The 54,292-nt window shown below is 45.6% G+C and carries 39 protein-coding genes (1 of these 39 running past the window's edge); 21 read left to right on the top strand and 18 right to left on the bottom strand.

What is annotated here, in order from left to right:
• Positions 1-353: 353 nt before the first annotated feature.
• The 3 genes from ACRD6K_RS17125 to ACRD6K_RS17115 are packed head-to-tail and all read right to left on the bottom strand — an operon-like array spanning position 354 to position 3,332.
• Entirely contained in the window at positions 354-2,243 is a 1,890-nt protein-coding gene (locus ACRD6K_RS17125; protein WP_430974276.1) for a sulfatase-like hydrolase/transferase, read from the bottom strand.
• A 32-nt stretch (positions 2,244-2,275) separates the two neighbouring features.
• On the bottom strand, positions 2,276-2,668 hold the full coding sequence (locus ACRD6K_RS17120) for a VOC family protein (RefSeq protein ID WP_299581127.1): 393 nt from the start codon (positions 2,666-2,668) through the stop codon (positions 2,276-2,278).
• 7 nt (positions 2,669-2,675) lie between these two features.
• Positions 2,676-3,332 carry an HD domain-containing protein gene (locus ACRD6K_RS17115; protein ID WP_430974275.1) on the bottom strand — a complete coding sequence of 219 codons (657 nt, stop codon included), beginning with the start codon at positions 3,330-3,332 and terminating at the stop codon, positions 2,676-2,678.
• A gap of 266 nt (positions 3,333-3,598) precedes the next feature.
• Here ACRD6K_RS17115 and ACRD6K_RS17110 point away from each other — a divergent pair, with 266 nt between their 5' ends.
• Entirely contained in the window at positions 3,599-5,248 is a 1,650-nt protein-coding gene (locus tag ACRD6K_RS17110; protein WP_299581121.1) for an AMP-binding protein, read from the top strand.
• A gap of 101 nt (positions 5,249-5,349) precedes the next feature.
• Here ACRD6K_RS17110 and ACRD6K_RS17105 read toward each other — a convergent pair whose 3' ends face one another.
• Positions 5,350-5,703: a hypothetical protein gene (locus ACRD6K_RS17105; RefSeq protein WP_430974274.1), complete on the bottom strand. Its 354-nt coding sequence runs from the start codon at positions 5,701-5,703 to the stop codon at positions 5,350-5,352.
• 185 nt (positions 5,704-5,888) lie between these two features.
• On the opposite strand from ACRD6K_RS17105, the gene ACRD6K_RS17100 reads away from it, so the two are divergent.
• The 6 genes from ACRD6K_RS17100 to ACRD6K_RS17075 all read left to right on the top strand — a co-directional run bounded on the left by ACRD6K_RS17100 (position 5,889) and on the right by ACRD6K_RS17075 (position 12,205).
• Positions 5,889-6,581, top strand: a complete 693-nt coding sequence (locus tag ACRD6K_RS17100) for a response regulator transcription factor (protein WP_299581115.1) — start codon at positions 5,889-5,891, stop codon at positions 6,579-6,581.
• A gap of 16 nt (positions 6,582-6,597) precedes the next feature.
• Complete coding sequence (locus tag ACRD6K_RS17095) at positions 6,598-8,076, top strand: sensor histidine kinase (RefSeq protein WP_430974273.1); 1,479 nt, start codon at positions 6,598-6,600, stop codon at positions 8,074-8,076.
• A gap of 156 nt (positions 8,077-8,232) precedes the next feature.
• Positions 8,233-9,177: a bifunctional methionine sulfoxide reductase B/A protein gene (locus tag ACRD6K_RS17090; protein ID WP_430974272.1), complete on the top strand. Its 945-nt coding sequence runs from the start codon at positions 8,233-8,235 to the stop codon at positions 9,175-9,177.
• 228 nt (positions 9,178-9,405) lie between these two features.
• Entirely contained in the window at positions 9,406-10,683 is a 1,278-nt protein-coding gene (locus tag ACRD6K_RS17085) for a spondin domain-containing protein (RefSeq protein ID WP_430974271.1), read from the top strand.
• Between the two features lie 283 nt (positions 10,684-10,966).
• Positions 10,967-11,674 carry a YiaD family glycine zipper/OmpA-like lipoprotein gene (locus tag ACRD6K_RS17080; protein WP_430974270.1) on the top strand — a complete coding sequence of 236 codons (708 nt, stop codon included), beginning with the start codon at positions 10,967-10,969 and terminating at the stop codon, positions 11,672-11,674.
• A gap of 156 nt (positions 11,675-11,830) precedes the next feature.
• Complete coding sequence (locus ACRD6K_RS17075) at positions 11,831-12,205, top strand: VOC family protein (RefSeq protein ID WP_430974269.1); 375 nt, start codon at positions 11,831-11,833, stop codon at positions 12,203-12,205.
• Between the two features lie 165 nt (positions 12,206-12,370).
• On the opposite strand, the gene ACRD6K_RS17070 is transcribed toward ACRD6K_RS17075, so the two are convergent.
• The 4 genes from ACRD6K_RS17070 to ACRD6K_RS17055 form a co-directional block, all read right to left on the bottom strand.
• Positions 12,371-13,738: a dipeptidase gene (locus ACRD6K_RS17070; protein ID WP_299581097.1), complete on the bottom strand. Its 1,368-nt coding sequence runs from the start codon at positions 13,736-13,738 to the stop codon at positions 12,371-12,373.
• A 73-nt stretch (positions 13,739-13,811) separates the two neighbouring features.
• Positions 13,812-16,007: a YccS family putative transporter gene (gene yccS, locus ACRD6K_RS17065; RefSeq protein ID WP_430974268.1), complete on the bottom strand. Its 2,196-nt coding sequence runs from the start codon at positions 16,005-16,007 to the stop codon at positions 13,812-13,814.
• Between the two features lie 118 nt (positions 16,008-16,125).
• The gene (locus ACRD6K_RS17060) at positions 16,126-17,670 is read right to left on the bottom strand and encodes an acyl-CoA dehydrogenase family protein (RefSeq protein ID WP_430974267.1); all 1,545 of its coding nucleotides are present in this window, start codon (positions 17,668-17,670) and stop codon (positions 16,126-16,128) included.
• 167 nt (positions 17,671-17,837) lie between these two features.
• Positions 17,838-18,740, bottom strand: a complete 903-nt coding sequence (locus ACRD6K_RS17055) for an AraC family transcriptional regulator (protein WP_430974266.1) — start codon at positions 18,738-18,740, stop codon at positions 17,838-17,840.
• A gap of 116 nt (positions 18,741-18,856) precedes the next feature.
• Here ACRD6K_RS17055 and ACRD6K_RS17050 point away from each other — a divergent pair, with 116 nt between their 5' ends.
• The 11 genes from ACRD6K_RS17050 to ACRD6K_RS17000 all read left to right on the top strand — a co-directional run bounded on the left by ACRD6K_RS17050 (position 18,857) and on the right by ACRD6K_RS17000 (position 36,413).
• Positions 18,857-19,483 carry an RNA polymerase sigma factor gene (locus tag ACRD6K_RS17050; protein ID WP_299581085.1) on the top strand — a complete coding sequence of 209 codons (627 nt, stop codon included), beginning with the start codon at positions 18,857-18,859 and terminating at the stop codon, positions 19,481-19,483.
• A gap of 76 nt (positions 19,484-19,559) precedes the next feature.
• Positions 19,560-20,594 (top strand): FecR family protein, encoded by a 1,035-nt coding sequence (locus ACRD6K_RS17045; RefSeq protein ID WP_430974265.1) that lies wholly within the window; start codon positions 19,560-19,562, stop codon positions 20,592-20,594.
• 83 nt (positions 20,595-20,677) lie between these two features.
• Positions 20,678-24,091, top strand: coding sequence for a TonB-dependent receptor (locus tag ACRD6K_RS17040; RefSeq protein ID WP_430974264.1), 3,414 nt, complete (start codon positions 20,678-20,680; stop codon positions 24,089-24,091).
• Positions 24,092-24,121: 30 nt separating this feature from the next.
• Positions 24,122-25,993 carry a RagB/SusD family nutrient uptake outer membrane protein gene (locus tag ACRD6K_RS17035; protein WP_430974263.1) on the top strand — a complete coding sequence of 624 codons (1,872 nt, stop codon included), beginning with the start codon at positions 24,122-24,124 and terminating at the stop codon, positions 25,991-25,993.
• Between the two features lie 156 nt (positions 25,994-26,149).
• Positions 26,150-27,340 (top strand): MFS transporter, encoded by a 1,191-nt coding sequence (locus tag ACRD6K_RS17030; protein WP_299581072.1) that lies wholly within the window; start codon positions 26,150-26,152, stop codon positions 27,338-27,340.
• 59 nt (positions 27,341-27,399) lie between these two features.
• Positions 27,400-28,737, top strand: a complete 1,338-nt coding sequence (locus ACRD6K_RS17025; RefSeq protein WP_430974262.1) for a Gfo/Idh/MocA family protein — start codon at positions 27,400-27,402, stop codon at positions 28,735-28,737.
• A gap of 269 nt (positions 28,738-29,006) precedes the next feature.
• Positions 29,007-30,284, top strand: a complete 1,278-nt coding sequence (locus tag ACRD6K_RS17020) for a DUF6807 domain-containing protein (RefSeq protein WP_430974261.1) — start codon at positions 29,007-29,009, stop codon at positions 30,282-30,284.
• 43 nt (positions 30,285-30,327) lie between these two features.
• Entirely contained in the window at positions 30,328-31,245 is a 918-nt protein-coding gene (locus ACRD6K_RS17015; RefSeq protein ID WP_430974260.1) for a ThuA domain-containing protein, read from the top strand.
• Between the two features lie 32 nt (positions 31,246-31,277).
• The gene (locus ACRD6K_RS17010) at positions 31,278-32,651 is read left to right on the top strand and encodes a Gfo/Idh/MocA family protein (protein WP_430974259.1); all 1,374 of its coding nucleotides are present in this window, start codon (positions 31,278-31,280) and stop codon (positions 32,649-32,651) included.
• 212 nt (positions 32,652-32,863) lie between these two features.
• Positions 32,864-34,918, top strand: a complete 2,055-nt coding sequence (locus ACRD6K_RS17005) for a DUF2264 domain-containing protein (protein WP_430974258.1) — start codon at positions 32,864-32,866, stop codon at positions 34,916-34,918.
• Positions 34,919-35,000: 82 nt separating this feature from the next.
• Positions 35,001-36,413, top strand: a complete 1,413-nt coding sequence (locus tag ACRD6K_RS17000; RefSeq protein ID WP_430974257.1) for a putative oxidoreductase C-terminal domain-containing protein — start codon at positions 35,001-35,003, stop codon at positions 36,411-36,413.
• Between the two features lie 69 nt (positions 36,414-36,482).
• Here the strand turns inward: ACRD6K_RS17000 and ACRD6K_RS16995 are convergent, their stop codons facing one another.
• Together ACRD6K_RS16995 and ACRD6K_RS16990 are read right to left on the bottom strand one after the other, a co-directional pair.
• Positions 36,483-36,962 carry a putative molybdenum carrier protein gene (locus ACRD6K_RS16995; RefSeq protein ID WP_430974256.1) on the bottom strand — a complete coding sequence of 160 codons (480 nt, stop codon included), beginning with the start codon at positions 36,960-36,962 and terminating at the stop codon, positions 36,483-36,485.
• A gap of 38 nt (positions 36,963-37,000) precedes the next feature.
• The gene (locus ACRD6K_RS16990; protein WP_430974255.1) at positions 37,001-38,005 is read right to left on the bottom strand and encodes an aldo/keto reductase; all 1,005 of its coding nucleotides are present in this window, start codon (positions 38,003-38,005) and stop codon (positions 37,001-37,003) included.
• A 219-nt stretch (positions 38,006-38,224) separates the two neighbouring features.
• Here ACRD6K_RS16990 and ACRD6K_RS16985 point away from each other — a divergent pair, with 219 nt between their 5' ends.
• Positions 38,225-38,947, top strand: a complete 723-nt coding sequence (locus ACRD6K_RS16985) for a 3-keto-disaccharide hydrolase (RefSeq protein WP_430974254.1) — start codon at positions 38,225-38,227, stop codon at positions 38,945-38,947.
• Positions 38,948-39,339: 392 nt separating this feature from the next.
• Here the strand turns inward: ACRD6K_RS16985 and ACRD6K_RS16980 are convergent, their stop codons facing one another.
• The 8 genes from ACRD6K_RS16980 to nadB form a co-directional block, all read right to left on the bottom strand.
• The gene (locus ACRD6K_RS16980; RefSeq protein ID WP_430974253.1) at positions 39,340-41,454 is read right to left on the bottom strand and encodes a peptidylprolyl isomerase; all 2,115 of its coding nucleotides are present in this window, start codon (positions 41,452-41,454) and stop codon (positions 39,340-39,342) included.
• 96 nt (positions 41,455-41,550) lie between these two features.
• Positions 41,551-42,822, bottom strand: coding sequence for a hemolysin family protein (locus tag ACRD6K_RS16975; protein ID WP_299583371.1), 1,272 nt, complete (start codon positions 42,820-42,822; stop codon positions 41,551-41,553).
• A 6-nt stretch (positions 42,823-42,828) separates the two neighbouring features.
• A complete protein-coding gene (gene lptC, locus ACRD6K_RS16970) occupies positions 42,829-43,425 on the bottom strand; it encodes an LPS export ABC transporter periplasmic protein LptC (protein WP_430974252.1) in 597 nt (198 codons plus the stop codon).
• On the bottom strand, positions 43,397-45,031 hold the full coding sequence (locus tag ACRD6K_RS16965) for a tetratricopeptide repeat protein (RefSeq protein ID WP_430974251.1): 1,635 nt from the start codon (positions 45,029-45,031) through the stop codon (positions 43,397-43,399). Before ACRD6K_RS16965 ends, lptC begins: the two co-directional genes overlap by 29 nt.
• A gap of 34 nt (positions 45,032-45,065) precedes the next feature.
• Positions 45,066-46,346, bottom strand: coding sequence for a BamG family beta-barrel-assembly machinery protein (gene bamG, locus ACRD6K_RS16960; protein WP_430974250.1), 1,281 nt, complete (start codon positions 46,344-46,346; stop codon positions 45,066-45,068).
• Positions 46,330-47,064, bottom strand: coding sequence for a type III pantothenate kinase (locus ACRD6K_RS16955; RefSeq protein ID WP_430974249.1), 735 nt, complete (start codon positions 47,062-47,064; stop codon positions 46,330-46,332). The genes bamG and ACRD6K_RS16955 overlap by 17 nt, the downstream gene beginning before the upstream one ends.
• Positions 47,061-47,906, bottom strand: coding sequence for a carboxylating nicotinate-nucleotide diphosphorylase (nadC, locus tag ACRD6K_RS16950; RefSeq protein WP_430974248.1), 846 nt, complete (start codon positions 47,904-47,906; stop codon positions 47,061-47,063). The genes ACRD6K_RS16955 and nadC overlap by 4 nt, the downstream gene beginning before the upstream one ends.
• Positions 47,903-49,474 (bottom strand): L-aspartate oxidase, encoded by a 1,572-nt coding sequence (gene nadB, locus ACRD6K_RS16945; RefSeq protein WP_430974247.1) that lies wholly within the window; start codon positions 49,472-49,474, stop codon positions 47,903-47,905. The genes nadC and nadB overlap by 4 nt, the downstream gene beginning before the upstream one ends.
• 496 nt (positions 49,475-49,970) lie before the next feature.
• Here nadB and ACRD6K_RS16940 point away from each other — a divergent pair, with 496 nt between their 5' ends.
• Positions 49,971-51,149 carry an efflux RND transporter periplasmic adaptor subunit gene (locus ACRD6K_RS16940; protein WP_430974246.1) on the top strand — a complete coding sequence of 393 codons (1,179 nt, stop codon included), beginning with the start codon at positions 49,971-49,973 and terminating at the stop codon, positions 51,147-51,149.
• Positions 51,133-54,292, top strand: the 5' portion of a protein-coding gene (locus ACRD6K_RS16935) for an efflux RND transporter permease subunit (protein ID WP_430974245.1). It continues 38 nt past the right edge of the window; 3,160 of the gene's 3,198 nt are visible here — the first part of the coding sequence; the start codon lies at positions 51,133-51,135; its stop codon lies off the right edge, out of view. The genes ACRD6K_RS16940 and ACRD6K_RS16935 overlap by 17 nt, the downstream gene beginning before the upstream one ends.

The following is a 54,292-nucleotide window of genomic DNA, read 5'->3' as shown; positions in this document are numbered from 1 at the left end:
AACTTTTCTTTTCCCATATCAGGTAAATTTTAAAACATTCATTTTTGTTTACATGACACAGTTTGTTGAACACTCTCATAATGAACACTACCACTTCCGCCTTGTGCCAGTCCGGATTGCGCCAGGACCACCCGGAAGTGGAGCAGGACCTGTCGGAAGTGGGACAGTACCGTCTGGAAATGTGACTTTACCAGTCGGAAATGGGACAGTACCGCTTGGAAATGGGAAAGTACCGCCCGGAAATGCAATCAACCCGTATGGAAAAGCGACCGAACCATTGGGAAATGGCACACAACCCGGTTTTTCCCATTTCCGGCTGGAGTCTTGGGAGTTCGGCACAGTGCCATGCCAATTTATTTGGCGCTATTCAAGGTCATATTGCTTCGGTCCACCTGGTTCTTATCAAGCAGCCATTCCACCACGCGCAGATCGTACCGGTCAGGGCTTTTATCGTCTTCAAATTTCCGAACCATTTGAAAGAGGGCTTCCTGAATGGTTGGCGTAAATTCATGCGTGTAGTCAATGACGTTGAGGGCATGCGTTCGGGCAAACGGGCTGGGATGCTTTAGTGCAGCCAGCAGTGTTGTCAGGGCTTTTTCTTTTTCACCCAAGTAGTAAAGGGCTTCGGCGGCAACAATGGAAACACTTACTGATGAGTCATCCAACACCTGTTCCAGCTTGGGTTGGGCTTCCCGGGCATCTGCCCCCAGAATTAACAGCCCGGTAGCTGCCCAGTACCGGACGCTTTCATTTTCATGATCGAGCAGCTGAACCAGTTGCGGCAGCTTGTCTTTTCGGCCTAAGGTGGCCAGTTCTGCGGCATCGATGATTGCCTTTAAGGGAATCTGATTGGTCCGGAGAAGATCGTAAACGGATTGCCCGTCGGCAAGTAGTTGGCGCTCGGCTTCCGGGATAAAGCCACTGTCGTAAATCCGGCTTACCCAGTCCTTATTAGCTTTTCGCAGGCGTTCCAGTGTTTTTGAGTAGTTCGGATCATTGACCAGATTGTGCACTTCCCAAGGGTCTTTTTCGGTGTCGTACAACTCTTCAACCGGCTTGGGTTCCCAAAAAGCAGATTGTGCCGGATTGCATTGGCCCTTTAAATAAGCTTGTTCCCAGGAGGGCATCGAAGGCGCTTTCCAAAGATAATTGATGTGTTGCCCATAAATGCGGTAGGGCATGTAGTTGCGGATGTAGCGAAACTGCTGATCGCGCACGGCACGACTCATGTCGTAGCGCTCGTCCATGCGCCCCCGAAACATATAGGCATACTCCGGGTCGGCTGTTTTTTGTTTTCCCAGAAAAGCTTTTCCCTGCATGTACTCCGGAATTGGAATGCCGGCAATGCTTAGCAGCGTTGGAGCCAAATCCACAAAACTGATGAGCCGGTCGATCTTTGCTCCGGGCTTTTTAGCCGGAAATAAGTGTTTGTATCGCTCCGGAATTCGAATGATAAAGGGGACATGCGTGCCCGATTCGTAGACAAAACGCTTGCTTCGGCCCAAAACTCCACCGTGGTCGCCAAAGTAAAAAACGATGGTGTTTTCAGCCAGCCCGGCTTCATCCAATGCCTGAAGTTGTTTTCCCACCCAGGCATCCATGTCTTCAACTTTGTCGTAATACTGGGCCCAATCATGACGCATCTCCGGTGTGTCCGGATGATAGGGCGGCAGCTTCACTTCATCGGGCTGGTGTCTCAGTTGCTCTGTAGGAATGGTTTTATGAATACTGCTCTCGTGGCTGATGTTGGTGTTGAAAACGGCAAAAAACGGCTGATCATTTTCGCGGTTCTTGTAGTGCGCCTCGCGGCTGCTTTCATCCCAGATGTCGTGGAGCTGGCCGGCAGCCATGTTGTAATCTTCCTTGTGGTTGTTGGTGCAGTAATACCCTTTTTCGCGGAGAAATTGCGGAAGGAAATGAATGAGCTCAGACTTTGGGTAGTAGCTGCGCATGTGCTGGTGCCCTCCCGAGTTGGCGTAAACTCCCGTGATGATTGTGTTGCGTGCCGGGGCACATACGGGCGCGTTGGCATAGGCATGGGTGTAGAGAAAGCCTTCCGATGCCAGTTGATCCAAATTAGGCGTGGTGGCAAATTCATCGCCATAGCAGCCGGCAAAGGGGCTGTTGTCCTCACTGGTCAGCCAGAGTATATTGGGAAGCTCGTCGGGCTGTTGATCGGCACAGGATGTTGCTGCCAGGCCTGTAAGCATGGTGAATCCAAGGAATAATGGTGTGGTTTTCATGGTTGGTTTGTTGGTTTAAGGTTGGTGTTGGTTCAGGCAATCAGCTCTATTCGGTTGCCTTCCGGATCAAGAACAACCGACTCGTAAAAGCCATCGCCTGTGGTGCGGGGCTCGCCGAGTATTGGGAAGCCATCCTGCCGGAGCTGCTCGGTGAGTTCGTCTACTTTTTGTTTGGAGCCAAGCTCAATGGCAAAATGGGTCAGTCCGCAGAATTGCTTTCGGGGATCATTTTTAGATTTTGGAATCCCCGGCATTTGCATCAACTCCATGGAGCAATCACCTCCGAAGGTGATGAAATAGGACTGGAAATCGCGCGAGTGATTAAAGTAGGCGTCGTTTGAACTGGCATCAAAGTAGTGGATATAAAAATTCCGCATTCCTTCCAAATTCATTGTCCAGATAGCAATGTGTGAAATTTTCATCATACAATATTTAGAGGGTTAATGGTTGTTCGTGGTTGTTCCACTCCCGGAAAAACTGTTCCAGGTAATGTTCCATAAACTGATGACGCTGCCGGGCCAGCTTTTGGCCGGTGGCGGTATTGATTCGATCTTTCAGCAACAGCAGCTTTTCGTAAAAATGATTGATGGTGGGGCCTGTGGATTGTTGATAGGCGTCAAACGAATCGTGGAGCACCGGTTGTTCCTCCGGATCGTAAATCAAACGGTTTTTATGGCCGCCGTAAGCAAAGGTGCGTGCAATACCGATGGCTCCCATGGCATCCAGCCGGTCAGCATCCTGAACCACCCGGGCTTCCAGTGAATCGGGGGTGGTGTCTACGCCAGCTCCTTTAAACGACACTTGATCGATTACCTGCTGAATGGTTTGCTGATCGTTGGGTGGAATGCCCAGCTGCTCCATCCATTTCCAGGCTTTTGCCTCGTTGGGTTGGCTTAATTTCCAGTCGTCCAGGTCATGCAGCAGAGCGGCCATTTCAACAATAAACACATTGGCCCCTTCCCGGCGGGCAATCCATTGGGCCAACTGCCATACCCGGTGAATGTGCCACCAGTCATGCCCCGAACCTTCGTGACTAAATTCTTGCTGAATGTAGCGGGCTGTTTTTTCTATCAGGTGTTCTTTTTTCATAGCTCGATCAAAGCTACGTATTTCTTTGGAGAAGTTGTTGGTTGAAGCGCTTGAATTCTGCGTGTAATGCACTGGTTTAAGGCAGTTATGAGAAAGTGATGCAAAGCATCGGCTTATTTTTTCATTTCTACAACATATATTTCCTGAGGCTTCGAAGCTGCTAAAACATGTTAAAAAGAGATAACATCTCATAGATTTGTTTATTTTTGCTGATCTTAACGATCTTTCTGTTGTTATAGAGGATGTTAAGTGCGAAAGAGTATATCATGAATAAGACTAGAAAATTGACCATGCCTGCCATGTTGCAGGCCAGCTTCGAGAAATTCGCCGAAAAAGACGCGCTTTGTTTTGTTGGCGAAGAGGCTAAAACATATCAGCAGCTTCAAACGGATGTTGAAGCTTTAGGAACTTATCTGAGAGGGCTTGGAGTGCAAAAAGGCTCTAAGGTGGCTATTTTAAGTGCGAACATGCCCAACTGGGGCGTGTCGTTTTTTGCGGTAGGAAGCATTGGTGCCATTGCTGTGCCGATTCTGCCGGACTTCAGTCCTTCTGAAATCCGAAACATTCTTCAGCATGCGGAAGCCGAAGTTATTTTTGTTTCGGAACAGCTTCTTTCCAAATTGGAGCCGGAAGAATACCCGCTTCTGAAGATTATTCAGATTGAAACACTGAAAGAGCTGAATGCCGAGGATTATCCGGCGATGGCCGTGGAAGCTCCGGCTGAATTTCAGTACGAAGAAGTAGAGGAGGAGGATTTACTCTCCATCATTTACACTTCGGGAACAACCGGTAAGTCGAAAGGGGTAATGTTGACGCATAAAAACATTATCTGGACCGGACAGCAAAGTAAATCCTTGCAATTCATAAATAGTACCGATCGGTTCTTGTCGGTGTTGCCGCTATCCCATACGTTTGAAAATACCTTGGGCCTGATTTTCCCGATTATGTATGGAGCTTCGGTGTATTACCTTTCGAAACCGCCTGTTGCTTCGGTATTGTTGCCTGCCTTGAAAAAGGTGAAGCCAACCATTATGCTGGTGGTTCCCCTCATTATTGAGAAAGTTTACCGGGGAAAAATTCTTCCACAGATTAACAGCAAGGCGGTAACCCGCTTTCTATATAAAATTCGCCCTTTCCAGATTTTGTTGAGTCGTATTGCCGGAAAAAAACTTTACGAAACCTTTGGTGGTGAATTGAAGTTCTTTGGTATTGGCGGCGCTAAACTGAATAATGAGGTTGAACGTTTTCTGATGGATGCTAAATTTCCATTGGCCATTGGCTATGGACTAACCGAAACGTCGCCACTTTTGGCAGGTGCGGTAGGTCAGAATGTTCGTTATCTATCCACTGGTATTCCAATGGAAGGTGTAAAGCTTCGCATTGGAAATGCGGATCCGGTAACCGGTGAAGGCGAAGTGCAGGCCAAAGGGGAGAATGTGATGAAAGGTTACTACAAGGAAGAGCAGCTGACCAAAGACGTATTTACCGAAGATGGCTGGTTTAAAACCGGCGATTTGGGACGCTTTGACAAATCCGGCTTCCTGTATATCCGCGGACGGATTAAGAACATGATTGTGGGAGCCAGTGGTGAAAATATTTATCCGGAAGAAATTGAATCGGTGATTAACCGGATGGAATATGTACTGGAATCGCTGGTGGTGGAGAAAAAAGGCCGCTTGGTGGCTATGGTTCACCTGAACATGGAGGAAATTGAGCAGCGGGTCAAGACCATGCGCTCCATGAAAGATGAAGCCGTGCATAAAATTAATGCCCGCGTTGATGAGATTTTGGGTGAAATTCAGCAAAAGGTGAATGATGAGGTGAATAAATTTTCGCGCATCCAGATGGTGGTTCTTCAGCCAGTGCCCTTTGAGAAAACACCCACCCAAAAAATTAAGCGTTTTCTTTACTACTAATTTCGTGTTGAATTAGAACTTCTAATAGAACAATACTACCATCCCCGGGCCTGTCGCCTGGGGATTTTTTTGTCTTGCCTGCCAGGGCAGACGTCTTGCTTTTACCAGCAAGGCATGTTTTGCAAAGCCGCGTCAGTAATGGTGGGTAATTTGTTGATCCAGAGGGCTCCCCGCGGGCCGCTGGCAAGCTTCTGTTCGCCAACATTGTGCTCCCAGCCATCGTCGGCAAGCTTTTGACGGCCAACATTTTGTTGCCAGCCATCGCCGAGAGGGTTTTGTTCGCAAACATTTTGCTGCCGGGCATCGCTGGCACCCTTTTGTTTCCAAACATTTTGCTGCCGGGCATCGCTGGCAAGCTTTTGTTTCCAAACATTTTGTTGCCAGGCATCGCTGGCAAGCTTTCGAACCGAAACAAAGGTATGCCGGGCATACCCCCCGCTGGCGCCGATTTGCAATCGGTGTCTTAACCGGATATTTTATTGTATTCCCCTGAGTAGCTGAAGATACAAATTATTCGGATTTTGTTGGATCTTAAGAACCGATTCACTCTTGTTTAGGTCCATGCAGTAATTTTATGGCTTTGTGATACTTCTGTGATAAACACATTCTACCTTTCACCTGTTCTTAGAAAAAAATGCCTATGGACAAAGCGTTAATCATTGAGGATGATCGGGATATCTCTGAACTTATTGCCATTCACCTTTCGGATATGAATATGGAGGTGGATAAAGCCTATGATGGGAAGGAGGGCCTGATGAAAGCCTTGAATAACCGTTACCGGTTTATTCTGCTGGATATCCGGCTGCCTTTGCTCGATGGCTTTGAAGTCTGTAAACGCTTGCGCATGGAAAAAGACAATACACCGGTGTTGATGATCACTTCCAAGTCCGAAGAAATTGATAAGGTATTGGGGCTGGAGATTGGCGCGGACGATTACATCTCGAAACCATTTGGTATTCGCGAACTGCTGGCCCGGGTGAAGGCTGTATTGCGCAGGGCAGAGCGTACCGCACAAAGTCGTGATGAAGAGCTGGAGTTGCGTTGCGATCAGCTGTATATTAATGTGGGGATGCGCATTGTTGAAGTCGGCGGAGAGCGTGTTGAGCTTTCGCCCAAAGAGTTTGATCTGTTGGTTCATCTGGCTTCGAATCCGGGGAAAACCTATTCGCGCATGCAGTTGCTCGACAAGGTGTGGGGCTATGAATTTGAGGGATTTGAGCATACGGTGAATTCACACATCAACCGCTTACGCTCCAAAATTGAAAAGGACATGAGCCAACCGGAGTACATTTTAACAACCTGGGGTGTTGGTTATAAATTCAGGGAGTCCTGAGCCAAAAAATGATGCTATGCAATTAGTTCGACCCAAAATAGTCAATCGTTTATACTTACAGGTTTCCGCCATTTTCCTGTTGGTGTTGTTCGTCTTTACCGCATTGGTACTCTACATCTCCGTGGAGTCGGCCCGTAAATACTCCATTGAAGTGAATCAGCGGCTGAACCGCGAGCTGGCGCAAAACACCCGCTCCATGATCGATCCTTTTTTGCAGGATGGCGTTATCAGCGAAGAGGGGGTGAAAGACATCATGCACTCCATGATGGTAATCAACCCGATCGTTGAGGTGTATTTGCTGAGTCCGCAAGGTAAAATATTACAGTACGTGGCTCCGGACAAGGTGGTTAAACTTGAGTCGGTCGATCTGGAACCTGTCAAAACCTTTCTGAATGATCCGGAACACAGCATTATTTATGGCGATGACCCACGGAATCCGGGAGAGTACAAAACCTTTTCGGCCACCCGCGTAATGAATGGCGATGAGCTGACCGGCTACATCTACATTGTTCTGGCCAGTCAGGAATATGTTTCGGCTTCCGAAGCGGTGTTGGGAAGCTATATTTTAGGGCTTTCCATTCGTTCGGTGATCATTATTCTGATTATTTCGGCTTTAGTCGGCTTGCTGGCCATTTGGTTGATTACTAAAAAGCTGAATCCGATAATTGAGGGGATTAATGAGTTTCGGGTTGGAAATTTGGGAAAGCGTATTGCCGTGAAAAGTGATGGCGAACTGGATCGGATTGGCTTGGTATTTAATGAGATGGCTGACACCATTGAGCGCAATATCCAAGAGTTGAAAGGCGTGGATAACCTCCGTCGGGAATTGATCAGCAACGTGTCGCATGATTTGCGAACGCCTGTAGCTTCTATTCAGGGCTATGCTGAAACCTTATTGCTGAAAAAGGATAAGATTGCTCCCGGAGAGCAGGAGAAATACCTGGAGGTAATTTTCAAAAGCTGTGGGCGGCTCAAAAAGCTGGTGGAAGATTTGTTCGAGCTGTCGAAGCTGCAGGCCCACCAGGTAAAACCACATACCGAGCCCTTTTCCATTGCTGAACTGGTTTACGACATTGCCAATAAATACCGGATCATCTCTCAAAAGAAAGGAATCAGCATCAATACGGTAATTGCCAAAGAACTGCCTTTGGTGGAGGCTGACGTTTCGATGATTGACCGGGTGCTGCAAAACCTGATTGACAATGCGGTGAAGTTCTGTAAGGAGGGAGATACCATCAACATTGAAATTGACACCCAAAATCCGGAGAAAGTGGAGGTTCGGGTGGCTGATTCCGGGCAGGGCATTAAACAAGAGGAACTGGAGCATGTGTTTCAACGCTACTACAAATCCAGAGAAGATGGGCAGAGTACCGGTTTGGGACTGGCCATCGTTCAAAAAATGGTTGAGCTGCACCATTCCAGCATTCGGGCCTATAGCCAGCTTGGCAAGGGAACCACTTTTGTGTTTGACCTTCCGGTAGCTCAAATTGCCTGAATGTATTCTAAAAAATGAACGTTTTGTGACCTTGCCGTGATAATTACTTAAGAGCTTTGTGGAGGCGACAGGATAAAAGATGATTGTAACGAATTGGGGGATAAACCCATTCTTTGGGATGAGTGGAAATTATCAGAACAATTAAAAAGGAGAAGGATGATGAAACGAATGATGTATTTCATGCTATTTAGCTGGATGACACTTGCTGGTTGTGCACAGACGCAAAGCCAGCAAGCAGGGGGAGACTCCCGCTATTTTCGCCCGCTGACTTCGGAAGAAAAGCGGGTTATTTTGCACAAAGGAACGGAACGTGCCTTTACGGGCAAGTACGATAAGTTTTACGAAGCAGGCACCTATGTCTGCAAGCGTTGTGGGGCCGAGCTGTACCATTCGTCCGATAAGTTTGATTCGGGTTGTGGCTGGCCCAGTTTTGATGATGAAGTTGAAGGAGCTGTGAATCGGGTGCCGGATGGCTTGCGTACCGAGATTACCTGTGCTTCCTGTGGTGCTCACCTGGGGCATGTTTTTCTGAATGAAGGATTCACGGCCAAGAATACCCGCCATTGTGTGAACTCCATTTCGCTGGAGTTCATTCCGGCCGGCACGCCTCGAAAGGCAGCAAGTGATACGGCCTATTTTGCCGGCGGTTGTTTCTGGGGCGTCGAATATTACCTGGAACAGGCACTGGGGGTAAAATCCGTGGAATCGGGGTATATGGGCGGCAGTAAAAAGAATCCTTCTTACCAGGAGGTGAGTTACCACAAAACCGGGCATGCCGAAGTGGTTCGTGTTATTTTCAATCCGAGCGAGACCGATTATGAAAGCCTGGCCCGGCTGTTTTTCGAAATACATGATCCAACACAGGTCAACCGTCAAGGGCCGGATGTGGGCGATCAGTACCGGTCTGAGATCTTTTACCGGACGGTGGAGCAAAAGGAAATTGCAGAGAAGTTGATCCGGATTTTGGAAAAGAAAGGGTACGATGTGGCCACGCGGTTAAGTCCGGCAGCCAGCTTTTGGCTGGCCGAGGATTACCATCAAAACTACTACGTCAACAAAGACGGAACGCCCTATTGCCATAAGCGGGTCCAACGATTTTAGAGTTCTACTGATCCCAAGCTCTTCTTTCCAGGATTTTTAAACCCACCATCGCTGTTTGGTTCACCAAAATGAATCGTTCAGCTTACAGAATGCCCAGGGCATGCATTGAACCAACCCCTTAATGCATGCTTTGGGCATGAAATCGTTACTGAAGTTTTATACTCTCGTGACCACCTTGTGATACTTAAGCAGGAACTTAGTAATCTGTTAATTTTAAAGTTTTTGGCTATGAAAGTATTACGAATGATTATGATTGCGGCACTGTTGACAGGCTTGTTTGTTCAGTGCCAGAAAGAAATGGAAGATGACCTGCCGGATGGCGATCTGAAAAAGGCCTCCTGGCTAAGCGGTACTTACACTGTCACCGTAGAGAATGTTGCGGTGGACTATCCTTTTTTTGAAGCCGGAGTTGTGCGTATTCCCGACGGAGAAAGTTCGGCAGGGCCGGCATTTCCCGGACACGCTTTTAGCTTCTCTTTTCATGCCGGTCCCAACCACAAGCTCTCCTTTGCAAGCATGTATGGCTTATCGAATGATGGTTTTTATGCTCCTGCCGAAGGCGGAATCAGCTTGTACGATTCAGGCGCTCCGGTAACCGGAGATATCACTTCGGAATTGCACCTGTGGGATGCCGGAACCCAGGTGAATCAAATGCCTGGCCCGGATAATCCGCACAGTGGAGCCGATGAAAATGGTGTGGTCAGGAAAATGAGCGATGTGGGCGATGGCTATGACTATGGTTCGGTGGCAACCAACCTGATGGCGAACTTGAGCTATGAGGGGAACAGCATGTTTCGTTTGACCATTCAAGTGCTGGAAGGAAGCACAACGGCTATTTCGCCCATTGCGTGGGTGGTTCATACGGATGGGAAAACGCCAATTTTTAAAGAAGGAGTGGCTGACGAAGGAAAAGGCCTGGAGCCTTTGGCTGAAATGGGGAATGCTGATCCGCTGGGACATTACCTGGCGTGGAACAGCGGTTATGTGTCGCCCGTTGCCCCGGTGCTTTGGGTGTTGCATGAAAAAAAGGACAAACCCATTTTCACCGAAAACACCCCAGACTATGGTGATGGATTGGAAACCCTTGCTGAAACCGGAAATCCGGAGCCTTTGTTCAATTCGTTGACGGCTGGCGGGTATGCTGCCGGATTTCAGGCTATGCGAACCGATGGTTCAAGCGGGCCGCTTTTCCCGGGGCAGAAATACATGTTCAGCATAGAAGGACATGTTGGGCAGTCGTTGAGCCTGGCAAGCATGCTTGGGGCATCCAACGATATCTTTTTCTCAACAGGGGATGAAGGCCTGAAACTCGATAATGGGGTGGCCGAAAAAGACCTGACCCATTATGTGAAGTTGTACGATGCCGGGACGGAGGTGAATGAATATCCCGGAACCCAAACTTCGGCCGATGTTGTAGAAGATGGAAAGGTGATGCTTCTGGATGATGGATTTAGCTATCCGGATGTCGATCAGCTTATTCGGGTAACGATTCAGAAAAATGAATGAGAATTGATAGACAACTACAAAGGGCGAAAGCCTGAAAACTCACTTTGAATGTACGATTCAGGGTGGGTTTTCGTTTTTATAGAAAAGCGTAAAGATGGCCTGGGGGAACCACAAAATTTCTGTATGATTTTTAATTTGTCGCTATCCCAAAAATAAAAGATTAAAATTGGTCAACCATTTATTCTATTTAACGTTTATTTATAGTTCAACAAAAATACTTATTGTAATTTTGAAGAGCCAAAAAAATAAAAACCAATTTCAAATAGAAAAAAGAAGGATTAACATGAAAACAAGAAATGTATTTGTGGCCTTGCTGCTTAGCGGGGCTATGTTAGTAAGCGGCTGTTCAAGCAGCCAGTGGGCAGCTCAGAATAACAAAACCAAAGGTGGCGTTCTGGGTGGAGCTGGTGGCGCATTAATTGGAGCCGGAATTGGAGCACTTGCCGGAAAAGGTAAGGGAGCTGCAATTGGTGCTGCTGTTGGGGGCGCCGTAGGTACTGGTGCCGGCATCCTGATTGGTAAAAAAATGGATAAGCAGCAGGCTGAGCTGGAGCAGATTGAAGGCGCACAGGTGGAAGCAGTAACAGATGCCAACAACCTGCAGGCAATTAAAGTAACGTTCGATAGTGGAATCCTTTTTGCTACCGGAAAAAGTAACTTGAGCACAGCTTCGAAAAATTCACTGGTTGATTTTGCCAATTCACTGAAGCAAACACCTGAAACCGATGTGACCATTTATGGACATACTGATAATACCGGATCACGAGCCATTAATGACAAAGTATCCAATGAACGGGCCGAGTCAGTTGCCAAATTTTTGATTGAGAATGGCATTGGCGGAGAGCGCTTAACCACGGAAGGAAAAGCTTACGACGAGCCGGTAGCTGATAACACAACAGCTGAAGGACGTGCTAAAAACCGTCGGGTGGAGATTTACATCACCGCTAACTCTACAATGATTCAGCAAGCCGAAGAAGGTACTTTAAACTAAAAATATTTTTGTACTGCAAAACAGGCTATTCCCCTCGTGGGAGTAGCCTGTTTTTTTTGCTTCTGACCAATGAGTCTTTGGGTAGTCTTCACTTTTGCGACGAACCATTTCGGTGTTTGCTACGTTCCAATTTTTGAACCAATAAATGAGAGACTTATGAAATTAGGCGCTTTTTCAATCAGTTTAAATGTGAAGGATCTGGAAATATCCAAAACGTTTTATCAAAAGCTGGGGTTTGATGTTTTTGCCGGCGATATTGAGCAAAACTACCTCATCCTTAAAAACGGCAATACCCTCATTGGCTTGTTCCAGGGCATGTTTGAACAAAATATACTCACCTTTAATCCGGGCTGGGATGAAGAAGCCAACAAGCTTGAATCGTTTGACGATGTGCGAAGCATTCAGAAGCACCTAAAGGACAGCAGTCTGGCTTTGATCCAGGAAATTCAGACGGCCAATACAACCGGCCCGGCAAGCATTGTTCTGATTGACCCCGATGGAAATCCGATCCTCATTGATCAGCACATTTGATTAACTGAATGGTATTTGGCTAAAAATATGGAAGCTTAGAGCCCACCGTTAACTTGATGGGAGATAGGCCCCAAAAAAAGGGATGTCATCTTTCCAATAAGATGACATCCCTTTTGCATTTCTCTTGACCGAGCCTCAGCCGGAGAGTCGATTAAGAGGACTGTTTTAGGCCATTTCTGCGTAATACTTGTAGAACAGTGGAATGGTTTGAATGCCTTTAAAAAACTGGTCCAAAGGAAAGTTTTCATTGGGCGAGTGAATGGCATCCGACTCCAGCCCGAATCCCATCAGAATGGATTTGATTCCCAAAATCTGTTCGAAAGTTGAGATGATGGGGATGGAACCACCACTTCGGTTAGGCACCGGACGACGGCCGAATACATCAAGGCAGGCTTGTTCGGCAGCGCGGTAGGCCGGCAGGTCAATGGGGCAAACATAGGCTTGTCCGCCATGCAAGGGGGTTACCTCTACCTTCACGGTTTTAGGGGCAATGCTTTCGAAATGTGCTTTGAACAGCTCGGCTATTTTTTCATGGTTTTGGTTGGGAACCAGACGGCTGCTGATTTTCGCAAAGGCTTTCGACGGAAGTACCGTTTTGGCACCTTCGCCCGTATAACCACCCCAAATACCACATACATCAAACGACGGACGGATACCGGTACGTTCGGTGGTCGTGAAGCCGCTTTCCCCGGCAATTTCATCAATATCCAGTGCCTTTTTATAGTCTTCCAGCTTGAACGGGATTTCAGCCATCAAGGCCCGCTCTTCAGCCGATACTTCCAAAACATCGTCGTAGAATCCGGGAATGGTTATGTGCCCGTTTTCGTCCGTCATTTGAGCAATCAGTTTTGACAATACGTTAATGGGATTGGCCACAGCACCGCCAAACATTCCCGAGTGCAGATCGCGGTTGGGGCCGGTAACTTCAACCTGCCAATAGGCCAGTCCGCGTAAACCGGTTGTAATCGTTGGTGTTTCCGGGTTAATCATGGTCGTATCCGATACCAAAATAACATCGGCTTTCAGCATTTCCTTGTGTTCTTCACACCATTTCCCCAGGTTGGGCGAACCGATTTCTTCTTCTCCTTCAATCATAAATTTGACGTTGCAGGGCAGCGTATCGGTTTTCACCATCAGTTCAAATGCTTTGGCTTGCATCATGGCTTGTCCTTTGTCATCGTCAGCGCCACGAGCCCAGATTTTACCATCGCGAATTTCCGGTTCAAACGGAGGTGATTTCCATAATTCCAGAGGCTCAACAGGCATTACATCCATGTGGCTGTACACCAAAACGGTTGGTTTGGACGGATCGATTATTTTTTCGGCATAAGTTACCGGGTTTCCTTCGGTTTCGAATACCTCGGCTTTGTCGGCACCACTGCTGAGCAACAATTCTTTCCAGTATTCGGCGGCTTTGTACATGTCGGCTTTGTGTTCCGACTGCGAGCTGATGGAGGGAATGCGGATCAGACCAAACAATTCCTGGATAAATCGATCTTTATGTTCTTCGATGTATTTTTCAATCTGGTTCATGCGTTTGTTGTTTTTTGTAATTTCTGAAGTTTATAAAAATAGGGCTTTATCGTGAGACTGAATAAGAGAAAACTCATGCATTTGAAATTTCAGTCTTGATGGTTGCCTGTGGCTGTGCCTGTTGAATAAAGTCAGCTTGCTGTAAAAGCTGGATGGTGACATCAGCAATGTTGTAAAGCAAGGTGAATTGCATTTGAACGGCATCTTGTTGCGATGATTTTATCCGCAGGCGAATTTGTTTCTGAATGCTTTGCAAATGGATCAGTTCTTTGTCCTTTTGCGCTGAAACATGGGCTTCCTGGAGAACTTTCAAAATTTCGTTGGCCAAAATGAGCTGTTCGCTGTTGGCGGGCTGCAGTTGTTCGCGGTGGGCTCCAAAGGCCGAAAGGTAGGACAACAGTGCGTGGTTGAGGTACGTGAGTGAAAATGCCTGCTCACGAAAGCGCTGCTGCTTCCGGGGTTCTACTTGCATGTTTTGCCAGGCCAGCACCAGGGCATTATCAGCCCGGTGGGCTTCGCGGCGCGCAATGCGGTAAGGCAGGTCGTCGTCTGCTTCCTGCTGCTGGTATTCCTGAATAATGGCTTGAAAATAAGCCGTGTTTTTCTGAATGGCTTCATTCAAAAGTGTGGGGAGCCGTTTGGATTGCCAATCGGGCCAAAGCAGGCGGACGGTGGCGTAGGCCAGGGCTGATCCGATAAGGGTATCAATTAGACGGGGAAGCATAAGGGCTACACCTTTGTTGGCAACCAGGTTAAAAACACTGAGCACAAAAATGGTGATGAAAATGACCGAAACAGCATAGCGTCTTCGTAACCAAAAGAAAAACAAAAAAGCCGCAGCTAAAAGCAGCAGCAGTTGTCCGGGCATGGTGGGTAGCAACTGAACAATCAGAACCCCGCCAACAACCCCGCTGATGGTCCCCAGGATGCGCTGGAAAAGTTTTCGCCGCGTTTCGCTGTAACTTGGCTGGCACACAAACAAGGAGGTTAGAATGATCCATTCGCCTTTGGCAACATTAAATCCTTCAGAAATGGCAAAGCCGATGAGAAAACATAAGCTGAGCCGGATGGCATGGCGCAAGCGGGGATGGTCCCAACTGAGCTGAGCTTTCAAGCGCTGCATGAGTGAGCGTTGATCTTTGGCCAGGCGCGGGCTTAGGGTGCCTGGCTGGTTTTCGCTAAGGTGAAGTAAAGATTGGTGCGAACGCGCTAAATTCCGAATAAGCAAAGCCAGCGGATGGGTGTCACTGGTTTTGTGTTTCTCCAGCTGGTCGGTTAAAACCTGAACCACCCAGCCCAGCGATACCGGGTGGCGGTAGGGAACGTTTGTAAGCAAACTTGTGGCAAATTGCCGGGTGGCTTGCGACAACTGGATCAGCGTTTGGCCAATGCCTTCGAGCAATTCCTGGTTGTGCGGATCGCGGCTTAGCACATCGTAGCGCTCGTGACTGGAAGCGGCTCGTTCGTGCAATCCCTGCAGAACAATAAAATAATGTAGGTAAGGTCTTAATGGCGCATGATCGGTTAAGGCATCGCCATAACTGTTCAGCACTTCCTTGCAGCGTTCCAGAGCATCTACCACCTGTACATTTTGCAACGCCAGCTGGTTGCGTATTTTTTCCTGATGTTTTTCATCGCTGGGGAAAAGTGCGGCCTTTTCATTTAGATATTCGGAGAGGGCCAGGTAACCGCGCGCCAGCTGCTCCTCAAGCAATCGCCAGGGATGATAATAAAGCAAGGCCAATGAAAACAGACCATAAAACAAGGCTCCTGCCGGAAGCAATAAGGGTTGCCAATACCAGGCCGGACTGATTTCGGTTCCCAACATGGCGTAAATTCCCACAAGCACAGCTCCAAAGGTAACTCCACGGTAGCGCTCACTGATTCCGCCAATCAACAGAAAGACGATGGTGGAAACGCCTAGCCCCAGCCCCAGTATGATAGGATAGGGACGGAGCAACTCCACTGCCAGACTCGATATCCCAAAACTAACCACTTTCAGGACCAGTGATTTGATCCGGCCTTTGGGGTGGTCATCGGTTTCGGAGAGGGCCCCTGCCAGTGCGCCCAGTGCCAGGGTTACCGCAATAAAGGAATGACCCAAAATAACGAGCGGCACTGCCAGTAAGGCGATGGCCAGGGTTGCTTTGCTGGCCAGCAACAGGTTGGGGTTACTCCAGAAAGCTTGGCGCAAAGGCTCGAGCCAGGCCGGAGTTTGAAATGCCTTTGCTTGCTTATTGTTTGGGTGCATATTAGCCCATTTGTTCATTGGCTGTTTTTTGTGATTTGTTTTCCATACAAAATTAACAAATAACTTGGTCATGCCCGGAAAACAAAAAGACACCAATCGGCAGGATTGATGTCTTTCATCTTTATGGGGTATTTTGTTATACCGAAGGCTTAAGCCAGGAGCTGTTTTCCTGATAGTCGACCACAACCAGATCGCTGGTTTGCAGGCTGAATGTACTCATGGCCTGTTGAATTTCCTGTTGCAGCATGTTTATGCCACCTTCAATCAGGTCGCTCCGGAATCCTTCATCGGCTAGTTTGTGCACCATGTCCATGGAAATGACCCGGCCAATAACAGCTCCGAGTTCCACTGCTTTTCGCTGTGGAAGCTGTAGGTTTAAATCAAAATTGAACAGGTCTTTTAGCTGGTCGGCCGAGCGGCTGGTCAGTTCAAATCCTTTCAGAAAATTAAACAGGTTTTTCTCTTTCAGGCGGCGCATTTGTTTTACAATGCCTTCGGAAATTTGCGCGTACAAAATATCGTTTGAGCCTTCAAAAATCTGGAACGGGCGGCTGTCAACAATGCCACGACCACCCAAATGACTGAGTTTATAGGCTTGTGCACCAACCAGCTGCGTAAGCGACTGTGCTGCCTGCTGCATCAAATCCGTCACAACCGATTTCACGGCATTGGCTTCAATTCCCATTCCGGTCAGGTCGTTTTCCACCCCGGCTCTTTTGGCACTGTTGGAACACATGGCTGAGCAAATGGTAAAGGAGGCTTGCAATTTGGAAAGGCGCTCCTGAACCTGATCATAGCTGAGCAGGCTTTTGCCGCCAACAAAACGTTGTTTGCAATGGCTGATGGCCTCGTCCATAATGCGGTGAATAAAGCCCATGGCCATGCCCGGAAACTGCATGCGCGACCGGTGCAACAGGTCAAGCATCATTTTAACTCCGGTTGAGTGCGGCTTCAGCTGGTGTGTTTTCGGAATTTTCACATCAATGTGATTTCGTCCGTAGGGAATTTGGTAAAGCCCCAGGTTATCGTAAAATTCTTCGACTTTTATGCCTTGATTGGGTTGAGTGACATCGCAAATGAAAAAGTCAATGTCGCGTTGTAAGTCACCATCGCTGTTTTTTCGGCGGGCGGTTAACAACCAAAAATCGGCCCAGCCCGTCAGGCCGGCCCAGTGCTTTTTCCCTTTGAGGTGAAATTGACCGTCGGCTTCCTGAAAATGAGTCTGCATGCTTAGCGCATCGCTCCCGAAATCGGGCTCTGTAATCATGAGCCCTCCCATGTTTTGCTTTTCCAGAAATCGTTTAAAAACAGGACCTTTGGCTTCTTCAAGGGCGTACTTCCCGACAGGTTGCAGAAACAGCGCCGAGTTAATTCCAAAGGTCAGCGAAAGTGCCAACGACTCGTAAGAGGCGGCTTCTAATAAGGCCAGATTTTCGTGCATCAATGCACCACGGCCTCCGTAGGCTTTCGGTATTCCGATGGAAAGCGGGTTGCATTCCATAATTTCGCGCAGCACAAAAGGCGGAAGTCCACGTTGCTGACTGTATTTTGAGATATCACCTCGTTGGTGATATACTTGCTTCATTTTTGTTTTAAGTTTCCCTAAAAATTGTTGGATAGATTCCTGGGGTGTTGGTTTATTCTCCTGAGAGATTTCTTCTTTCTCGATTAACTCATTCATTCTGTGTTCTTTTAAAAACAGGGCAATTGATCCCCGTAAAAGCAAAAAACACTTCGTATTCGAGATTGTTCTTTGGATGTGGTATTTAGAAAGACACTTATTATGTCTTCCAGGAGTTTAAAGACGGCCTGACTGATGCCTAGGAATAGGTCGAAAATAAACAGGAATCACTGGATTGGGCTGTTGCTTTGAATGTGATTGTGTGCTTGGTGAAACTGGTTGCGATACTGAACCGGTGAAAGCGAGGTGATTTTTTTAAAACACCGGTTGAAGTTGGATAGGTTGTTAAAACCACTTTCGAAGCAAATCTGGGAAACGCTTTGCGTGCCTTCGAGTAAGAGTTTACAGGCGTAGCCAATCCGCATTTCATTGACAAACTCAATGAATGATTTCCCCGTTTTCTCTTTAAAATAGCGGCAAAAGGCTGTGGTATTCATCCCGATATGGCTGGCTATTTGTTCCAGTTTAATTGCCTGTCGGTAGTTGGCATTTATAATGTGCATGATTTTGTCGAGCCGGCTGGTTGACCAGTTGTCCAGGTTGAGACGGTAGCTTTCGCTGGCAAGTAATTTATATTGCCTGGTTTTGGCCATTTTTCCAAGAATTTCCAAAAGGAGCAGGGTACGTTTGAGCCCTTTGGTGCTTAGCAGTTTTTTGAGCTTGGGGCCTAAGCGATTGGCAAGCTGTTTCTGAAAGCTTATGCCACGGGAAGCCCGGGAAAGAAGATCGCGTATGGGCAGAAATTCCGGGTAGTTTTCCAGCTGGTCTTTGAAAAAGGTGGCCGGAAAATGGATGACAATGGCATTGACATGATAGTGGGGATCGTTTTGAAAAAATACCTCATCGTTTTTCCAGAAGTGGGGTAGGTTGGGGCCCAGTAAGACTAAATCACCATCGTGAAAATCTTCAACATGGTCGGCAACGAAACGTTTGCCAAAGCTTTTTATAACATAAACCAACTCGTACTCGGTATGAAAATGCCATGGAAAGGTAAAGTGCGGAAAATCATCCCACTTGATGTTGAAAGAGTTTGTTCCTCTGAAACTTACCTGTTCATGCATGATTTTCATAGCTGCTGATTTTTAATAAAATTGTATTGGTTGGTGCTAATTTAATACAAATTTGAACTAAGAATATTAAATGTATAAGTTTTTCATTAAGTTTGGTAGACCTAAAGCCTATTCGTGTGGAAAAGAAATTTGACATGCAGGAACAGCTATTTGCTCAATCCCTGAAAAATGGAGAATTGCATGGATTTGAGTATTTCTTTTGGAGATATTCAAAGGTACTTTTTCACTTTGCTCATAACTTGCTTAAATCATCGTCGGAAGCTGAAGAGGTGGTTCAAAATGTATTTTTGAAAGTTTGGGAGCGAAGATCTCAACTAGACCCGCATCAACCTTTTCGTCCCTATTTATTCACCATTGCCCTGAATGATATCCGAAAATCCTTCCTTGAAAAAGCCCGGCAAAATCAGTTTAAATTAGAGTTGTATGAGTTTCTGGTGGAGCAAGCAGGAGAGGAGGGTGAAAACTATAATTTTTCGCGCTACCTAAAACTGCTGGACGAGGAGATTCATCGTCTTCCGGAAAAGCGAAAAGAAGTTTTTCTCTTGCTCAAAAAAGAAGGATTGACTGTTGCCGAAACGGCTGATTTTTTAGGCATTTCTCCGAAAACTGTGGAAAATCAGCTAACCCAGGCGATCAAGTCGATTCGCAATGCCTTTCACGAAAAAAAGGTTTTCAACCTGTACCTTTTTTCTTTACACCTCTTAAAGACCAGCCAGCCGCTGTTTATAGCCCGCAAAAAATAAATCGAAAAAAGAAGGATTTCCAATAGGGGGGTGCCATCGTTTTTGGATACTCTAGGTAGAGATAGATTGATTAAAAATGGTTGAAAAGGGAGATCGCTTATTGGAAAATTTTTGGGAAGACCGCTATTCGAAAGCCGAATATGAGGCTCTGGTGGATCAATTTAAGGATGACCACCAGCTTGAAAAGCTTCAAACAAATCTTGCCAAGTACTGGAATTTGGCTGATGGAAGCCAGGTGTCGGATGAAATGTATAAGAAGTTATGGGAACGGATAAAGCCGAAAATTGAGCTAGCAGAGGTGAAGGCTGAAAAAAGCCGGGTCGATCGGTTAACGAATACCTTTTATCGTATTGCAGCAATATTGGTTCTGCCACTGTTGCTTAGTTCGCTCTATTTTTTTGGAGCGTGGTGGGAGTTGTCAGGTAGTGAGACGGCGTATGCCGAAATCTATTGTCCTCCGGGAGTGCGTTCCCGCTTTCTTTTGCCGGATGGGACAACAGGCTGGTTGAATGGGGATTCTTACCTGACTTACCCGGTTCACTTTCTTCAGAACAGGTCGGTTGAGCTGAAGGGAGAGGCTTATTTTGATGTCCGGGAAGATAAACGTTCTCCTTTTCTGGTTAATGCCGGAGGTTTAGACGTAGAGGTGCTGGGCACGCAGTTCAATGTGATGGCATATGACGATTTTCATCGGGTTGAGGTTACCTTGGATGAAGGAGCGGTGCAGGTGCGCAAAGAGGGGACCAGTTTGAACGAAGTGTTGGCACCGAAGGAGCATTTGGTGATGGATACCCGTGAAAATCAGGTGTCCGTAAAGACGGTTCAGACCCACTATTTTACGAGTTGGAAGGATGGTTTCCTGGAGTTTCGGAATGTGCCCTTGCATGAAGTTGCCGCGAGGTTGGGGCGTTGGTACAACACCGACATTATTATTCAGGATGAAGCTTTAAAACAGATTCCCTACCGGGCAACATTTAAAGACGAATCGTTGGAGCGGGTATTGGCACTTTTGGCGCTTTCGGCTCCGATTAATTACGAAATTATTGAACCCAAGAAAAATACAGATGAAAGCTATGAAAAAAGAAAGGTAATCCTGAGCTATAAAAATTAAAAGAAAGAGGGATCGTGGTTCCAGCACAATCCCTCTGCAATTACTATTAATACTGATGTCTAACCAGTAAACATTTTGAATTTATGAAAAAAATCTCAACCGGCAAGACTACGCCTTGTAGTCTTAAAAAAATGTTACGAATTATGCGCCTGACCTTATTTGTTCTCTTGGTCTTTGTTTCACAAGTTTTTGCTACAGACCTCTATTCTCAACAAACCAAACTCAACTTATTAATGTCAGACACGCGAGTAGGAAACGTGCTTGACGAGATTGAAAATCAGTCTGAATTCTATTTTCTATTCAATCAAAGCTTGATTGATATGGATCGGACAGTAAGCCTCGCGTTGAAAAACAAAAGCATTACCGAAGTGCTTGATGCGGTGTTTGCCAAAACCGATGTGAAGTATGTGATTAGTGACCGGCAAATCATTTTAAATGTTGATGATAAACCTGATTTTATGGGAGCCAGTCAGCTCCGGAAAGTGAGCGGTCAGGTCACCGAAAATAATGGACAGCCTTTACCCGGGGTGACCGTTGTGGTGAAAAACTCAACTACCGGAACCATTACGGATGACAATGGAAATTACCAGCTGGATGTTCCTGAGGGAGCAGAAGTCTTACTGTTCACCTTCATTGGAATGCGAACCGTAGAAGAAACCATTAATAACCGGATGACAATTGATGTGGCTATGGAGCCCGATGTTGTTGGCTTGGAGGAAGTAATTGCCGTGGGGTATGCTTCACAGAAGAAAGCGAACATTGTTGGTTCGGTAACCTCAATAAGTGGGGAAAAAATTGCTTCTATTCCAGCTCCTGATATTAGTAACGCCATTTCTGGTCGGATGCCCGGGTCTGTTGTTATTCAGCAAAGTGGTGAGCCCGGACAGAATAGTGCCAAAATATTGGTTCGTGGTCGTACGACCTTAGGTGACGACAATGACGATCCTTCAATCACAGCTCCTTTGGTGGTTGTTGACGGAATTCCCGGACGTTCGCTGGGCGACATTGATCCGGTTGATATTGAAAGTATTTCGGTATTGAAAGATGCTTCGGCTGCGATCTATGGAGCAACAGCTGCCAACGGCGTTATTCTGGTAACCACCAAAAAAGGAAAGTCTGGAAAACCAACACTTAGTTACCAGTTTTATCAAGGGTTTATGACTCCTACCATATTGCCAGAAGTAACCAATGCTGGTGATTATGCCACGATGCTGAGCGAGTATCAGGACTACGAAGGAAAGCCAAGAACCTTTACTGATGAGGATATTGATCTGTTTTATAGCGGCCGAGATCCGTGGGAGCACCCCAATAGTGATTGGGTGGGTGATTTGATTGCTGATTGGACAACAACAAGCAAGCATAACATTAGTTTAGACGGAGGAAGCAATGGAATGTACTACTATGTTTCCTTTGGCTACAAGAATGAAGAAGCAATTTATGAGCAGGAATCAACAAACTATAAACAGTATAATCTGCGTGCCAAGTTAGAAATACCAATTACCGACTGGCTGAAAACATCAGTTGATTACGCCGGATTTTTGAATAATAAACTATATCCAACAAAAGGAGCCGGTGCCATTTATGGGCAGTCTACTCGTTTGGTTCCCACCCAGTGGTCATTCTGGCCAACTGGCGAACCCGGACCCGATATTGAATATGGGGATAACCCGGTAGTAACTTCTACCTTGGAAGGTGGATCTGACGATCAGAAATCATACATCAATCAAACAACGTTCGGTGTAACTGTTACTCCACCATTTATTAAGGGATTAACCTTGAGTGGAATGTATACCTATGACGTTACCAACTTATACCGGAAACGATTCCGCAAACCGTGGACACTTTATTTCCCTAAATGGGATACCGCTGTTCGTGACTCCGAAGGATTTATAACCAGCATGGAACTAACACCAACACTTCGCGGGTATTCTGCTCCAGAATTGGTGGAGGATTATGATCGGAGTATTCGCAAATTGACCAATATAAACTTTAATTATGCACGCGATTTTGGCGATCACTCTTTCAACCTTTTTGGTGCTTATGAAGAAGTTGATCAAAATTCAAACTACTTTGGTGCATTTCGTAAGTATTATATTTCTGAAGTTGTAAAAACGCTGGATGCAGGTGCTGATGCCGACCAGGATAACTGGGGAAGCATGGATATTTATGCCCGTAAATCCTTGATTGGACGTTTGAATTATAATTACAAAGGGAAGTACTTGCTGGAAGCGATTATTCGTCGCGACGGTTCCTTGAAGTTTCCACCGGACAGTCGATGGGGTAATTTCCCTGGTTTGCTGTTGGGTTGGAGAGCTTCTGAAGAAGATTTCTGGAAGTCCAGTTTAGGCTTTATCAACTACTTTAAGTTAAGAGGTTCGTATGGAAAAATGGGGATGGACCCCGGAGATCCGTTCCAGTTTATGAATAAATACATACTAGCCAGTGGTTTAACGCTGGGAACAGATAAGGTTGTTGAAACGGTTGTTCGCCAGGAAGGTGTGGCGAACCCCTTTATTACCTGGGAAAAGCAAACAACATACAACCTTGGGTTTGAATCTCAATTGCTGGAGAATATGTTCTCGTTAAATGCTGATTTTTTCTACAGTAAACGTTCGGATATTTTGGCATCGCGTGATGCGTCGGTTCCGGATTTTACCGGTTTAGCATTACCCGACGAAAACATTGCAGAGGTGGATAACCGGGGATTCGAAATTGAAGCAGGCTACCATAAAACGATTAATCGCGATTTAAGGTTTGACCTTGGAGGTAATATTGCTTATAACCATAACGAAGTGGTGTTTATGGATGAGCCTGAAAGAGCTCAGCCTTGGCAACAACGCACGGGACATCCTTTTGGAGCGACTTTACTTTACAATGCTATTGGTATTTTTGCCGACCAGGCTGCTGTTGATTCTTATCCGAGCTGGCCGGGGGCTAAGCCGGGTGATGTCATCTTTGAAGATGTTAGTGGGGATGGAAAAATTACCGGTGATGATCGTATTTTGTTGGACAAAACAGATGCACCTGAACTGTTCTATGGAATATCCTTGGATGTGAATTATAAGAACTGGTCTCTTTCGATGTTGGCTCAAGGGCAGGGAACTTATTACCGGATGAATATTGCTGATGGTCGTCGCGGGGAAGCCGGAAATTATTTCCAGTGGAGTTTTGATAACCGTTGGACCACAGAAAATATTCACACCGATGTGGCAAGAGCCTATAACCGCGATGACTTGTATTGGGCATTTGATGTCAATAACAGTACTTATCATTACGACAATATGGCGTATTGCCGTTTGAAGAATGCGATACTCACCTATCATATTCCGAATCGGTTGTTTGGCAACAGCGGTATTTCACGGGCAAGCGTCTATTTTGCAGGAAACAACTTATTCCTGATTTATGCAGCACAGAAGAATTTCGATCCTGAAATTGGAGCTCCTATGACCTATCCAGCAGTGAAAACCTTTGCAATTGGAGCAAGAGTTACATTTTAATCATTTTATGAATTTTGAAAAAAGAAGAATATGAAAAAGATATTAGGATATTCAATGATGATGCTGGCGCTCCTTCTTGCGACAACATCATGCGATGATGTTCTCGACCAAAAAGCTGTTGATGCATTTAATGAAGAGTCTGTTTTTGAAGATATCAACCTGGCTAAGGCTTATTTGGGAAGGTGCTATGATTTTATTGGAGCCGATAATAATCAGGTATTAGGATTACGCGAAGACTTGCTTGCCGGAGCTACTGATGAAGTATTATGTATTCACCGTCCGGGAAGCTATCCTTCGGTAAAGGGTATTATGACGCCGGATCATTTGGGTCACTTTGGAAGCTGGCGCTTCAACTGGACTACCTGGGCCTTGTATGGCAGTGTGAAAAATGTGAACGTGTTTTTGGCCAATGTTGACAATGTACCCGTTGAAACGAGTAACGATGAAGAGCTGATTAGTCGTATGAAGGGAGAAGCTTATTTTATTCGGGCTTTTAACTATGCCAACTTAATGCGCTCGTATGGCGGCGTGGTGTTGATTGAGACCCCCTATGAACTGGGTGAAGATTTCTCAACGGCTCAACGTGCTTCCATTGATGAAACCCTGGATTTCATCTTGTCCGATTGTGATGATGCAATTGCTCTGTTGCCAGAAAAAGATGGGATTGAGCAAGGACGTGCAACCAAAGGTGCCGCAGCTGCTTTAAAATCAAGAATATTAAGCTGGAGCACAGGTGAATTGATGAATGGTGGCTATGAGGCTTCCAATGGACTGGTATCTTTTCAAACAGGATCGCGAACTGAAAGGTTAGAAGCTGCAAAGGCTGCAGCCAAAGCCGTTATGGATGGAACCTATGGAGATTATGCTCTGACCGGAACAACCGATGATCCTCCGGCTAACATGAGCGAAGAAGAGGTTATGGCCTATGCGGAGAATTTCTTTAGCATTTTCACTCAAAAAGGAGAGTGGGACAATGAAGCAATATGGGGAGTTCAGCATTTGCAATCACAGGGAAATACCACAACCCAAAATCGGTGGTGGGGCCCCAACGGCTACCATAACTGGGGAAATAACGGTCCGAATGAGCCTGTTGTCAGAAAGTTTGAAATGGCTGACGGAACTCCATTTGTTTGGGATAAATATAATCCGGGAGATGACTTTATTCGCGAAGCCACTGCTGCTGAGTTGGAAGCCGATCCGGAAATTAATCCTTATGTCGGTCGCGAGCCCCGTTTTTATGCTACCGTTTTATTTGATGGTGCCAAGTGGATGGATCGTCCCAGTGATGGCGCCGGAATTGATCCGGAAGGCCGTGTTCAGACCGGGTATTATATTGCTGCTGGTGATACTACTGCAGGACTCGACACTCGTCAGAGTTTTATCGAGAGCTGGAACGGAACAAAAAATGGGTACTATCTTAAAAAATATCAGGATCCGGCTACTGTTGGTCAGCACTTTAATAACCAGAATGCTTGGATTGAACTCAGGTATGCCGAGGTGGTAATGGATTATGCCGAAGCGTGCATTGAGTTGGGCGGAAGTGATCTGCAGGCTGGATTGGATGCTTTGAATATGGTTCGTAACCGCGCTGGCTTGCCCGATCGAGTGACAACTGATCAGGATCAGGCCCGGGAGTGGTATCGTAAAGAGCGACAGTTGGAGTTCTTTGGTGAAGGAGACCGTTGGTACATGATGCGTAAATGGATGATTGCTGATGAGGTAATCGAGGATGTTTACCTGATGAAAATTTATCACTATGCTGACGGCAGTAAGCGTTGGTTTTATGATACGGCTAAAAGCGTTGATGACCGCGCGTGGGATGATTCAAACTATTGGTTGCCGATCTCACGGACGGAAATTAATAAAGCGCCTCAGCTTCAGCAAAATCCAGGATATAACTAATCGATAGAAGCAAGTTAAAAACACAAGGCAGACCGTGATTGGCTTGCCTTGTGTAAAATGGTTGGTTTTAGGCTAATCCCAGCCAATCATTTTGCAGTTTTTATTTCTTGAAAAATCTACACTATTCAATTGTATAACTATTTGTAAATAAATGCTATGATTAGATTCAAGCTTTCATTAATGATGCTCCTTCAATACATGATGTATGCTGTTTGGTGGGTTCCACTGGCAGCTTATTTAACTAACCTTGAAGTAAGCAGCACACAGAAAGCCTTCATCTTAAGTTCTATGGCGATAGGATGTATTGCTTCTCCATTGATTGGGATGGTTGCCGATCGATATTTTTCCAGCCAGCGCGTACTTTCGGTACTCAATATGATTAATGCTGTAATGTTGTTAGGCGCAGGCTTAACCCAAAATCCGGATATCTTATTCCTTTGCCTCTTGGTTGCCATGTTGGGGTATATGCCTTCCTGGAGTCTGACTAGTACCATTTCAATGGTTCATCTCTCCTCCGAACAGTTTCCGAAAGTTCGGGTTTTTGGTTCAATTGGCTGGGTTGCTTCCGGGCTGTTCAGTTTGTTCTTTGTCCATTTCATGCATCTGGATTTTGATGGAACTAATATTCCTTTCTTTTGTGGAGCAGGGGTCAGCTTGATTGCTGCAATCTTTAACCTGGCTTTACCCGATACTCCTCCTTTGGGCAAAGGCAGTAAGAGTACGATTGCCGATGCTTTTGGACTGGGAACTTTACAGCTGCTGAAAGACCCTAATTTCGCTGTTTTCATCCTGTTTTCGTTTCTTTCCATGATTCCGTTTGCCATGTACTATTCTTTTTTTTCAGAGTTTCTGCTGAATATGAATACCCGTTATATTTCGGTAACCATGAACTGGGGAGTGCTTGCTGAAATGGGCTTTTTATTGCTGGTGCCTTTGGCCATCAAAAAGTCAGGACTTCGAAAAGTGATGATTTTTGGGTTGGTAGCTTTAGTCATTCGTTACCTCTCGTTTTATGCGGGCGGCCTGATTAGTCAAACCTGGATGTATTACATCGGGATCTTGATTCATGGACTGATATTCGGCTTTTTTCATGTTGGAGGACAAATCTATATCGATAAAAAAGCGCCCAAAGAATTGAGGGCTCAGGCTCAGGGGTTTATCTTTTTGATGACCTATGGGCTTGGTCTGTTACTGGGCAATTTAATCTGTGCCTGGATCATAAGCTATCATCAGCATACCAGTGGCTATAATTGGGAGGCGATATGGGGAATAACAACCCTAATGTCACTGGGAGTACTGTTTCTTTTTACCCTGTTTTTCAAAGATCGGTCGGTGCAGACAGATTAACTGGAAAACAGAGTTGTCTGAATTTTTAACAATGAAACCTAAATTTAAAAAACCATAAAATGACAGAAAAATCGAATTTCTCAAGACGTAAATTTTTAACCAATGCCGCCGCGCTAGGCGCTGTAGGTGTGATAGGAGCGAATGCACTGGTATCGTGTTCCGAAAAGAAGAAAACGGTTGAACTGAACTTACCTCCTTTGCTTGATCAGGCGCCGGATGGCAAACCCCTTAAAGCCGGCGTGATTGGCTGTGGTGGCCGTGGCTCGGGTGCTGCACTCGACTTCTTAAATGCCGGTCCTAACCTGGTGATTCATGCTTTGGGTGATGTTTTCCAGGATCGGATTGACGACTGCCGGAATAAACTGAAAAACCAGGCCAACAACGAAGTGGCCGACGAAAATATATTTGTAGGATTTGACGCTTTTGAAAAAGTGATTGACTCGGGCGTTGACGTGGTGATTCTGGCTACGCCTCCTCATTTCCGTCCGGAGCATTTTGCGGCCGCTGTGCAGGCACGCAAGCATGTTTTCATGGAAAAACCAGTGGCTGTTGACCCAACGGGTATTCGTTCGGTAATGGCTACGGCCAAGAAAGCCGAATCACTGGGATTGAAAATTGTCACCGGAACGCAGCGCCGTCACCAACGCGATTACATTGAAGTGTACAAGCAGATTGCCAATGGAGCGATTGGCGACATTGTGAGCGCGAACTGTTACTGGAACCAGTCGAAACTGTGGCACCGTAACCCGAATGCCGACTGGAGCGAAATGGAGTTCATGATCCGCGACTGGGTAAACTGGCTGTGGCTGTCGGGCGACCACATTGTGGAGCAGCACATTCACAACATCGATGTAATTAACTGGTTTACGGGTAAGCACCCGACGAAAGCGGTTGGTTTCGGCTCGCGCCAACGTCGTGTAACCGGCGATCAGTATGATAATTTCAGCATTGACTTTACCTACGACGATGGGATGCATACCCACAGTATGTGTCGCCAGATTAATGGGTGTACGAACAATGTTTCGGAGTTTGTTATGGGAAGCAATGGCTCATCAAACTGCCGCAACACGATTTGGGATGCCAAAGGAACAGAGTTGTACTCGTATGCTTATCCAACCGAGGAAAGTGGCGAGCGCATGATCAGTCCTTACGTTCAGGAGCACATTGATTTGGTTACGTGTATCCGGGAGAATATTCCGGTGAATGAGGCCGAGCAAACAGCCATCACAAACATGTGTGCCATCATGGGACGTATGTCAGCTTATACGGGTAAGGAAGTTACTTTTGAAGAGCTGATGAACTCAGACATCAAACTGGGTCCTGATACGTACATCATGGGTGATGTGGGTATTGTTGAAACAGCCCAGGTGCCTGTTCCCGGCGAAGCTGCCGTTTAAGTGATTCGATTAATTAAGAGTTAATGAATAATCAATATTTTTTCCTTTTCCGAAACTGATCATTCATACCACAACTTAATTCACCTGACAACCAATGGAGGCCTGCTCAAAACGAGCAGGCCTTTTTCGTTTTATCTGAAAAGATTTCTAGCTTGCCTAACCACTCCAAGATAGAGATAGGTATTTACAGATAGAATTATTCTGCAATAATAATACAGGTAAGTGCAATAATAGTACTGGCCGGACCTGTTTGCTTAAGCTATTTTTACATGACTGAACTTTGTAACTTGAAGGCTATGCGTTTAAAACTTTTACTCATTTGTGGTTTGCTTTTAGCAGCCATGTTGGTCAGGTCCCAGCAGGAATTTCGGTTTCATGTTTTGGCAGGCGACTACGATCGATTCAATTGTCCGGTGAGTGTTGATCTTTCATCGGCTAAGCTGGAGTTGAATAACCATCATTTTCAGCTTTTTCGATTGGATGGCAAGAATGAGATTCCGGTGCCAAGCCAGTTGGAGTCCGAGAAAAGCGACAGACTGTGGTTTGTGTTGAATGATAAGCTCCTCAAAGGCAAAAGCCGGGAGTATATTTATAAAGCTACTGAAGAGGTGGCTACGGATTCCAAAATTCTACTGAAGAAAAATCAGAAGGGGCTAAAACTGATCTTCAATGAAAAGCCTATTCTAAACTACCAATATGCCGAAGTCTATCCGCCCGAAGGGGTGAACCCGCTGTTTAAGCGCTCCGGTTTTATACATCCTCTCTGGTCGCCGGGCGGCGAAGAATTAACGCGTATTCAGGCGCCGGATCATTATCATCACTATGGCATTTGGGGCCCCTGGACCAAAACACATATCAACGGACGTGAAGTCGATTTCTGGAACCTTCTGAAAGGGCAGGGAACAGTTCGGTTTGCTGATTTTATTTCAGAAGTAGAAGGAGCTGTTTTTAGCGGATTTAGCGCGCTGCAACAACACATTGATTTTGGATCCAAAGGAGCCGATCAGGTGGCGCTGAATGAAATGCTGGATGTAACTGCCTGGAATATTGATCCCAAAGGAGAAGTGTGGTTGATTGATTACACTAGTCGTTTAAATAGTCCGTTGGATTCGGGCATACTGCTCGATGCATACCGCTACGGTGGAGGAATTGGCTTTCGTGCTACCGAAAAATGGACCAGGGAAAACAGCTCGGTACTGACTTCGGAGGGGAATGACCGACTGACGGCAGACGGAACCAAAGCGCGCTGGTGCATTGTGGAAGGGGAAGCTGCTTCGGGTAGAAGTGGCATTTTATTTATGAGCCATCCTTCTAACCGGGAATACCCGGAACCCATGCGTGTTTGGCCGGTTGATGCCAACGGTGGAAGAGGTGATGTTTATTTTCAGTTTTGTCCCATACGGCACAATGCCTGGAAAATTGAACGGGGAACAAATTACTCACAAAAGTACCGAATGTTGATTTTTGATGGAGAACTTAGCCGGGAAAAAGCGGAGCGTTATTGGCAGGCATTTGCCTATCCTCCCCAAATTGAGGTTAAGAACTAGCTTGGTTTCATGAAATGTAAGAATTGTATAAAACAGATAAATCATGCCTAAACAAATTTTGATTAGTATTTTATTCATTTTCTCAATTATGCTTGCCAGTGCGCAGCAAAAAGAATTTGAATGTGACAAAGAGTGGATTCAACAGATTATCAAGTTGGCCCCGGATCAGGCCGAGGTTCAGCCGGTTAAAAAACGAAAAGTGCTTGTTTTTAGTTTATTTACGGGCTTCAATCACTGGGTTATTCCGCATACCAATGCCGTGATAAAAGTGCTGGGAGAAAAGTCCGGAGCCTTTGAGGTGGAGATTAGCAACGACATTTTCAAGTTTGAAAAGAAAAGCCTGAAACAATATGATGCCGTGGTTTTAAACAATAATTGCTCGGTTGGCCCACGAAGAGATTTATTTATGGATGTGCTGGATCAGGACGAAACCTTGACTGCCGAGGAAAGGACTGCAAAAGCGGCCGAGCTGGAAGAAAACCTGATTAAGTACGTGGAAAAAGGAGGTGGTCTGATGGTGGTGCATGGCGCCATTGTCATGCAAAATAACTCGATGGCGTTTAGTGAAATGGTGGGGGGAAGTTTCGATTATCATCCCGCCCAGCAGGAGCTTACCTTGGAGTTGGCCGAGCCCAATCATCCGTTGGTTAAGGCTTTTGACGGCAAAGGCTTTGTGCATGTTGATGAACCATATCTTTTTAACAAAGCCTATGCGAAAAAGAATTTTCGCCCCTTGCTTTATATGGACAGTTCAAAGCTGACCAAGAAAAAGAAACCTATTGATGAGCAGATTAAATACGTGTCATGGATTAAAAGACATGGAAAAGGACGCGTGTTTTATGTGTCGCCTTCGCACAATGCACAGAGCTTTGAGGATAGCCGATTGCTGAAGTTTTACCTGGATGGTGCGCAATATGTATTAGGCGATCTGAAATGCGACGACTCACCTGCAAATCTTTAAAACGATTATTTAACCTACAAAACAATAAACTTATGAAACGACGTCATTTCCTGAAAAATACGGTGGCCGGAGCAGCTGGCACCATCATTCTTCCTACCATTATTCCTTCTTCGGTATTGGGGAAAAATGCGCCAAGCAACAAAATCAATATTGCTCAAATCGGTTGTGGCCGTATTGCCCGAAGCCATGATTTGGCTGAAACTATGAAGTACGATATTGCCCGCGTAGTTGCGGTGTGTGATGTTGACCGAAATCGGATGGCGGATGGCAAGCAACTAGTCGAGGAGTTTTACAACAAGAAGTTGGGCGAGAAGTACATGGATGTGAAGATGTATGAAGATTACCGGGAATTACTTTTAAATAAGGACATCGATGCGGTCATGATTAGTACACCGGATCACTGGCATTCGCAACCAGCCATTGAAGCCGCCCTGGCCGGCAAGGATATTTACCTGCAAAAGCCAACCTCTTTAACGGTTGAAGAAGGCCGCCAACTGAGTGATATCGTTCATCGGCAGGGCGTGATTTTGCAGGTTGGAACACAGCAGCGTTCGTCACCCCAGTTTCGCATTGCTGCCGAGTTGGTTCGCAACGGCCGTATTGGGAAATTGCATACGGTAAAAGTTGGTTTGCCGGGCGATCCCTCCGGACCTGAAGCTGCTGAAATGCCTGTACCTGAAGGATTGAATTACGACATGTGGCTCGGGTCGACCCCGGAGGTGCCCTACACCGAAATTGGCGTCCACCCGCAGAAAGGCTATGGACGTCCGGGCTGGTTACGCGTGGAACAATATGGAGCAGGAATGATTACCGGATGGGGACAACACCATTTTGACTCGGCAGCCTGGGGGATGGATACCGAATATACCGGCCCTGTTTCTGTTGAGGCAGTGGCTGAATTCCCGAAATCAGGTTTGTGGAATGTACATGGCGATTTTATGGTGAAAGCCGAATATGCCAATGGCATTACCATGTATACTTCCGGAGGATATACCAACGGAATTCGTTATGAAGGAACCGATGGCTGGATTTTCGTTTCGCGCGGAAGCTATGTGGCTTCGGCCAGTGATCCGGTGGATAAAGAAAAGAGTGCCAAGGCGCTGGATGCCAGTGATCGTAAGATTCTGGAGTCGAAAATAGGTGAAGATGAAATTCATTTGTACCGAAGCAATGAGCAACACGGCAATTGGCTGGATTGTATTCAAAGCCGTCAGGAGCCCATCTCACCGGTTGAAATCGGACACCGCGCCTGTACGGTATGTCTGGTAAGCCATATTGCCATGAAACTGGGACGAAAGCTGCACTGGGATCCGACAGCAGAGCGGTTCAGAAACGACGATGAAGCCAACGCATACCTTCGTCGTCCGCAGCGTTTCCCCTACGGAACCAATTATGTGCTGAAGTAAATTCAGGACATTAATACGAGATTAAAAAAAGCGTTAAGAACCTGGTTTGTCTGCTTTGGCGTATTCAATCGAATTTTTATCGGAGAAGAGAAGGGGAGGATGTGCTGCGGCAGGGAAACCATTGTTCTTAATTAAAAAAAACAACCTTAAAACAACGTGTGTATGCTTAGCCTGCTTTGGATAGTGGGAGGAGCATCATTTAATCAGATGAAATGAAAAAGGCCTTTGAAGTAGAGAATCCCGATTTTGACCTGAGTCCGCATACGGGGATGACCAGGAAACATTACATTGAGCTGGCAAAGTACTTGCTGGAACGTGCGTTTAAGCACATCGACTCCATTGATACGCCACTCACTTTTCCCATTGTTCCGGGAAAAACCTATCCGCAGCCCAATGCCCCCGATTGGCGCTACCGCTCGGCTGAGTTCGAGGCATTGGAACGGACCTTTACCCTGGCCGGACCACTCATTCATGTTGATCCGGAAACCACCATAAATGGTATCAACCTGCGCGATTATTACTGCCGGCAGCTATACAATACCTTTACTCCGGGACATGCCAATTCGTTGCCTTTACCCGAAGATTTACCCGATTCAAATTACCAGTTTACCTGCGAATTTGGCGGTTTGTTTAAGACCTTGCTGCTAATGCCCGATACCATTTGGTCGCAGTTTCCCGAAGCGCAAAAGAATGAGATGGTTGTTACCATTTCAAAATGGGCCCACCACCGCACCACTCAAAACAACTGGCGAATATTCAACATTGTTACCCTTTCATTTCTGAAAAAATACGGTTATGAAATTGATGATGAACTGCTCAAGAGTCATTTGCTGTGGGTAGCTTCTTACCACTCGGGAGATGGCTGGTACCTCGAGCAAACCTACAACTACTACTCCATCAGTCTGTTCATTGTTTATACTACCATCTGGAACCGAACATTTGGGGATGAGTATTATCCGGAGATTGCTGAGATAATTGAAAAATCGGCTCAGAAGTTGATGGAATCACTTACCGGATTTTTTGGGCGCGACGGATACATCAACATGTGGTCACGAAGTATTTGTTACCGCACCTGGGTGTCGGGCGCCTTTCCGGTAGCATTTATGCTGAAAGAAAAAACGCAGCTGGATGGCGGATGGGCCAGAAGATTGTGCTCAGGTTCTTTGTTGCAGTTTGTAACCCGCGAAGAATTTTTCTGCAACGACATTCCAAGTCTCGGGTTTTATGGACAAAAGGAATACATGGTTCAAAATTACAGTTGCGCAGGCAGCCCTTTTCTGATGTTTTTGCCATTCATTTGCCTGGCGTTGCCTGAGGATTCTCCTTTCTGGACCACCCGTGAAAATGAAGGTATGTGGGAAACTCTGGGCAAGCAATCGCTTCGTACCATTTTGGATAGCCCCGGGTTGGTTCTGGTTAACCATGGAAAAACAGGCACCTCTGAAATTGTGCCCGGAAAAGTTTATTACGATGACCCGAACTATTCGAAGCTGGTTTACAACACGCATTTCCCTTGGGAAGATCACAATCCGCAAGGCGGAACCGCCATGGAATACTGTTATCGCAGCCATGATCCGCGTGATGTGCGGGGCGACGATGTGAACTTCTACCTTACGGGATTAACGGTTGATAATGACTCGGAGAAAAACCGCTCGTATACCATTTCTCAGAGTATGTTGTACAATGGCGTACGCAAGGGCGTGCTGTACCGGCAGGCGATTATGCGTAAGCCGCCCAACAACGGCGTTGGCTATATGATCGATTTGGCTGATATTACGATTCCCGGTGGGGTGATTCGGGTTGATCGTTCGCGTCTGGCCTTTGAATATGAACTGACTCTTGGGCACTTTGGACTGCCTCATCTGAATGGGGGAAAGGCAGTGGTAAATCAGTTTGAATCGAAGGACAAGCAGGTTATAACAGCAGCTATTCCGGGGCGGCAACTTGCATTGATTGCCTATCGTGGATGGGATAAACTGGAGCATCTGGTTCATGAAAACCGAAACGCTGAGGCGGATGAAAGTACTGTGATTTATGCCCGTAAAAAACGGATGGCCAAAAATCCGGCCATGGAATTGATGATTACCGTAATGCTGCATAAAATGGATGATGGTGCATGGACGGAAGAAGAGTTGTCTCCAATTAAGGATATAAAAATTAAGGATATTACTGAAAACTACTCAGCCTTGGGGGCAACAATAAGCTTGCATAGCGGGGAAACCTACGAAATCGATTTTAAAGATATTGACGGAAAAAGAACCTGTTAAGGGTTCCTAACTGCTGTTGGTTGGCGGAAAATCTTATTTTTGTGGTGCAAACGAACTAAATCATTTAGAATTATTTAGCAAAATGAAAAATCAATCTTATACTTTTATGTTGTTATCGGTCGTACTTTTCGCAGCATGCTCGGGCGGAGGGCAAAAGAAAGCGACCTCGGAAGAACCAAAGTCTGCCTTCACAGGAGCTAAAGGCGAAGTTAAAATTATGACCTTGGATCCCGGGCACTTTCATGCGGCTCTGGTTCAGAAAGAAATGTATGAGCAGGTCGACCCAACGGTTTATGTTTATGCTCCTGAAGGAGAAGATGTGCAGGATCATCTGAACCGAATTGAAGGATTTAACACACGTGCCGAAAATCCCACCAACTGGGTTGAAAAAGTATACACCGGTGATGATTACCTGGAGCGAATGCTGACTGAAAAGCCAGGAAACGTCATGATGGTTTCGGGCAATAATGCCAAGAAAATAGATTACATCAAAGCAGCGGCCGATGCCGGAATTAACATCTATGCTGATAAACCGATGGCCATCAATTCAGAAGGTTTTGCCTTACTGGAAGAGGCTTTTAAAGCTGCCGAAGCCAATGGCGTGTTGCTGTATGATATCATGACTGAACGGTATGAGATTACGACCATTATTCAGCGTGAATTATCTAAAATTCCGGAAGTGTTTGGACAATTGCAGGACGGAACGGCCGAGGAGCCGGCGATTACCAAGGAAAGTGTACACCATATTTTCAAGTATGTAGCTGGAAATCCGATCAAGCGTCCTGACTGGTTTTTTGACACCGAGCAACAAGGTGAAGGAATGGTGGATGTGACCACCCACCTGGTGGACATGATTCAGTGGGAAGCTTTTCCGGAGCAAATCCTTCAGAAGTCTGATGTGGAAATGGTGAATGCCAGCCGCTGGACGACAGGATTGACTCTGGATCAGTTTCAGAAAGTTACGCAGAAAGATGCCTTCCCTGATTTTCTTCAGAAAGATGTGGTGGATGGAAAATTGCAGGTTTATACCAATGGAGAATTTACGTATAAGCTGAAAGGCAAATACGCCAAAGTATCGGTTATTTGGAACTTTCAGGCTCCTGAAGGAACTGGTGATACCCATTATAGTATTATGCGCGGTTCGTTGTGTGATGTCATTATCAAACAAGGAGCTGAACAGAATTACAAACCAACCGTGTACATTCAGGCAGAAATTGATGAAGGCCTTGAAACTTTTGAGGGCGGTTTGCAGAAAGCCGTGAATCAGGATATCGCGACGAAATATCCCGGACTGAAACTGGTTAAGCTGGAAGACAAACTATGGACTGTTGAAATTCCGGATACATACAAAGTGGGGCATGAGGCACATTTTGCCCAGGTTACTGAAAAATACCTGCGCTACCTGGAGTGGGGGAAATTGCCGGAGTGGGAAGTACCAAACATGATTACCAAGTACTACACCACCACCCAAGCGTTGGAGATGGCTAAGAAGTAAAAACTATTGAAAAGAATACGAAAAGGTCTGACGAAAATCGTCGGACCTTTTTTGTTTTGGTGTGAAAAGCTAAAAGGAAGCTTTAAGTTGGCTGATCAGTTGAGTTGAGATCAGTCGCCCGGCTTCATAAGCCTGGGGCCATTGACTGGCACGTGGCCCGGCAATGTTGAGTGTGCGAATGGAGTGAATGCTCAGGAACTGAATTAGCTGATTCATAGTTTTTTCAATGAAAAAAGGCGATACTTCAAACAGAAAAACGGGTTTGTTGGTTGATCTGCAATAATTGTAGGTCAGTAAGGTTCCACCAGTAAGTTCCCTGCTAAAGATAATTAAGGTGGCATCGGAATCATATACGTTTAACCGGGTACGCTCGTCGTATGTGCCGCTCATGCTTTCCTGCAGCGGATAACGCAAGGAAATGCGCCCGTCCTCTGCTTTTCTGCCAGCCGGGCACCACCCGCCACAGGGAAAACCGACTTCCAAGCAGGCATCCAGTGCTGCACGATCCACTCCGGTTTGCCCTCCACTCAGGATTCGTTGAAGTTTCATTGTCGAAAACTTGGCTTGTGATTTCAAGCAAGGCCGTATTAAGCTGGCTTCTGTTTGAAATATTCGATTGTACCGGCCAGCGCTTTGTCCTTTACTTTGTCGACCAGAGCAATGCGTTCGTCCTCACTAAGTTTGATGAATGATTTGGCCATCTTTACTTTATCCCGAATGTAGTCGGCTTTCTCCGCTCCGGTAATCAGTGTGCTCACGGGAAGCGACCAAACAAAGTGCAGGGCTTCTTCCATGCTAATGTAATTCGGTATCACCGGATCATCTGTTTGCCAGTTGGCGCGCTCTTTGGTCGCAAAAAATCGGCCGTCAGCCAGGGTTTTCATAGCCAGTACACCAATATTGCGCTCCATCAGTTCGGGCATCACATTTTGTGTGAAGCTGAAATACGACTGATCCAATACATTGACGGGCATCTGAACGGTGTCAATCAGGTTTGTATCGCGCGTGAGTTCCAGCATGCGTTTGTGTGCAAATGGGTTTTGGTGGCCGGTAAATCCTATGTGTTTTACCTTTCCACTTTCCTTGGCACGAATCAATACATCCAGCACTTTTTCCTGCATCCGGCTGTTAACATCTTCCGGAGTGGTTAATGAATGCATTTGCCAAAGATCCAGATAGTCTGTGTTCAGGCGGCGAAGCGAATCATCCAGGTGTTGTTGAGCTTCCTTAGCTGTGCGTCCCAGGGTTTTGGTCATTAAGAAGATTAATTCGCGGTATTTTGGGGTTAAATATTTGCCGTAGCGCTCTTCGCTGGTGCCGGGACCGTATTGTTCGGCAGTGTCAAAAAATCGGATTCCTCCTTCCAGAGCCGCTTCAATCACCTCCTGCGCATCGCGCTCGGTGGTCCAGCCAATGTGGTATCCTCCAACGCCAAGCATGGTAATGTTTAAACCGGTATTTCCGAGTTTGCGCAGTGGAAGTATTTCGCCAAGCTTATCGCGTTGCGCGCCGTTGGCATATAGGGCGGAAGGCAAAGAAATGGCAGCTGTCATGGCAGCCATGGTTTTCAGGAATTCGCGTCGGTCTGTCATTGTTTTGTGATTTTAAATAGTTTAGACAATTGAATGGTGCTTTTGTTCAGGTGATTACAGTGGCGTTTACGTAATAAGTGTGTGCGAAGGTTATGTTTTTGGGATGAATCCGGAAGGCTGACAGGGCAAATAAAGCACTTGCATTTCAGCAATGAAAATTCGAACTTTAAGGCTTGTTCTTAAATGAAAAAAAACAAACTTGAACCAAGTCGAATTTCTATGAACCTGAAGCTAACTTTTTTTATCCTTTTATCTTTTCTGGTATTGTCCAATGCGATTGCTCAAGATAATTTTGTTTCGCTATTTAATGGAGAGAACCTGGACGGTTGGGTGGAGAAAAAAGCCAATAGGGATCGTTACTATATTTTTTATCGGGTGATTGACGGAACCATTATGGCCAACTCGTTAAACAATCCGGAGCACGAAAGTGCCTGGTTGTATTCGGAAAAAGAATATGGGGATTTTGAGTTGAAGTTTAAATTCAGGGCTTTTAGAACAAGCAGTGGAAACAGTGGTGTCCAGGTGCGGTCGCGTTACAATGACGAAACCTATTCGATGGATGGTCCGGAAGTGGAAATTCATGCGCCGCAACCCTGGCGCACCGGCATGGTTTGGGATGAAACGGACGGAAATCAGCGTTGGATTTTTCCGAACCTACCCCGCAATGCCTGGGTGAATGAATCGATGCAATCGAAGAAGATATTGTTCTATTATGCCGAAGAAACCAACCAGTGGAATGTGATGCGCATTCGCTGTGTCGGCACGTCAATTGAAGCCTGGCTGAACGGCATTAAAATTACCAACTACAAAGGGGCGGGCACGTTAAATGATGAAACCCATCGCGCGTTGAATGTGGGCATGAAAGGGCATATTGCTTTTCAGATTCATGAAAAGGATGCACTGATTATGCAGTTTAAAGAGATTTATATTCAGGAACTGTAAGTTTTCATAACCTTTCATTCACTTTGATTCTTACCGGGGAATTTTTGATACACTAAAATTGTAAACGATATTGGATTCTGGAACGGTGCAGCGGCGTCTGTCATTGGGGCTGGTTTGTTTAAGCTTAATTGCTGGCAGTAGCCAGACTTTGCTCCGAACTCTTGTTCTGCATTCACCAACTTCTGTATCGGCTGTAAAAAGGACGTTTTTGGTGCTGTAAGGCAGTTTGAGGGAGTTGCTTGCAATTATCTGTGGGGCGGCAGCTTTCGTGTTATTAGCACCCGCTAATGATTGTGAACTTGGGATAGGCGATCAAAGATTAACTAAAATAGAGCGCATAAAAAAAGCAGGCCTCAAAGCCTGCTTTTTTATATGTTGTTGGAGCCGTTCGATTAATAGAACTTGGCCCGGTTGTCTTCAATTTCTACAGCATTGCGCTGGGCTTCATAAGCCTGATAGAGAGCGCGAGAACCCATTGTTTGGTTTAAACGCATTTGCTCGGCCATCAAATCAGTGTCGTTGCCTTCAGTTGTTGATACCACTTTTACAAGGTAAACACCGTTGTTGCCAATGACTGGAGTTGACAGCTCATCTTGGTTCAGACTGGCTAGTGTTCCAATGACAGCTGGTTCCATGCCTACTGCAGGAATTGACGTTGAATTAAAAGTCAATCCATTGGCAGTTTGTACTTCAGTATTCAGTGCTTCAGCAGCAGCTTCCAACGATTTACCATTGGCAGCATCTTTGATTTTCTGAGCCAGGGCTTTTCCTTTGTTTTGTTTTTTCACAGCCAGTTCAACCCGAGGTCTTACTTCTTCGAAAGAGGCAATTCCTTCTTCGGTTTCACTCACTAAAGCGGCTACAACAAAGCTGTCACCCAGTTCGAAAATTGCAGAGCCTTCGTTGTTGTGCAAAATATCTTTTACATCGGCTTCGTAAGCTGAGCGGATCAGTGGACGAGAATCTGCAAGACCTCTTACTTCGCGGTCATTTTCTCCAATAGTTGCAAATCTTTTGGTCAGCTTCTCGTTTGCAATGGCTTCATCAAATGATTTGTAATCCTGGTTTTCAGAAACGAACTTGCTGGCTAAAGCATAAACGCTTTGGTAAGTTTGCGTGCTAGGTTCGATGTTGCGCGAAAGTTTAGCCAAGCGAACTTGCTTGGTCAATTTTCCTTTGCGGGTTGGTTGAAGCAGGTGAACGCCGAATTGCGTAGTTACCGTGTACAACTTATTGACCTCACCATTAAATGCAGCTTCTTCAAAAGGTTTTACCATCTGGTTTTTTCTGAACCAGCCTAAGTCTCCACCTTCACGAGCCGAACCAGTATCTTCCGAATATTGCTCAGCTAATTTGGCAAAGCTTGTTCCGTTTTCAATCAAGCCTTTCAGACTGTCGGCTAAGGCCAGTGCAGCTTCGTAGCTTCCAAGTTTTTCGGGATTGATCAGGATGTGGCGTGCTTGAACAGAGTCAGGCAGGTCTTTGATATCATCAATTTTAACCAAAGAGTAAGCATTGCCTTCTTTGATGGGACCGTAAACATCTCCGACTTTACTGCTGAAAGCGAAGTCTGCGATGTCATCAGAAAGCTCTTCTTTCTTTTGATAAACATTCTCGAAAGGCACATCTGAGTTGATGTTCACGTATTGCTGGTTTTCAGCTATGTTAGCAAATTCTGCCTTGATGTCTTCCACCCACTTCAAGGTATTGGCATCATCGGTTTCGGTTGCTTTCACATCAAACGTAATGTATTCAATGGTGCGGCTTTCATCTTGCTTGTAGTTGTCCTGATGCTTTTTGTAGTAATCTTTCAGTTCGCTATCAGAAACAGAAACAGCACTGTCGGACATAGAAATGTAAGGAAGACGGATGTATTGAATATTGACCTGCTTGTTTTTGGCATTCAGGCTTTTTTGCGCTTCAGCTGATGTTACATACAATCCCTGACGAACCAGATTGTTGTATTTGGTTTGAATACGCTCTTCCTTTATTTGTTCTTCAATGTATAGCCAATATGCTTTTTGCTGAGCAGTTGCATTCAGTTCCAATGACTTTAGGAATTGAAGGACTGCAGTTTTATCAACTTGTCCGGTTTGTGGATTGCGAAATAGCTGTTGAATAATGGGGTGTAGGTTTTTTCCCTGAACCATGTCAAACAGTTCATCGGCTGTTACCGTTAAGCCCAATTCTTCATAAACTTCGCTCATCACGATCTGACGCACTAGGTTTTGCCAGGCTTGCTCTCTCACCTGAACCCAAGTATTCTCATCAAGCTGAGTCGAACCTGTGTTCATTTTATAGATTTCTGCCATTTCTTCAACCTGCCTTTGGAAATCAGGATATTGAATCGATTCTCCATTGATTTCAGCGACTTCCAACTGCTGAGGTCTCAATAATGAACTACCTGAGCGAAAAATGTCACCTAAAATGAAGGCAACCAATGCAAGTCCAATAATGATCGCTACCAACAAGCCGGCACGATTTCTTATTTTCTGTAATGTAGCCATTGACTAATAATTATTGAATTATAGATTTACTTATTTTTTTTACGAGGTACGAAGATAGCAATTTTGAGAATTAAACCTTAAGAATCATTTTTTATTTTAGGTGTTGTCCAATATCTTAAGGTTGACCAATTCGATCTTGGTATGAGTGGCTTTTAATATCTTAAAGCGGTAGTTATCAATGTCAATTACCGTATTGATTTTGGGAATACTTTCGTGGTGAAACAGGATGAAGCCGGCCAGGGTTTCAAAATGTTCTTTGACAGGAAATCCGAGGTCGTATTTTTCGTTCAAATCATCCAGCTCAATCCGGGCCGAAAGGATGTATTCGTTTTCGCTGATTTGCCGTTCGACAAAATCAGAAGTATCATGCTCATCTTCAATTTCGCCAAAAATTTCTTCCAGAATATCTTCGCTGGTAACCATCCCGGAAGTGCCGCCAAACTCGTCAACAACAATGGCGATGCTCCGGTGTTGCGAAATGAACTTGCTAAGCAGTTTGCTGGCTGGCATGGTTTCGGGTACAATCAATACTTTTTTCAGGTTTGAACGGATAGAACCCGGGTTTGAGAAAATGGAGGAATGGTGAATGTACCCAACAATGTTGTCGATGTTGTCTTGGTAAAAAAGGATTCGGGAATAGCCGGTTTCAATAAAGCGTTGAATTAGGTCGTCCACGTTGGAATTGAGATCCATGATCTCCATCTCGGTGCGTGGTACCATCACTTCGCGAAGCTTAACTTTGGAAAAGTCGAGGGCATTTCGAAACAGTTTGACTTCATTTTCTAATTCGTGCTCGCGACGTTGCTGGGCTTCATCCGATTCATTCACAAAATGGTCTAGGTCAATTCGGTTGAAAACATTCTTCCGGGCTTTGTGATTAAACGATGATTTGAAAAAGGTATTCAGCAGAACTTTCGACATCCACATGGTAAGCCGGGTGATGGGGAAGAACAGTAAAAAGAAAAAGCCTAGTGGCAGCGAAAAGAAACGCAAAAAGGAATTGGGATTGATGCGAAAAAGTGTTTTAGGTAAAAACTCGGCCGTAAACAAAATCAGCAGGGTGGAGCTGATGGTCTGAAGCAACAGTACAATGCTGTCCTGTGGAATGAAGCGGTCGAAAAACGGGCCTAAGAGCTTCGCGAATGCAATACCATAAATAACCAGCGCAATGTTGTTTCCCACCAGCATGGTCGCAATGTACTGCCCCGGGTTTCGGGTGAAAAGGCCCAGAATACGGGCACTGATAAAATTTTGTTGTTTATCGAGTTCCAGCCTTAGCTTATTGGCCGAAAGAAAGGCAATCTCCATTCCGGAGAAGAAGGCGGAAAACAAGATGGTGATTAGGATAGTAATAATCAGGGTTTCCATGTGCTGTTATTCGTCAACTTCAATATAAACCGGGCCTTTGGGTTTTTTTATCATCCAGTTGGAAAGATTTTGATCGGATTCAAACCCCATGCCGGTAATTACCTGATCTTTACGTATAATTTTGACAAACTGTTCCGAATAGATGATTCCTTTTTTTTCTTCCCAAATCAGATGTTCTGTTTTTAGGGTGTCGCCGGAAGGGTTTACTGCCACCACATTGTTTTTGGCTTCCCATTTGGATTCTTTCTCATAAAAGCGGGCAAAGTTGGCTGTAATGCCAGCAATTTGCTCCATCTTTTCATTGTAGCGTTCGATTTCTACACCTTGGGGAAATTCAACAAACGGATCTTCGCTTTTATCGTAGCGAATTAACTTGGGAGTAATTAATTTGAACCGGATGATGGTTGAATCGGAATGAATCATTTCATAGTTTTCCGCTTCCATCCCAGCCGTATTTTCTCCGGCTGACAGTTCTTTTATCTTTTCAATTTTGTTGGCACAGGAAAAGAAAAGCATTGCAATTCCCCCTAGGAGAATTGCAATGCTCACTTTAGAATAATTAATGTGTGCTTGTTTACTTGGCACGTACTTTTGTCGTTTCATTGATCCAACTACCAATTTTAAAGGTTTGACCTTCCTGGTATCCCTCAAAGAACAAGCTTTCCTTGTCAGGGAAATATTGTTTGTAGAGGTTGATTTTTTCATTTGCAGTTCCAAATACTTCAGGATCTACACGTTTGGCTTTCTGGTAGTAGTCTGTTGCTAACCAGTATAATGATTGGTGTTCCAAGTCGCTTTCGCCATAGTTTTTACTGTAGTAAGCATAAATGTCTCCCAACAAGATGTAGGCACGGCCTGAGCTTGGATTGTTTTGAATGGCTTTACGGGCCAGGTCACGAGAGCGTTGGAAGTTATTCTCTTTGGCAAAAACAAAAGAACCCAGCTCGTAGTAGTACTTCGACAGTAATTCTTTGTCTGTTTCAGCTTCAATGGCGTTGTTGTAATATTCTTTGGCACGCTCAAACTGGTCACGTTTTACAAACAAACGAGCCATGTTGAAAGCTGCTTCAGCTGAAGGGTCTAACTGATAAAGTTTATCTGATCCTTGAGCAAACAGCTGGCTGTCGGTACAGTCTTGACGCTCTAAAATCCGAAGCATTTTTTTCAATTCTTCAGAATCTTGAGAGATAGTCTCAAATTGAGGTTCATATAGCGCAATCAACGCTTCACAATCGGCTGCACCACTGGTTTGGAACAAGCGGTCAACCAATTCTTTTGAAGTGGTGTATTTTTCGCTGTTTGGTTCTTCTTTCAAGTAATTGTTGATGATTTCGGATGACGTTTGATAGTTGGAAGCCACTTTATCTTTTGGGAATTCGCCCATCAGGAACAAACGCTTTGTAGCTTGCATGAATACCACCAAAACGGCAGCTTCTGTTTGCTCTTGTTCCAGTTTAATGGCTTCTTCCAGGTACCCATATCCTTCTTTAAGGATAGATTTCAGTTCATCGTCAGTCAGGTTCTCGTTATCCAGTTTGTACTTCAGATAATCGGTTCCTTTGCGACCCAAAACATAACCTTCCTGGTTGAAGTATTTTATCCTGCGATTGTAAACAGACATCAATGAATCGATGAGTGCATCTTTTTTGCTCCAATCGTTTTCCTTGTTGATGAATGCATCATACATATTCGCTCCATGGATGTATAAGTTAAGCGTTGACTTGGGATATTTGTAGTATACTTTTTCCCAAGGAGCCATGGCTGATTTGTAATCGTCTTGTTTGTAGAATTGATCATACATAGACAAGTTGGCCATGAAATCACGATCTTTGGCTTTCACCAATTCTTCCATTGTTCTCAGGTCAAGACCTCCGGCTGCGTCAGCACCAGCTCCTTTAGCCGGAATTTCTCCGTCAAAACTAAAGTCGATAACATTGCTGGGGTTTGTTTCAATGTCCAGTTTACGTCTGTCGTCAATAAAGGTAAACTCCAGGTATTTTGTTTTCTCACTGACTTCGATTTCATATTTACCATCAAAGCTAGTCATATAAGAGTCTGAGGATTTGTGAGCTTCAACAGTTACCCCAGCTGCTGGCTCTCCTTCTCTGTAAACGGTGCCCTTGATGACTCTTTGGGCAATAACGGAAAATCCTGTCATTGCAACGAGTGCGATGGTGAGCAAGATTGTTTTGGAAAATAAAGGTTTCATGATCAAGTATTATTAAATTACACTTTTTTAAAAATTAGTCGAATTTTCGTTGTACAAACCAGCGATCGAACATTTTTAAATATAAACTTACTTTGGTATAGTTCTCACGAATCAAGTTGTCTTTTACTGTTCCCCGGCGACCTAATTCCACCGCTAAGTTAATGGTGGATTTCGAACGTCCGACTGGTAATCCTACACCAAAACTCATGCCAGTCTCATTAAGTTGCTGGTTGTTAATTTTTAAGTATGATTTATCCAAGTGGATTCCAGCCCGGTATTGAACACGTTTGAAATAGCTTCGGATGGATGTGGCTTCCGGAATGTATTCCGCTCCCAGGCTGTAGCGTGTTTGGTTGGTAAGCTCCGGAATGGTGCTTCCGTAGAATTTAGCTTCGCTCCATTGAGATCGGTAGTAATCCGCATTTACCTCCAGTTTGTTTAGCTTGGTGTAGCTAAGCCCAATGCCCATACTTGTGGGCAACTGAATTTTTCCTGGCTCATCCTGAATGTGCTTAATCGAGTCGGTTAGCAAGCCTCCTCCGGAATTCAATATTTTGTCCTGTGTTAAGGAGTGGAAAGCCGTGAATTTGGCTTTTTTCTCAAAGGTGGCTCCAATGGTCAGGAACTCATCGGTTTTCAATTTGATATCGTACTGGGCACCCAGCAAGTAAGCGAAGTCGCGAAGGCGGGTTTGTTCCGTTTCATTAAATCCGTATTGTAACGGATCATCAATGAAATAAATGGAGTTGTTTTGGTTCAGTGTTCCAAACAGGTAGTAAAGATTAGCTCCCACTGAAAGGGATTCGGTGAGGTTAAAACCTGCTCCGAAGTAGGCTTTTGAAATTGTTCCTGTTCCGAAATAGCTTTTTCCAATCCGGCCAATATTCGGATTATCTTCTTCTACATAAACTTCATACCCTTTATCGGCATAAGGACTAATTCCAACGGTGGCAGCGGCCCAGCGAGTTACTGGAAAGCTGAAGGAAAAGTACCTGAAATTGAAATCATTGGTTGTCCATTTCGAGTTGGCTGATTTATATTCTGAAATCCGGCCATCGGCACCAAATTCAAAAATGAACGATAAACTGTCGATCGCAGCATAGGACGCTGGATTGGAGGAGTTAATCTGTACTTGATGTCTGCTACCTAATGATGCACCACCCATTCCGGCAAAACGTCCGTAGGAGTATGGATGAAGGTCTCCTAAACCGAAGCGGGAAAATGGTGATGAGGTGTTATTGTTCTGTGCGAATGAAGTCAGTCCGAGTAGAATGAATAATCCGCTGATGAAGATTCCTCTAAGTGTTTTTAACATTGTATTCCAGAATTCTGTTTAAACCGATGAGTGTTAAATTAAAGTTTACAAAGATGGAATTTTTTAATTTCTTATCAAAGAATTTAGCATCGCCCCCGGTAATAATGACTTGTAAATTTTCGTAAATAGTGTTAAAGTAGTCTAAATACTGTTCAACTTCAAACAGGAGGCCGACTTGCACGCCAGCGCGGATGGCTGAATCGGTGTCAGTGCCAAGCATTTTGAAGTCATCGGTGGCATGTAGAAGTGGGAGCTTACCGGTGAACTGATGCAGCGATTTGAAACGGGTTTCCAGCCCGGGTGAGATATTTCCGCCTAAATACTCATGATTGGCGGTTATTATTTCATAGGTGATTGCTGTTCCCGCATCAATGACGAGCACATTTTGATGTGGAAAAAGCTCGGTGGCACCTACGGCAGCTGCCAGCCGATCTTTCCCCAATGTTTCCGGCGTCTGGTACCGGTTGGTAATTGGCACAGGCGTATTGGCATCCAGCTCAATGAAGGTTTCAAACGAATGCTTCAGGAAATCGTTTAGCTCCTGCGGGTAATCGCGCACCGAGGAAACGATTGCATGCTTTAAATCATCATGTTCATCCAGTAAAACCTGAATGTGATCAGGCTTTAGCTCGTCGAGAGGAACGTTGAACATGAGGTCACGTTCGTTGAATAGAGCCAGCTTGATGCGGCTGTTTCCTATGTCAATAACCAAGTTCATTCTTCCAATCGCTGACTGATGTCCATAGCTTGTACCGAATGGGTCAAGGCTCCAATTGAAATGTAGTCAACCCCGGTGGCAGCCACGCCTTTTAAGCGTTCGATAGTCATGTTCCCCGAAGCTTCCACCTTGGCTCTTCCGGCAATCAGTTGCACGGCTTTTGTCATGGTTTCGTTATCCATATTATCGAGCATAATAATGTCAGCTTTGGCTTCTACAGCTTCCTTCACCTGCTCAAGAGTAGTGGTTTCCACTTCGATTTTGATATCTGCCGGAATTTTACTTTTGATTTGCTCCACGGCCGGAGTAATTCCGCCAGCCACTTCAATGTGGTTGTCTTTAATCATCACCATGTCGTACAATCCAATGCGATGATTGCTGGCTCCTCCGGTTTTGACAGCGTATTTATCCAGCATGCGGAATCCGGGCAGGGTTTTGCGCGTGTCCAGAATCACCGTTTTCGTGTCTTTTACCGCATCGGCATATTTGGCCGACATGGTGGCAATGCCCGACAGGCGTTGGAAAAAGTTCAGTGCTGTACGTTCGGCTGTCAGCAAAGCCCGGTAGGATGCTTCGAAACGCACCAACACGGTACCGTTGGTAACGCGGGCACCTTCTTCCACCTGAGGTTCCCAAACAAGGCTTTCATCAAAGTGGCGAAAAACCATTTCGGCAATGGGCAAGCCGGCAATTACACCATCGGCTTTGGCTACCATGTAGGCTTTGCGGCGGGTTTCTGCCGGAATGAGGTTATCGGTGGTTATGTCGCCTGTTGCAACATCTTCGTCCAGTGCCAGCTGAATTAATGTTTTAGCTGCTTCAAGTTCTTGTGCGTTCATCATTTTTGAATGGGGATAAATAGTGGTTCTTTATTTTTTTGTTGAATGATATGTAGCCTGAAGTCGGGAGACTCGTGTTGGAAATCTTCCCGGATATGACCGCCACGGCTTTCCTCTCGTAGCAAGGCCGACCGGCTAATCAACAGGCAGATCTGTATAATCTGTTTGGCTTTTAATTCATTGTAGTCGGTTATTTCAGCCGGAAGCTGCTTGAGCAGGGCCTCCAGTTGGATTATCGTCTCCTCCAGTTGTTTCCCGTTGCGTACAATACCAACTTTCTCCGACATTAAATCAGCAACCTTGTTTTTGAGAAGAAGGAATGCTTCTTCGTTTCTCGGATCGTTGGAAAGTGCAGCTGGTGCTGTTTGCTTTGGCGACAGGGGTTTGCGTTTTGCGGCTTGCTCACTAGCCCGTTTTCCAAATACCAGACACTCGAGCAAAGAGTTGCTGGCAAGCCGGTTGGAACCCATTACTCCGGTTGAAGCAACCTCGCCGCAGGCAAATAGCCCGGGGATGTTGGTTTCTCCGTTTAGGTCGGTTCTGATGCCGCCAACCATGTAATGTGCTGCCGGAGCAATCGGTAGCAGGTCGGAGGTCATGTCGTAGCCGTACTCTTTCAGTTTATTGTAGATGGTTGAAAAACGTGTTTTTATTTTTTCCGGGTTCAGGTGTTTTAAGCTCAGGTAGATGTGTGGGCTTTTCAGCTTTTGCATCTGCCGGTAAATGGAGAAGGCCACAATGTCGCGCGGAGCCAGTTCGGCCAACGGGTGTACTTCTTTCATAAAGCGTTCACCATTGGCGTTGAGCAGCCAGGCTCCTTCTCCGCGGACTGCTTCGCTAATTAAAAAGGCGTCTTTGTCTTTCAGGTAAAGGGCTGACGGGTGAAATTGAATGAATTCCATGTCAGCCAGTTCGGCGCCGGCCTCATAAGCTAAAGCAATTCCGTCGCCTGTTGCCGTATGTGGGTTGGTGGTTCGGCTGAACAGGCGCGAAAGCCCGCCCGTGGCCAGAATACTGGCTTTGGCGGTTACAAGCATGCTTTTGCCTGTGATAAAGTCAATGGCCTGAACGCCGGTACACTGTCCGTCCTCCATGAGCAGCCTGGTTACTGCCGTATATTCGAATGACGTAATGTTGGGCTGTTCTTGCACAACCTGCAGCAGGAAGCAGGTCAGCGCTTTTCCGGTCGCATCGCCGCCGGCGTGCAAAATCCGACGCTTGCTGTGGCCGCCCTCCAGTCCTAAAACGTAGTCGCCGTCTTTTTTGTCAAACTGCATTCCCAGCTCAATCAGCTCCAGAATTCGGTCACGGCCTTCGTTTACCAACAGTTGAACGGCCTCCTTTTCACAGAGCCCACGCCCGGCAACAACCGTGTCGTGATAATGTAATTCGGGGGAATCTTCCTCGGCTATTGCACCGGCAATGCCTCCCTGTGCATAGTAGGAGTTGCTGGTGTCCAACTGTGATTTTGAAAGGATAGCAACGGTTCCGTGTTTCGACGCATGATAGGCTGCTGCTAAGCCTGCTAAGCCACTGCCAATAACAATGGTATCAAAATTTAATACTTGCATTTACTTTGAAAGTTCTCAATAAGTCAGAAAGGCAAAGGTATATAAATCTGTTTTATGCATGGAGAAATATTCGTTGTTTTTAAATTATGCTGGCGAATGGGCAACGCGCATCAACTTTTTTCTTCTGTTTAGAAATATTTACATTTAATTGGGTGAGGCATTGGGATTATCATCGGATATTGTAGCTCGTTTGGAGAACAATACGATTTTGTTAACCCAATTAAACGATCAACAAAAAATCAGGTCTTAGGTTATTATATGACAAAGAGACCGTTTTCAGCAAATAAAGTCTTTTTAAAGTAAAGACTTTCATTCATGATTTTATATTTTGCAGCTGATTTGTGCTGGTCCATAGTTTGATGCCCTGTGCGGGACGTTTTGTTTTGGACGAGTTTTCGCTCGTTGGGCTGGCTTTGCACATATAATTTTCTGTCGGACCAAATAGATTCTTTGTATTACGGATATCATACTAACATTAACCTATCAATAAAATCGCATGAATTGGAGAAAAATAACGTTTGTTGTCATTGCCCTGATTGTTCTCCTGGGAGGATCGGCGGCTTTGTCAAAACTATTTATTTCGATGAAACCCGAACCCAAACAAGGGCCTGCAGCTGAAGTGAAACGCTATGTGTCAGCCAAGCAGGTTGTTTATGAGGATATCGTCTCGGGAGTTACTGCCTTGGGTGGGGTGATTGCCGGCAATGAGGTGTTGCTGGTAGCTGAAGCAGCCGGGAAAATTGAAGCCGGAGCAGTTAGCCTGAAAAAAGGGGCTTCGTTTAAAAAAGGGCAGCATTTGGCCAGTATCTACAAAGATGAAATGGAGCTGGCCCTGAAAAGCAAAAAAAGTGTTTTTTTGAAAAGTCTGACCAATATTTTGCCCGATCTGAAAATAGACTTTCCGGACAGTTATCAAGCCTTTCAGGATTTCTTCAATCGAATTGATCTGAACAAGGAACTACCGGACATGCCGGCGTACGACAATGAAAAACTGAAAGTTTTTTTGGCGAGTCAGGGGATTCTGAATGATTTCTACAGCATCCGTCAGGATGAAAAACGTTTGGAACGTCACTCCATGTATGCTCCTTTTAACGGCACATTTACACAGGTGAACCACGAAGTAGGAGCGTATGTGAACACTGGGGGGCAAATTGCTAAAATGATTCGCACCGATATGCTGGAGCTGGAAGTTCCTGTTGAAAATGGCTTTTCGAAATGGATTAAACTGGGCGACCGGGTGAAGGTGATTACCGGACAGCACAAAAATTTGGAAGGAACAGTTGTGCGTAAGGCGGCGTTTGTCGATCAGAATTCGCAGTCGCGCAGTGTGTTTGTTAAAGTTACTCCCCAACCCGATGTTGAATTGCTTGCCGGCGAGTTTTTGTCGGTTGAGTTTCCGGGGTATTTAATTGAGGGGGCCATGGAGATTCCCCGCAGTGCGGTGTTCAATACCAATACCGTGTTTACCGTTGTTGACGGTTATTTGCAGAAACAGCAAATCAATATCATTAAAGTAAATACCTCGACCTTAATTTTTGATGGCCTGGACGAAGGAACCTACGTGGTTCAGGAGGCCTTGATCAATGTTAAAGAGCGCACGCCGGTAGAAATACTCAAAGCACAGGTAAGTGGAAATACACCAACGAAAAAGAACAAGGATGAGAAAGGCAGTTGAAACGTTTGTGCGATTTCCGTTCTATGCGAACCTGATTTTGGTTTTCTTGCTGGTAATTGGCGGGTTAAGCATGTATACGATGAAAAAGTCTTTCTTCCCGGAAAGGCCTTCTAAAAATATCTACGTATCGGTTTTTTATCCGGGGGCTTCTCCGGTGGAAATGGAAGAAGGGGTTACTTCGCGTATTGAAGAAGCTGTAAGAGGAATTCCCGGAATTTATGAAATCACTTCAACTTCTTCGGAAAATTCGGCACGGGTACAAATTGAAATTACGGGTGACATCGACATTGATGAAACCTTAATTGAGGTGAAGAATGCGGTGGATGGAATTTCTTCATTTCCTTCGGCTGCCGAGCGCCCCATTGTTTTCAAACAACGAACTACCTCGCGGGCCCTGTTTCTGCGCATGAGTGGCGAAGTGGACCTGATGACCCTGAAGGAATACGCGCAACAGGTTGAAGAAGAGTTGCTGGCTTCAGGAAGAGTGAGTCAGGTGGATATTTATGGATTTCCGCAGTTGGAAATTTCCGTGGAAGCGACCGAACACGATCTGCTGCGTTATGGCATTACTTTTACCGACCTGGAAAATGCCATTTCGCAAAATAACCGGGATGTTTCAGGGGGAGAGATCCGGTCCATGCAGGAAGAATTGATCATTCGTCTGCGATCCCGAAGTGCTGACCCCAATAAAATTGGAGACATCGTCCTGCGGGCGAATATGGATGGAAGCATCATCCGGATTCGCGATGTGGCTGAGGTGAAAAAGAAATTTGCCGATGTGCCCACCAAAAGTTTGCGTAAGGGAAAACCGGTGGTGACCATCAGTATCTCAAAATTGATTGTAGAAGACCTGGAAGATATTGATGAGTATGTCCATCAATATGTGGAAGAATTTAACGCCAGGCATCCGGGAGTCGAAGTTGGGGTGACATTTTCGTTCCTCGAGTTGCTGCATAGTCGTTTGGACTTGCTATACACCAATGGTTTGCAGGGGCTGTTCCTGGTAGTTTTGGCGCTGGCATTTATGCTCAGTACACGACTGGCCTTGTGGGTAGCCTGGGGAATTCCGGCTTCTTTTCTGGCCATGTTTATTGTGGCCAACCTGATGGGAGTAACCATCAATATGATCTCGCTTTTTGGAATGATTCTGGTAATCGGAATTTTGGTGGATGACGGGATTGTGATCGGTGAAAATATTTTCCAGCATTTCGAGATGGGGAAAAGCCCCATGCGTGCAGCCATTGATGGAACAGTGGAGGTGATTCCTGCTGTGCTTACTTCGATTACCACAACCATTATTGCGTTTTCTCCTTTGTTTTTCATTACCGGAAGGATGGAAATGATGCATGAAATGGCTTTCATCGTATGTGCCAGCTTGTTCTTCTCGCTCTTCGAAGCTTTTTTGGTGCTTCCGGCTCACCTTGGAAATGAGCATGTTTTGAGTAAACGAAGCATGGATTCGCGAACAAAGGGATTCCGGAAGTATACCGAGAGAATGTTTAATTGGTTGCGCGACTATGCCTATGATCGCGTATTGAAGCTGATTGTGCAGTGGCGGTATGTCGTTATTGGTGTTCCGCTGGCCATGGTTTTAATAACGGCCGGACTGATCGGTGGGCAAATTATTAAAACCACCTTCTTCCCACGCATGGAGTTCGATTCATTCAACATTAATATCGCCTTCACTCCCGGGCAGGGAGAAGCGCAAACGATGGCTTACCTGACGCGCTTTGAGCAAGCCGTTTGGGAGGTGAACGAGGAGTTGAAAAAAGAATATAACGATACGATTGATATTATTGACAATGCCTTTGTGAATATGGGAGTTGCTTTTGATGGGCAGGAATCGGGGGCACATGCCGGAAATATCAATGTTTTTCCACGGAACTCAGAAGAAACCGGCATCAGTACCTATGAAATAATCAACCGGGTGACTAAGAAAGTGGGGCCCGTGCTGGAAGCGGAGAAGTTTACCATTGGTGCGCGCGGACGGTTTGGCGATCCGGTTTCCATCAGTTTGCTTTCGCGCAACATTGAAGAGTTGGAATCGGGGCGCGATTTCCTGATGGAGAAACTCGAGGAGATGCCCCAACTGAAAGATGTGGTGGATAACAATGCCTTGGGAAAACAAGAGGTTCGGTTAAAACTGAAGCCGATTGCTTACATGCTTGGCCTGACCGAGTCTTCCATTGCCAGTCAGGTGCGCCAAGGGTTTTACGGTGGGCAGGCTCAGCGGATTCAGGAAGGGCGCGATGAATTGCGGATTTGGGTGCGTTACCCAAGGGAAGACCGGACAACCCTGGGCCAAATGGAACGCATGAAAATAAAAACGGTTGCGGGCGATTATCCTTTGGCCGAGCTGGTTGATTATAACCTGGAACGTGGTCCGGTTAACATTCAACGTTTCAATGGGAAACGCGAAATCCGGGTGAGTGCGGAATTGGTTGATCCGGATGCCTCCGTGACCGAAATTCTGGCGCAAATTGAGCAGGGCATCATGCCGGAATTGCTGGCCCTGCATTCAGGAATTCGGGTGGAGTATCAGGGGCAGCAAAAAGAAAGTCAGCGAAACATGTCGGACATGGTTATTTATTTCCCCTTGGCCTTTTTGATGATTGTCTTTATTCTGATGATCAACTTCAAGTCGTTTGAACAACCCTTGTTGATTTTAATTATGATTCCTTTGGCGGTACTCGGATCTATTTGGGGCCACGGTATTCATGGAAAGCCTGTTTCAATTTTAAGTTTGTGGGGAATCGTTGCACTTACCGGGGTGATTGTGAACGATGCCGTTGTATTTCTGGCCAAGTACAATTCGCTTATTGAATCGGGCAAGAAAGTGCGCGAGGCAATTGTTGAGTCCGGTAAAAATCGTCTTCGTCCCATCATTTTAACAACGCTGACCACTTCATTCGGATTATTTCCATTGGTTCTGGAAAAGAGTTTTCAGGCGCAATTTCTGATTCCCATGGCTATTTCGCTGGTGTATGGTGTTGCCTTCGGAACCTTGTTCATCCTGTTGTTCTTCCCGGCGCTGATCATGATCTTGAATGACGTTCGGCGTGTTGTCCGGCAGTTATGGCAGGGGCGTAAATTTGAACCCGAAGAAGTTGAAATTGCTTACCTCCACAGTTTAAGAAAACTGG

It is taken from the genome of Sunxiuqinia rutila (genome assembly GCF_050589705.1).
GTDB classification, from domain to species: Bacteria; Bacteroidota; Bacteroidia; order Bacteroidales; family Prolixibacteraceae; genus Sunxiuqinia; species Sunxiuqinia rutila.
This window is presented reverse-complemented; position numbering and strand designations above follow the sequence as displayed.

Bases quoted from the DNA above. Each gene is read 5' to 3' on its own strand.
- ACRD6K_RS17015 (WP_430974260.1), top strand. From the start codon at position 30,328: ATGCCTAAACAAATTTTGATTAGTATTTTATTCATTTTCTCAATTATG.
- ACRD6K_RS17085 (WP_430974271.1), top strand. From the start codon at position 9,406: ATGAAAGTATTACGAATGATTATGATTGCGGCACTGTTGACAGGCTTG.
- yccS (WP_430974268.1), bottom strand. From the start codon at position 16,007: ATGAACAAATGGGCTAATATGCACCCAAACAATAAGCAAGCAAAGGCA.
- nadB (WP_430974247.1), bottom strand. From the start codon at position 49,474: ATGCAAGTATTAAATTTTGATACCATTGTTATTGGCAGTGGCTTAGCA.
- ACRD6K_RS17010 (WP_430974259.1), top strand. From the start codon at position 31,278: ATGAAACGACGTCATTTCCTGAAAAATACGGTGGCCGGAGCAGCTGGC.
- ACRD6K_RS16985 (WP_430974254.1), top strand. From the start codon at position 38,225: ATGAACCTGAAGCTAACTTTTTTTATCCTTTTATCTTTTCTGGTATTG.
- ACRD6K_RS17125 (WP_430974276.1), bottom strand. From the start codon at position 2,243: ATGAAAACCACACCATTATTCCTTGGATTCACCATGCTTACAGGCCTG.
- ACRD6K_RS17115 (WP_430974275.1), bottom strand. From the start codon at position 3,332: ATGAAAAAAGAACACCTGATAGAAAAAACAGCCCGCTACATTCAGCAA.
- ACRD6K_RS17005 (WP_430974258.1), top strand. From the start codon at position 32,864: ATGAAAAAGGCCTTTGAAGTAGAGAATCCCGATTTTGACCTGAGTCCG.
- ACRD6K_RS16995 (WP_430974256.1), bottom strand. From the start codon at position 36,962: ATGAAACTTCAACGAATCCTGAGTGGAGGGCAAACCGGAGTGGATCGT.
- ACRD6K_RS17020 (WP_430974261.1), top strand. From the start codon at position 29,007: ATGACTGAACTTTGTAACTTGAAGGCTATGCGTTTAAAACTTTTACTC.
- ACRD6K_RS17055 (WP_430974266.1), bottom strand. From the start codon at position 18,740: ATGAAAATCATGCATGAACAGGTAAGTTTCAGAGGAACAAACTCTTTC.
- ACRD6K_RS17045 (WP_430974265.1), top strand. From the start codon at position 19,560: ATGGTTGAAAAGGGAGATCGCTTATTGGAAAATTTTTGGGAAGACCGC.
- ACRD6K_RS17090 (WP_430974272.1), top strand. From the start codon at position 8,233: ATGATGAAACGAATGATGTATTTCATGCTATTTAGCTGGATGACACTT.
- ACRD6K_RS17080 (WP_430974270.1), top strand. From the start codon at position 10,967: ATGAAAACAAGAAATGTATTTGTGGCCTTGCTGCTTAGCGGGGCTATG.
- ACRD6K_RS17075 (WP_430974269.1), top strand. From the start codon at position 11,831: ATGAAATTAGGCGCTTTTTCAATCAGTTTAAATGTGAAGGATCTGGAA.
- ACRD6K_RS17030 (WP_299581072.1), top strand. From the start codon at position 26,150: ATGATTAGATTCAAGCTTTCATTAATGATGCTCCTTCAATACATGATG.
- ACRD6K_RS16940 (WP_430974246.1), top strand. From the start codon at position 49,971: ATGAATTGGAGAAAAATAACGTTTGTTGTCATTGCCCTGATTGTTCTC.
- ACRD6K_RS17100 (WP_299581115.1), top strand. From the start codon at position 5,889: ATGGACAAAGCGTTAATCATTGAGGATGATCGGGATATCTCTGAACTT.
- ACRD6K_RS17095 (WP_430974273.1), top strand. From the start codon at position 6,598: ATGCAATTAGTTCGACCCAAAATAGTCAATCGTTTATACTTACAGGTT.
- ACRD6K_RS16990 (WP_430974255.1), bottom strand. From the start codon at position 38,005: ATGACAGACCGACGCGAATTCCTGAAAACCATGGCTGCCATGACAGCT.
- ACRD6K_RS16965 (WP_430974251.1), bottom strand. From the start codon at position 45,031: ATGAAACCTTTATTTTCCAAAACAATCTTGCTCACCATCGCACTCGTT.
- ACRD6K_RS17025 (WP_430974262.1), top strand. From the start codon at position 27,400: ATGACAGAAAAATCGAATTTCTCAAGACGTAAATTTTTAACCAATGCC.
- ACRD6K_RS16980 (WP_430974253.1), bottom strand. From the start codon at position 41,454: ATGGCTACATTACAGAAAATAAGAAATCGTGCCGGCTTGTTGGTAGCG.
- ACRD6K_RS16955 (WP_430974249.1), bottom strand. From the start codon at position 47,064: ATGAACTTGGTTATTGACATAGGAAACAGCCGCATCAAGCTGGCTCTA.
- bamG (WP_430974250.1), bottom strand. From the start codon at position 46,346: ATGTTAAAAACACTTAGAGGAATCTTCATCAGCGGATTATTCATTCTA.
- ACRD6K_RS17070 (WP_299581097.1), bottom strand. From the start codon at position 13,738: ATGAACCAGATTGAAAAATACATCGAAGAACATAAAGATCGATTTATC.
- ACRD6K_RS17110 (WP_299581121.1), top strand. From the start codon at position 3,599: ATGAATAAGACTAGAAAATTGACCATGCCTGCCATGTTGCAGGCCAGC.
- nadC (WP_430974248.1), bottom strand. From the start codon at position 47,906: ATGATGAACGCACAAGAACTTGAAGCAGCTAAAACATTAATTCAGCTG.
- ACRD6K_RS17060 (WP_430974267.1), bottom strand. From the start codon at position 17,670: ATGAATGAGTTAATCGAGAAAGAAGAAATCTCTCAGGAGAATAAACCA.
- ACRD6K_RS17035 (WP_430974263.1), top strand. From the start codon at position 24,122: ATGAAAAAGATATTAGGATATTCAATGATGATGCTGGCGCTCCTTCTT.
- lptC (WP_430974252.1), bottom strand. From the start codon at position 43,425: ATGAAACGACAAAAGTACGTGCCAAGTAAACAAGCACACATTAATTAT.
- ACRD6K_RS17000 (WP_430974257.1), top strand. From the start codon at position 35,001: ATGAAAAATCAATCTTATACTTTTATGTTGTTATCGGTCGTACTTTTC.
- ACRD6K_RS17040 (WP_430974264.1), top strand. From the start codon at position 20,678: ATGAAAAAAATCTCAACCGGCAAGACTACGCCTTGTAGTCTTAAAAAA.
- ACRD6K_RS16975 (WP_299583371.1), bottom strand. From the start codon at position 42,822: ATGGAAACCCTGATTATTACTATCCTAATCACCATCTTGTTTTCCGCC.
- ACRD6K_RS17120 (WP_299581127.1), bottom strand. From the start codon at position 2,668: ATGATGAAAATTTCACACATTGCTATCTGGACAATGAATTTGGAAGGA.